General features: G+C 48.3%; 50 protein-coding genes, 4 tRNA genes and 1 pseudogene. 25 read left to right on the top strand and 30 right to left on the bottom strand.

Going from position 1 to position 57671, the window contains the following annotated elements; all coding sequences use genetic code 11:
• Window positions 1-17 precede the first annotated feature (17 nt).
• The 5 genes from dnaK to ACK5NH_RS05510 all read left to right on the top strand — a co-directional run bounded on the left by dnaK (window position 18) and on the right by ACK5NH_RS05510 (window position 7627).
• A complete protein-coding gene (dnaK, locus tag ACK5NH_RS05530) occupies window positions 18-1937 on the top strand; it encodes a molecular chaperone DnaK (RefSeq protein WP_011621749.1) in 1920 nt (639 codons plus the stop codon).
• Between the two features lie 109 nt (window positions 1938-2046).
• Window positions 2047-3180 (top strand): molecular chaperone DnaJ, encoded by a 1134-nt coding sequence (gene dnaJ / locus ACK5NH_RS05525; protein WP_011716086.1) that lies wholly within the window; start codon window positions 2047-2049, stop codon window positions 3178-3180.
• A 1027-nt stretch (window positions 3181-4207) separates the two neighbouring features.
• Window positions 4208-5089, top strand: coding sequence for a hypothetical protein (locus ACK5NH_RS05520; RefSeq protein WP_172587440.1), 882 nt, complete (start codon window positions 4208-4210; stop codon window positions 5087-5089).
• Between the two features lie 469 nt (window positions 5090-5558).
• Window positions 5559-6914: a DEAD/DEAH box helicase gene (locus ACK5NH_RS05515; protein ID WP_416918154.1), complete on the top strand. Its 1356-nt coding sequence runs from the start codon at window positions 5559-5561 to the stop codon at window positions 6912-6914.
• Between the two features lie 110 nt (window positions 6915-7024).
• Window positions 7025-7627 carry a GNAT family N-acetyltransferase gene (locus tag ACK5NH_RS05510; protein WP_416918152.1) on the top strand — a complete coding sequence of 201 codons (603 nt, stop codon included), beginning with the start codon at window positions 7025-7027 and terminating at the stop codon, window positions 7625-7627.
• A gap of 49 nt (window positions 7628-7676) precedes the next feature.
• On the opposite strand, the gene ACK5NH_RS05505 is transcribed toward ACK5NH_RS05510, so the two are convergent.
• Entirely contained in the window at window positions 7677-9827 is a 2151-nt protein-coding gene (locus tag ACK5NH_RS05505; protein WP_416918150.1) for a TonB-dependent receptor, read from the bottom strand.
• A 308-nt stretch (window positions 9828-10135) separates the two neighbouring features.
• On the opposite strand from ACK5NH_RS05505, the gene ACK5NH_RS05500 reads away from it, so the two are divergent.
• From ACK5NH_RS05500 to carB, 5 genes are all read left to right on the top strand, one after another.
• The gene (locus tag ACK5NH_RS05500) at window positions 10136-10945 is read left to right on the top strand and encodes a M48 family metallopeptidase (protein WP_416918148.1); all 810 of its coding nucleotides are present in this window, start codon (window positions 10136-10138) and stop codon (window positions 10943-10945) included.
• A gap of 192 nt (window positions 10946-11137) precedes the next feature.
• Window positions 11138-11755 (top strand): FKBP-type peptidyl-prolyl cis-trans isomerase, encoded by a 618-nt coding sequence (locus ACK5NH_RS05495; protein WP_416918146.1) that lies wholly within the window; start codon window positions 11138-11140, stop codon window positions 11753-11755.
• 72 nt (window positions 11756-11827) lie between these two features.
• Window positions 11828-12640 (top strand): 4-hydroxy-tetrahydrodipicolinate reductase, encoded by an 813-nt coding sequence (gene dapB / locus ACK5NH_RS05490; RefSeq protein WP_416918144.1) that lies wholly within the window; start codon window positions 11828-11830, stop codon window positions 12638-12640.
• A gap of 167 nt (window positions 12641-12807) precedes the next feature.
• Window positions 12808-13968 carry a glutamine-hydrolyzing carbamoyl-phosphate synthase small subunit gene (gene carA, locus ACK5NH_RS05485; protein WP_416918142.1) on the top strand — a complete coding sequence of 387 codons (1161 nt, stop codon included), beginning with the start codon at window positions 12808-12810 and terminating at the stop codon, window positions 13966-13968.
• Between the two features lie 27 nt (window positions 13969-13995).
• On the top strand, window positions 13996-17220 hold the full coding sequence (carB, locus tag ACK5NH_RS05480) for a carbamoyl-phosphate synthase large subunit (protein ID WP_416918140.1): 3225 nt from the start codon (window positions 13996-13998) through the stop codon (window positions 17218-17220).
• Window positions 17221-17302: 82 nt separating this feature from the next.
• Here carB and ACK5NH_RS05475 read toward each other — a convergent pair whose 3' ends face one another.
• Together ACK5NH_RS05475 and ACK5NH_RS05470 are read right to left on the bottom strand one after the other, a co-directional pair.
• Window positions 17303-18070 (bottom strand): substrate-binding periplasmic protein, encoded by a 768-nt coding sequence (locus ACK5NH_RS05475; RefSeq protein WP_416918138.1) that lies wholly within the window; start codon window positions 18068-18070, stop codon window positions 17303-17305.
• A 231-nt stretch (window positions 18071-18301) separates the two neighbouring features.
• Window positions 18302-19390 carry a methyl-accepting chemotaxis protein gene (locus ACK5NH_RS05470; protein ID WP_416918136.1) on the bottom strand — a complete coding sequence of 363 codons (1089 nt, stop codon included), beginning with the start codon at window positions 19388-19390 and terminating at the stop codon, window positions 18302-18304.
• A gap of 596 nt (window positions 19391-19986) precedes the next feature.
• Between ACK5NH_RS05470 and ACK5NH_RS05465 the strand changes: the two genes are divergently transcribed.
• Window positions 19987-21120 carry an endonuclease/exonuclease/phosphatase family protein gene (locus tag ACK5NH_RS05465; RefSeq protein ID WP_416918135.1) on the top strand — a complete coding sequence of 378 codons (1134 nt, stop codon included), beginning with the start codon at window positions 19987-19989 and terminating at the stop codon, window positions 21118-21120.
• 11 nt (window positions 21121-21131) lie between these two features.
• On the opposite strand, the gene ACK5NH_RS05460 is transcribed toward ACK5NH_RS05465, so the two are convergent.
• The 3 genes from ACK5NH_RS05460 to ACK5NH_RS05450 all read right to left on the bottom strand — a co-directional run bounded on the left by ACK5NH_RS05460 (window position 21132) and on the right by ACK5NH_RS05450 (window position 23356).
• Window positions 21132-21947 carry a putative DNA-binding domain-containing protein gene (locus tag ACK5NH_RS05460; protein WP_416918134.1) on the bottom strand — a complete coding sequence of 272 codons (816 nt, stop codon included), beginning with the start codon at window positions 21945-21947 and terminating at the stop codon, window positions 21132-21134.
• Window positions 21944-22825 carry a DUF692 domain-containing protein gene (locus ACK5NH_RS05455; RefSeq protein WP_416918133.1) on the bottom strand — a complete coding sequence of 294 codons (882 nt, stop codon included), beginning with the start codon at window positions 22823-22825 and terminating at the stop codon, window positions 21944-21946. Before ACK5NH_RS05455 ends, ACK5NH_RS05460 begins: the two co-directional genes overlap by 4 nt.
• A 78-nt stretch (window positions 22826-22903) precedes the next feature.
• Entirely contained in the window at window positions 22904-23356 is a 453-nt protein-coding gene (locus tag ACK5NH_RS05450; protein ID WP_416918132.1) for a hypothetical protein, read from the bottom strand.
• 417 nt (window positions 23357-23773) lie between these two features.
• Here ACK5NH_RS05450 and ACK5NH_RS05445 point away from each other — a divergent pair, with 417 nt between their 5' ends.
• Window positions 23774-24964 carry a class I SAM-dependent rRNA methyltransferase gene (locus ACK5NH_RS05445; protein ID WP_416918131.1) on the top strand — a complete coding sequence of 397 codons (1191 nt, stop codon included), beginning with the start codon at window positions 23774-23776 and terminating at the stop codon, window positions 24962-24964.
• A gap of 90 nt (window positions 24965-25054) precedes the next feature.
• Here the strand turns inward: ACK5NH_RS05445 and rpiA are convergent, their stop codons facing one another.
• Window positions 25055-25714 (bottom strand): ribose-5-phosphate isomerase RpiA, encoded by a 660-nt coding sequence (rpiA, locus tag ACK5NH_RS05440; protein WP_416918130.1) that lies wholly within the window; start codon window positions 25712-25714, stop codon window positions 25055-25057.
• Window positions 25715-25984: 270 nt separating this feature from the next.
• On the opposite strand from rpiA, the gene ACK5NH_RS05435 reads away from it, so the two are divergent.
• The 4 genes from ACK5NH_RS05435 (at window position 25985) to ACK5NH_RS05420 (ending at window position 29303) form a co-directional block, all read left to right on the top strand.
• Window positions 25985-26911, top strand: a complete 927-nt coding sequence (locus ACK5NH_RS05435; RefSeq protein WP_416918129.1) for a DUF808 domain-containing protein — start codon at window positions 25985-25987, stop codon at window positions 26909-26911.
• 120 nt (window positions 26912-27031) lie between these two features.
• A complete protein-coding gene (locus tag ACK5NH_RS05430; RefSeq protein ID WP_416918128.1) occupies window positions 27032-27907 on the top strand; it encodes a 3'-5' exonuclease in 876 nt (291 codons plus the stop codon).
• A gap of 43 nt (window positions 27908-27950) precedes the next feature.
• Window positions 27951-28919 carry a hypothetical protein gene (locus tag ACK5NH_RS05425; protein ID WP_416918127.1) on the top strand — a complete coding sequence of 323 codons (969 nt, stop codon included), beginning with the start codon at window positions 27951-27953 and terminating at the stop codon, window positions 28917-28919.
• A 307-nt stretch (window positions 28920-29226) separates the two neighbouring features.
• Window positions 29227-29303, top strand: a tRNA-Trp gene (locus ACK5NH_RS05420).
• A gap of 288 nt (window positions 29304-29591) precedes the next feature.
• On the opposite strand, the gene dpsA is transcribed toward ACK5NH_RS05420, so the two are convergent.
• Entirely contained in the window at window positions 29592-30059 is a 468-nt protein-coding gene (gene dpsA, locus ACK5NH_RS05415; RefSeq protein ID WP_416918126.1) for a DNA starvation/stationary phase protection protein DpsA, read from the bottom strand.
• 228 nt (window positions 30060-30287) lie between these two features.
• Here dpsA and ACK5NH_RS05410 point away from each other — a divergent pair, with 228 nt between their 5' ends.
• Window positions 30288-30638, top strand: coding sequence for a DNA polymerase III subunit psi (locus tag ACK5NH_RS05410; RefSeq protein WP_416918125.1), 351 nt, complete (start codon window positions 30288-30290; stop codon window positions 30636-30638).
• Window positions 30639-30734: 96 nt separating this feature from the next.
• Window positions 30735-31187 (top strand): ribosomal protein S18-alanine N-acetyltransferase, encoded by a 453-nt coding sequence (rimI, locus tag ACK5NH_RS05405; RefSeq protein WP_416918392.1) that lies wholly within the window; start codon window positions 30735-30737, stop codon window positions 31185-31187.
• 67 nt (window positions 31188-31254) lie between these two features.
• On the opposite strand, the gene lipA is transcribed toward rimI, so the two are convergent.
• The 14 genes from lipA to leuS form a co-directional block, all read right to left on the bottom strand.
• Window positions 31255-32220: a lipoyl synthase gene (gene lipA, locus ACK5NH_RS05400; protein WP_011621776.1), complete on the bottom strand. Its 966-nt coding sequence runs from the start codon at window positions 32218-32220 to the stop codon at window positions 31255-31257.
• Window positions 32217-32870 (bottom strand): lipoyl(octanoyl) transferase LipB, encoded by a 654-nt coding sequence (gene lipB, locus ACK5NH_RS05395; RefSeq protein ID WP_416918124.1) that lies wholly within the window; start codon window positions 32868-32870, stop codon window positions 32217-32219. Before lipB ends, lipA begins: the two co-directional genes overlap by 4 nt.
• A 92-nt stretch (window positions 32871-32962) precedes the next feature.
• Window positions 32963-33229, bottom strand: coding sequence for a DUF493 family protein YbeD (gene ybeD / locus ACK5NH_RS05390; protein WP_011621778.1), 267 nt, complete (start codon window positions 33227-33229; stop codon window positions 32963-32965).
• Between the two features lie 121 nt (window positions 33230-33350).
• Window positions 33351-34526 (bottom strand): serine hydrolase, encoded by a 1176-nt coding sequence (locus ACK5NH_RS05385; RefSeq protein WP_011621779.1) that lies wholly within the window; start codon window positions 34524-34526, stop codon window positions 33351-33353.
• A gap of 144 nt (window positions 34527-34670) precedes the next feature.
• Window positions 34671-35513: a septal ring lytic transglycosylase RlpA family protein gene (locus ACK5NH_RS05380; RefSeq protein ID WP_416918123.1), complete on the bottom strand. Its 843-nt coding sequence runs from the start codon at window positions 35511-35513 to the stop codon at window positions 34671-34673.
• Window positions 35497-36561 carry a lytic murein transglycosylase B gene (gene mltB, locus ACK5NH_RS05375; protein WP_416918122.1) on the bottom strand — a complete coding sequence of 355 codons (1065 nt, stop codon included), beginning with the start codon at window positions 36559-36561 and terminating at the stop codon, window positions 35497-35499. Before mltB ends, ACK5NH_RS05380 begins: the two co-directional genes overlap by 17 nt.
• A gap of 17 nt (window positions 36562-36578) precedes the next feature.
• Window positions 36579-37682: a rod shape-determining protein RodA gene (gene rodA / locus ACK5NH_RS05370; RefSeq protein WP_011621782.1), complete on the bottom strand. Its 1104-nt coding sequence runs from the start codon at window positions 37680-37682 to the stop codon at window positions 36579-36581.
• A complete protein-coding gene (gene mrdA / locus ACK5NH_RS05365) occupies window positions 37679-39535 on the bottom strand; it encodes a penicillin-binding protein 2 (protein ID WP_416918121.1) in 1857 nt (618 codons plus the stop codon). Before mrdA ends, rodA begins: the two co-directional genes overlap by 4 nt.
• 60 nt (window positions 39536-39595) lie before the next feature.
• Window positions 39596-40066, bottom strand: coding sequence for a 23S rRNA (pseudouridine(1915)-N(3))-methyltransferase RlmH (gene rlmH / locus ACK5NH_RS05360; protein ID WP_416918120.1), 471 nt, complete (start codon window positions 40064-40066; stop codon window positions 39596-39598).
• The gene (rsfS, locus tag ACK5NH_RS05355; RefSeq protein WP_037430791.1) at window positions 40066-40395 is read right to left on the bottom strand and encodes a ribosome silencing factor; all 330 of its coding nucleotides are present in this window, start codon (window positions 40393-40395) and stop codon (window positions 40066-40068) included. The genes rlmH and rsfS overlap by 1 nt, the downstream gene beginning before the upstream one ends.
• Window positions 40396-40503: 108 nt before the next feature.
• Window positions 40504-41142, bottom strand: a complete 639-nt coding sequence (gene nadD / locus ACK5NH_RS05350) for a nicotinate-nucleotide adenylyltransferase (RefSeq protein ID WP_416918119.1) — start codon at window positions 41140-41142, stop codon at window positions 40504-40506.
• 12 nt (window positions 41143-41154) lie between these two features.
• Window positions 41155-42186, bottom strand: a complete 1032-nt coding sequence (gene holA, locus ACK5NH_RS05345; RefSeq protein WP_416918118.1) for a DNA polymerase III subunit delta — start codon at window positions 42184-42186, stop codon at window positions 41155-41157.
• A gap of 52 nt (window positions 42187-42238) precedes the next feature.
• Complete coding sequence (gene lptE / locus ACK5NH_RS05340; RefSeq protein ID WP_011621788.1) at window positions 42239-42733, bottom strand: LPS assembly lipoprotein LptE; 495 nt, start codon at window positions 42731-42733, stop codon at window positions 42239-42241.
• A gap of 37 nt (window positions 42734-42770) precedes the next feature.
• Window positions 42771-45350 carry a leucine--tRNA ligase gene (gene leuS / locus ACK5NH_RS05335; protein ID WP_416918117.1) on the bottom strand — a complete coding sequence of 860 codons (2580 nt, stop codon included), beginning with the start codon at window positions 45348-45350 and terminating at the stop codon, window positions 42771-42773.
• A 121-nt stretch (window positions 45351-45471) separates the two neighbouring features.
• Here leuS and ACK5NH_RS05330 point away from each other — a divergent pair, with 121 nt between their 5' ends.
• Window positions 45472-45972, top strand: a complete 501-nt coding sequence (locus ACK5NH_RS05330) for a zinc ribbon-containing protein (protein ID WP_416918116.1) — start codon at window positions 45472-45474, stop codon at window positions 45970-45972.
• 143 nt (window positions 45973-46115) lie between these two features.
• On the opposite strand, the gene ACK5NH_RS05325 is transcribed toward ACK5NH_RS05330, so the two are convergent.
• The 8 genes and pseudogenes from ACK5NH_RS05325 to ACK5NH_RS05290 all read right to left on the bottom strand — a co-directional run bounded on the left by ACK5NH_RS05325 (window position 46116) and on the right by ACK5NH_RS05290 (window position 53567).
• Window positions 46116-46769, bottom strand: a complete 654-nt coding sequence (locus tag ACK5NH_RS05325; protein ID WP_416918115.1) for a class I SAM-dependent methyltransferase — start codon at window positions 46767-46769, stop codon at window positions 46116-46118.
• Between the two features lie 105 nt (window positions 46770-46874).
• Window positions 46875-47369, bottom strand: a pseudogene (locus ACK5NH_RS05320) (type II secretion system protein).
• A gap of 9 nt (window positions 47370-47378) precedes the next feature.
• Window positions 47379-48935 carry an apolipoprotein N-acyltransferase gene (gene lnt / locus ACK5NH_RS05315; RefSeq protein ID WP_416918114.1) on the bottom strand — a complete coding sequence of 519 codons (1557 nt, stop codon included), beginning with the start codon at window positions 48933-48935 and terminating at the stop codon, window positions 47379-47381.
• Between the two features lie 42 nt (window positions 48936-48977).
• The gene (corC, locus tag ACK5NH_RS05310) at window positions 48978-49853 is read right to left on the bottom strand and encodes a CNNM family magnesium/cobalt transport protein CorC (protein ID WP_011716122.1); all 876 of its coding nucleotides are present in this window, start codon (window positions 49851-49853) and stop codon (window positions 48978-48980) included.
• A 39-nt stretch (window positions 49854-49892) separates the two neighbouring features.
• Window positions 49893-50354 (bottom strand): rRNA maturation RNase YbeY, encoded by a 462-nt coding sequence (gene ybeY, locus ACK5NH_RS05305; RefSeq protein ID WP_023268295.1) that lies wholly within the window; start codon window positions 50352-50354, stop codon window positions 49893-49895.
• Entirely contained in the window at window positions 50344-51408 is a 1065-nt protein-coding gene (locus ACK5NH_RS05300; RefSeq protein WP_088210888.1) for a PhoH family protein, read from the bottom strand. The genes ybeY and ACK5NH_RS05300 overlap by 11 nt, the downstream gene beginning before the upstream one ends.
• A gap of 262 nt (window positions 51409-51670) precedes the next feature.
• The gene (gene miaB / locus ACK5NH_RS05295) at window positions 51671-53095 is read right to left on the bottom strand and encodes a tRNA (N6-isopentenyl adenosine(37)-C2)-methylthiotransferase MiaB (protein WP_416918113.1); all 1425 of its coding nucleotides are present in this window, start codon (window positions 53093-53095) and stop codon (window positions 51671-51673) included.
• A gap of 139 nt (window positions 53096-53234) precedes the next feature.
• On the bottom strand, window positions 53235-53567 hold the full coding sequence (locus ACK5NH_RS05290; protein WP_416918112.1) for a hypothetical protein: 333 nt from the start codon (window positions 53565-53567) through the stop codon (window positions 53235-53237).
• 320 nt (window positions 53568-53887) lie between these two features.
• On the opposite strand from ACK5NH_RS05290, the gene ACK5NH_RS05285 reads away from it, so the two are divergent.
• The 6 genes from ACK5NH_RS05285 (at window position 53888) to ACK5NH_RS05260 (ending at window position 57644) form a co-directional block, all read left to right on the top strand.
• Window positions 53888-55114: an FAD-dependent monooxygenase gene (locus ACK5NH_RS05285; protein ID WP_416918111.1), complete on the top strand. Its 1227-nt coding sequence runs from the start codon at window positions 53888-53890 to the stop codon at window positions 55112-55114.
• A 167-nt stretch (window positions 55115-55281) separates the two neighbouring features.
• Window positions 55282-55869 (top strand): aminoacyl-tRNA hydrolase, encoded by a 588-nt coding sequence (pth, locus tag ACK5NH_RS05280; protein ID WP_011621799.1) that lies wholly within the window; start codon window positions 55282-55284, stop codon window positions 55867-55869.
• A 139-nt stretch (window positions 55870-56008) separates the two neighbouring features.
• The gene (gene ychF, locus ACK5NH_RS05275) at window positions 56009-57100 is read left to right on the top strand and encodes a redox-regulated ATPase YchF (RefSeq protein WP_416918110.1); all 1092 of its coding nucleotides are present in this window, start codon (window positions 56009-56011) and stop codon (window positions 57098-57100) included.
• A 207-nt stretch (window positions 57101-57307) separates the two neighbouring features.
• Window positions 57308-57384 (top strand) — tRNA-Met (locus ACK5NH_RS05270).
• Between the two features lie 54 nt (window positions 57385-57438).
• Window positions 57439-57523, top strand: a tRNA-Leu gene (locus tag ACK5NH_RS05265).
• 46 nt (window positions 57524-57569) lie between these two features.
• A tRNA-Gln gene (locus ACK5NH_RS05260) sits at window positions 57570-57644 on the top strand.
• The last annotated feature ends 27 nt before the right edge of the window (window positions 57645-57671 follow it).

The following is a 57671-nucleotide window of genomic DNA, read 5'->3' as shown; positions in this document are numbered from 1 at the left end:
ATTTTTCGGAGGACCTCATGGGTAAAATTATTGGTATCGACTTAGGCACAACAAACTCTTGTGTAGCTGTCCTCGATGGCGGCAAAGCACGCGTATTAGAGAATGCTGAAGGCGATCGCACAACCCCGTCTATCATCGCTTACACCGATGATGAGACTATCGTGGGTCAGCCAGCAAAACGCCAAGCTGTAACTAACCCAAATAACACATTCTTCGCGATCAAGCGTTTGATCGGTCGTCGCTTCAAAGATGACGAAGTTCAACGTGACGTGAACATCATGCCATTCAAAATTATCCAAGCCGACAACGGTGATGCTTGGGTTGAATCACGTGGCAACAAAATGGCTCCACCACAGGTTTCTGCTGAAATCTTGAAAAAGATGAAGAAAACTGCAGAAGACTTCTTAGGTGAAGAAGTAACAGAAGCGGTTATTACCGTTCCTGCATACTTTAACGATTCACAACGTCAAGCCACTAAAGATGCGGGCCGCATCGCGGGTCTTGAAGTTAAACGTATTATCAACGAACCAACGGCTGCAGCACTGGCCTACGGTATCGACAAGAAGCAAGGCGACAACATCGTTGCAGTGTACGACTTAGGTGGTGGTACATTCGATATCTCTATCATCGAAATCGACAGCAACGACGGCGACCAAACTTTCGAAGTATTAGCGACTAACGGTGACACTCACTTAGGTGGTGAAGACTTTGATAACCGTTTAATCAACTACTTAGCTGACGAATTCAAGAAAGAGCAAGGCTTAGATCTGCGTAAAGATCCATTAGCAATGCAACGTCTGAAAGAAGCGGCTGAAAAGGCGAAGATTGAGCTTTCAAGCACCAACCAAACTGAAGTGAACCTGCCATACATCACTGCTGATGCAACAGGTCCTAAGCACTTAGTGGTGAAAATCACCCGTGCTAAGTTGGAATCTCTGGTTGAAGACTTAATCATTCGTACTTTAGAGCCATTAAAAGTGGCACTGGCTGACGCTGACTTATCAGTATCAGACATCAACGAAGTGATTCTGGTGGGCGGTCAAACCCGTATGCCTAAGGTTCAAGAAGCAGTGACTAACTTCTTCGGTAAAGAACCTCGTAAAGACGTAAACCCTGACGAAGCCGTAGCCGTAGGTGCTGCGATTCAAGCGGGCGTACTGTCAGGCGACGTGAAAGACGTTCTGCTGTTAGACGTAACACCACTGTCTCTGGGTATCGAAACCATGGGCAGCGTAATGACCAAGCTGATTGAGAAAAACACCACTATTCCGACTAAGGCGCAGCAAGTGTTCTCAACAGCCGATGACAACCAAAGTGCAGTTACCATTCACGTACTGCAAGGTGAGCGTAAGCAAGCAAGCGCGAACAAGTCATTAGGTCAGTTCAACCTTGACGGTATTGAGCCAGCACCACGTGGCATGCCACAAATCGAAGTGATGTTCGATATCGACGCTGACGGTATTCTGCATGTTTCTGCCACCGATAAGAAAACTGGTAAGAAACAAAACATCACTATCAAAGCTTCTTCTGGCTTAAGCGAAGAAGAAGTGGCGCAAATGGTACGTGACGCTGAAGCACACGCTGAAGAAGACAAGAAGTTTGAAGAGTTAGTGCAATCTCGCAACCAAGCTGACGGCTTAGTTCACGCAACTAAGAAACAAGTTGAAGAAGCGGGCGATGCACTGCCAGCAGACGACAAAGCTAAGATTGAAGCGGCAATGAGCGCAGTTGAAGTTGCAACTAAAGGCAACGACAAAGAAGCCATTGAAAAAGCGACTCAAGAGCTGATTGAAGCGTCTGCTAAGCTGATGGAAATTGCTCAGGCTAAAGCTCAAACTCAAGGCGGCGCACAAGAAGGTGCTGCTAAACAGTCTAACGCGACTGCCGATGACGTTGTCGATGCTGAATTTGAAGAAGTGAAAGACGACAAGAAATAACATTTGCTCTCAATCAAATTGATTGATTTCAAATAGTTAATTTCTAGGCGGGCGTTACGGGGAAACCCTAACGCCCGTTCGTTCAACTTAAGCTGAGAAGCATGAGATTATGTCAAAGCGAGATTATTACGAAGTATTAGGCGTTGGTCGTGACGCCAGCGAACGTGAAATTAAAAAAGCCTACAAGCGTTTGGCGATGAAGTTTCACCCCGATCGCAATCCTGGCGACAAAGCTGCCGAGGCGAGCTTTAAAGAAGTTAAAGAAGCCTACGAGATCCTTACCGATGCCAACAAAAAAGCGGCCTATGACCAATTTGGTCATGCGGGTGTGGATCCGAATCGCGGCGGCGGTGGTGGCTACGGCGGTGCGGGAGATTTCGGCGATATTTTCGGTGATGTCTTTGGCGATATTTTCGGCGGTGGACGCCGTGGCGGTCAACGCCAAGCGGCCCGCGGCTCAGATTTACGTTACAACCTAGAGTTATCACTGGAAGAAGCCGTAAAAGGCCTCACCAAAGAACTGCGTATTCCAACCTTAGCCAGCTGTGATGTGTGTGACGGTAGCGGCGCGAAAAAAGGCTCTTCGGCGACTACCTGTGGCACCTGTCATGGTCAAGGCCAAGTGCAAATGCGCCAAGGTTTCTTCACCGTACAACAGCCATGTCCAACCTGTCATGGTCGCGGCAAGATCATTAAAGATCCTTGCTCTAAGTGTCATGGCGATGGCCGTGTCGAGAAGACCAAAACCCTGTCAGTTAAGATCCCTGCGGGTGTCGACACTGGCGACCGTATCCGTTTAGCGGGTGAAGGCGAAGCGGGTGAGTTTGGTGCGCCTCCGGGCGATTTATACGTTCAGGTCACAGTACGTGAACATGCTATTTTCGTGCGTGATGGCAACAACCTCTACTGCGAAGTGCCGATTTCATTCAGCAAAGCGGCGCTCGGCGGTGAGATTGAAGTGCCAACACTGGACGGCAAAGTCAGTCTGAAGATCCCAGCCGAAACTCAAACGGGCCGTATGTTCCGTCTGCGTGGCAAAGGGGTTAAATCGGTTCGCAGCCATGCCGTTGGCGACTTGCTCTGCAAAGTCGTGATGGAAACGCCAGTCAACCTAAACGAACGTCAGAAAGAATTACTGCGTGAGTTTGAGGCGACCTTAACCGGTGAATCAAAGAAGCACAGCCCAAAGGCTGAAGGCTTTTTCGATGGCGTGAAGAAGTTTTTCCAAGACCTAAATAGCTAATTAGGTTGGGTGGTGCCGCTGTTATGTTAGTTAGCAGCGCACTAGATAAATAAACCCCCGCAGTGTTTAATACTAGCGGGGCTTTTTTATAGTTGTTTTATGCAAAAACCACTTAAAAGGTTTGATGTTAGTTTGATTGTTCTGCTTTGCTATTTGTCTTGATAGCCGAGATTGTGTGTGACTTAAACCTAGCGTTAGGCTTCTCTTTTTTAAAGAAAAATCCAAGTCGTGGGGCTTCACCCCACACCCGACCAAGGAGGACTGCTCGTCCTATCCTCCTTGGATGCTCCAAGACGCCCCAACGGAGTTGAAAGCCCCTTGCGCTCATCGCCAAATTTGCTATCGCTTCCGAAGGATGCGTCCCTGCACCTGCGAAAGCTAGCTTGCCATCCATGGCAAGACTCACGCAATTTGTCTATTCGCCCTGCGGCAACTCCGAGGGGAGATGTATTCCTTAGGCTCTGATGTGTTCGGTAAATTGTTCAGGCATAAAAGTTATGCCTGTCCGATCTTTCTAGTTTGAGATTTCGATGGTTTTTAAAAGCAAAATCAAAGTCGTGGGGGTTCACCCCACACCCGACCAAAAGGGGAAAAGCGCCTGTTCCCCTTTTGGCTTATTTATAAAACATGGCCCGGCGTCCCCAACGGAGTTGAAAGCCCCTTGGGCATTAAGCGTCCTTATGCTAGCGCGTCAGACGCTCGTCCCTGATTCGACTGACGCTATCTCGGCATCCATGCCTCGCTCACGCAACGGACGCAAATGCCCTGCGGCAACTCCGAGGGGATGGTGAACACTTGTAGCTTTGGTGTTGTCTGCGATTTGCTTAAAAAGATATGTCACATCTTTCTGTTTTCTTGTCCAAAATTTAACAGTGGCTGACTCTATTAACTCGTGACTAAGTAACTTTCCGTTGCTTGAAGCCAAACCCTGAGTGCATGATGTTGCTTTAACTTGGGTGACCTGATTCATTTTTGATGGCTCCCTTTTTGTTATTGGCTTATCTAACTTAGTTATTCGAGTATTGTTATGGAAGGCAATTATTTAGTAATGGCCCAAAAGCATTATGCTAGTTGCATTGAGCATCTTAATTCTGGGGATAATTTCAGACTTCGCTATGCAGCTCTTGATATGAGGCTTGCCATTGAAGCCACGATTTACAAAAAGTATGAGTTGCTGGGGGAAATTAGAGACGAGATCTCAAAAAGCATATGGCAGCCAAAGCACTTACTTCGGAGGATTGAACAACTTCATCCTGAGCTTAATACGGATGTGCAAATAGCCGTAGCCTTTGTTGAAAATGATAATACTCCGCCTCCATCGGAGGAGTCTTACTGGATAAAGCTGCCTAATTGTGAAGCTATCAACTTAAGAGTATTGGATAAGGATTATGGAACGTTAGGTGGATATGTTCACATGCCTATTCCTCACGATTTAGAGTCAACTTCATATGACAAGATTAGGTCTAAGCTAACTGAGATTAGTGAGCGCTGGGACGTATTGATTAAGAGCTGGCATCTCAATATGACACCGGAATTGGTAACCGATGATTTTTGTAAAAGTTGCGGTTCACGTCTTATCTATTCTCAGCGGTTTGTCAAAATTGGAAACGTCATTAGGTGCCTTAATCAGAACTGTGAAGCGGAATACAAGATTAACCAATCTCGCAAGTTAGAGTACCAGTCAGTATTAGAGGTTCCTTGTAAGCACTGTTCTAACGTAATGGACATACATAAGAATCAAGTCAACGGTTACATAAAACAACTTCTTAGTGGGCAGCAACCTACCATTGAGCTCAGATGTTCAGATTGCGCTGGTCAAACACGAGCATATCTGGGTTTTTCATATGAGAGTAAGCCTGATGAGGAGGGAGTGGCTTATCACCTTGAGGACGACATGCATACTGAATGATGGAGCCGTAAACTCTTTTGGAATTAACAATTAGCACCGATAAATCAGAAGTTTATCTCCCCTGCGAAGTTGCTGAAGGGCGTTGAAGGAAATCGCGTGAGCGAGGCATGGATGCCGAGTTAGCTTTCGGGGTACAGGATGTACCATCGGAAGCGTTAGCGATTTTCGAATAAGCACGAAGCTAGTCTCTAATGCATGTAACTTCGCTAGGGCGGCAAGGGAGATCCAAGAGGGGATTGCTGTTGATCCCCTCTTGGTCGGGTGTGGGTTGAAGACCCACGACTTTGACTTTATCTTTGATTTAAAAATTTAAATGAAGTTTGAAAATTAGGCTTTGGGCTTACGTAACGTGAATAGTTAAATATCCCGTCGAAAACTACCCCAAGGCTTTAGTCAAAGCCGAAACAACATTGGTATTAACAGCCAACTCTGCGTAAACTTTCGCTCCCATGTTTTTATCGGTGTTGCGATGACCATTCCTAAGCCTTCTCTTTCCACTGAGCCTTCCCCAGAGTCGTTAACCTTTGCCGAACTTGGCGTTAATTTGGCGTTATGTTCGGTATTGCCTGCCGCACTCAAGTATCCGACACGGGTACAGCAATTAGCGATTCCGGCGATTCTTACTGGGCGAGATGTGCTAGCGCTGTCGCAAACCGGTAGCGGTAAGACCTTGGCTTTCGGCTTACCCTTGCTGCAGGCTATCTATCAACAACTTAAGCACCAAGTGGGGTTAGCGGGGGGGGAGTCATCCTCGGCCAGCAATGCGCAGGCCTTAGTGCTAGTGCCGACACGGGAGTTAGCGCAGCAGGTAACGATGGCGCTGCACGCGCTGGCGAGTCAGTTATCCGTATCGATTCCTTTGAAGATTCAGCTCCTCTGTGGCGGCATAGCGCAGGAAGATCAATTAGCCGAACTTGCCGCTAAACCGCAGCTTGTCGTGGCAACCCCTGGGCGCTTATTGGATTTATGTACACAGTCCCATATCAGTCTCGAGTCGGTAAAATACCTAGTGCTAGACGAAGCCGACCGCTTACTGGAAATGGGATTTTGGCCCGATGTGCAAAAGCTGATGGCAATGATGCCTAAGCGTAAGCAAACCTTACTGTTTTCCGCCACCTTGCCAGAGGCTTTAGATTCTTTGGCGGGTAAATTGCTGAGCAATAATCCCCTTCGGGTTGAGGCCAGTACACGCAATGCTGTCGCCGCCGAAATCGAAGAGCGACTGTATTTAGTCAATAAGGGCAGCAAGGCGCAGGCATTGATTGCGTTACTCAAGCAATATAAATGGCCGCAAGTGCTGGTGTTTATCAGTGCCCGCGACGATGCCGATGCGATAGCGAAACGACTACTTAAGGCGGGGATAAATGCTGCTGCGCTGCACGGCGAAAAAGATCAAACTGTGCGCCGCCAAACCTTGGCCGGCTTTAAAGCCAATCGCATTCAAGTGGTGGTGGCGACGGATTTAATGGCCCGAGGTATTCATGTTGATGCCTTACCAGTGGTGATCAATTTAGATTTACCCACCAGTGCGCCTGTGTATGTGCACCGTATTGGCCGCACCGCAAGGGCGGGCGCCAAAGGGCTCGCTATTTCTTTGGTGTGCCATGGTGAAATGCCAAGCTTAACCGCGATCCGCAACTTGACGGCGCGTGAGTTACAGTTAGCATCATTGGCAGACTTTCCAGTAACGGATAAGCCGAGTGAAAAAGTCGGAGAGGATGGTTCTGATAATAAAGTGACACCTAAGCGTCCACCTCGTGATAAACAGGCGAATCGTCGCAGCATCAATAAACACAGTGTCAAAGCATTTAAAGGTAAACGTTGAGTGTAAACTGATAACTGCATAGCGCTTATTAGCAGTTGTTCACCTTTTCCCTCAGAGTGTAACTTTGTGACTATATAACTTAGGGACTTATTGACATTAGGGGATAAGACATGGCATCGACACTGGCGTTAAATAAAGCACTTCATAACCTAGTTAATTACGGTTTAACCACCAAACGCTTTACGATTCGTCCATTTCAGCGAGCGGATCTTGAGGCTTTTGCCGCTTATCGAGCCGACCCTAAGGTCGCCAAATATCAAAGTTGGACGGATTACAGCTATAGCGAGGCTGTCGCGCTATTCGAGAACATGGATTATGCGCAATTTGGTGCGGCGGATACCTGGTTTCAACTGGCGATTGTCAGTGAGGCATCGGGAACGACATCGACTAAACTAGTTGGCGACCTGGCGCTGCATTTTATCGATGAGCAGCAAATGGAAATCGGCTTTACGATTGCTCCAGAGTTTCAAGGTCAACAGGTTGCATTTGAGGCCGTCAGCGCATTGCTGGGTTATCTCTTTGTGGAATTAGATAAGCATCGTGTTATTGCTATAACCGATGTAGACAATCTTGCCAGTTGCCGCTTACTCGAAAAACTCGGTTTTAGGCGCGAAGCCCATTATGTGAAAAATATCCTCTTTAAGGGCGCGTGGGGTGATGAGTATCTCTACGCCTTGTTAAAGGCGGAGTATAAAGCCAAGCAGGACGCGTAATCCCATTTGGCTTCATTTACTCTGTGATTAACTTTTTTTCGAGAGCATCTTAAAACTGGTAGCTTACGCCGACATTCATTGTCGTCCCTAAGCCTTTGGTGTTGTAGCCCTTAAAGGTAAAAGATTGCGAGCGGGCAGAGTAGTAATCTTCGTTGAGCAGGTTTTCCACCCCAAGTGATAAAGTCCAATCATTTATTTGGTAGCTACTGCTCAAATTGACAATATTGTAATGCTCAACGGGTCCTTGACTGCCAACATACGCGCCATTAATTGGCTCGAATCGGTCGCGGTCACCGACATATAGATAGGCAAGGCTAATATTGCTGTCATCTGTGGGTTGCCAGTCTAAGGTGGCAGTAAATTTAGGTGGTGAGATGACTTGCCCATCTAAATATTCATCCTTTTCGGTATCTTTCCCTTCGACGAAGCTATAGCTCATGCCTGTGCTGAGATTGTCTAGCCAAGCGTAATTGACTTGCGCCTCGTAACCCCAAATTTCTTGCGGGGCGCGAATAGGCACATATGCGCCTGATACAGCATCATATTTGCTGCTAGTGCCGAGTTCTGATTCGCTGAAAAAGGCGGCTAGCTCATAGGAAAAGGCATCAATATAGCCTGATACACCTATCTCATAGTTATCAATTATGGCTGCCTGTGTTTTTATTAAGGCGATGTCATTTACCGATGCCGTACGTAACAACAGACCAAGATCAGAAATGTCTGCGCCTTGGGAATAACTGATAAACGGGCTAGCAAAGCTGCTGCCAGTATAACGTAACCCTAAATTATAGGTGGTGGCGTTAAAGCCTAAGTCACCGCCTTTTACGTCAATCGATTCAGTACACTGAGTCGCACTCGCACACAGCTTTAACGTGCTGTAATCATTAACACTTAAATCCACGCTATCCTGACGAACTCCCGCCTTAATGACCCAATCATCAAACATGACCCACTTAGTTTGCAGATAAAAAGCAAGGTTAGTCATGTCCATTTCAGGGACCCAAATACGGCCATCCTCGAGCGGCTGACTGCTGATATCCTGCAAGGCATCGACACCATAAATAAAGTTGGCGGCTATGTTGTCCCAATCGACCTCGGTATTAAAGTTAGCGCGTAAGCCAATTTTTTCAGACAGAATAATCGATTGCCCACCGCTGTATCCTTCAGAAGGATTCGCGAGTGAGGACGAGAAGAAAAACATGTTATCGATTTTTTGGCTGTAGGCGTCTAGCACCATTTGTGTGTTATCCAATAATGCATTGTCAACATATTTTAGGGTCAGGTTATGGTTGCCCTTAGGCCCCTGTGGCTCGCCCAGTTTAGGCTTGCCTGAGGTATCTTTCATGGCGTAGGTTTTAACGCCCGAATTGACACTGCCAGTGACATCGACTAGGTTGGCATCCTGTTGTGCTTCGTAGTAGTTGTAGGTGAATTGCAGTGATCTGGCATCGGTAAACTGATATTGCAATTTGGTAAATAGGTTTTGAGTTTTCGTTTCGGATAATCCATAAACCAGGCCCGGTACATCACCTTCTGCATCACGCTGCAGACCCGTTTCTTCGGTCACGGCATTTAATACATAACTGAACTTTTCAAGTGAGCCATCCACTCCCGCATTAAAGCGATAGCCTGCGCTGTCTTCAAACTTAACAGTACTGAATTTACTCGAGGCGCCAAGGTTAACCTGCGCTTTACTGTCGCCAGGTTTCTTGGTGATGTAGTTGATAATACCGCCGGCGGCTCCATTACCGTAGATTGAGGTCGCGCCTTTAATCACTTCAATACGTTCAATGGCATTAACATCCACAGAGCGTATATCAAGCGAGCCATTACGCAGTGGTGTCGATTGCGGTACACCATCAATTAGTACTAGAGCCTTACGCCCGCGCAGCGTTTGCCCAGCATTACTCGAGGTACCTGAGGATGGCGCTAAACCAGGGACGCGTATTGCGAGAATATTTTGTAGCTCAGAGCTGACCTTGAGATCTTGGTTAAGAGTGTCGTTATCAATTAAGGTGACTGAGGAGGGGACTTCATCAATGCGTTCCACGACGCGGCTCCCCGTTATAATTAGGCGTTCAACGTTTGCTGGTGTGACAGAGTCTACGGGTGTGGTGGCAAAGGCCATACCTGAAAATAACGCTGAACCAACTAAAGCATAACGAATTGAAGCAGCACATGGGGTGAGCGTGAGTCGCATAGTAAATCCTATTAAGTGAGCATGAAATTTAGGCGTAGCATTGGGTCCAGCTAAAGACTGATATCAAGGCTAAAACGCACGAATGATAATTATTATCGAATGGTTTTGCAGGTTATTTACATTTGTTAATTTTTATCGAGGAAAATGGGGTTTTCCGTCATGGCGATGATAAAAGTGGGCTTGAGTTGCTGTTGTGTGCGGAACAGACATAATTTTGCTTATTGATCCTATCTCAGTAAAATCTTAGTCATTATCAGTTGAGTCACTTGGCCGCCATCTTCGGCCTGGTTCGGATTAAGGAGTTCCCTATGAAATCAACAACACTCGCCTTAGTGGCGGTTGGACTCACGTTAGGATTATCGGGCTGCGCGACCACTAAATCGCCCACGGGGCGGGGTCAAACCTTGCTGTATTCGGCGTCGCAGATGCAGCAAATGGGGGATGCTTCCTTTGAAGAAATGAAAAAGCAGCAGAAGATCAGCAGTGATAAAAAGCTTACGCAGTACGTAAATTGCGTGGCGAATCGCGTGACTGCTGTGTTACCCGATCAAAGCCAGAAGTGGGATGTCGTATTGTTCAACTCCGAGCAAGTGAATGCCTTTGCACTGCCGGGTGGCCACATTGGCGTGTATACCGGATTACTCAAAGTGGCGAGTACACCGGATCAACTGGCCACAGTGTTAGGGCATGAAGTGGCCCACGTATTAGCGCAGCACGGTAATGAGCAAGTGTCTCGTGCGCAAATGACGGGCATGGGGATGCAAATCGCCGATGCGGCCCTTGGCGCGAGCGGCGTCTCAAACCGTGACTTATATATGTCTGCTCTAGGGCTTGGTGCTCAGGTTGGGGTGATCTTACCCTTTGGCCGCGCTCAGGAGAGTGAGGCGGATGTGATGGGGCTGGAGTTAATGGCACGGGCCGGATTCGATCCGGCGCAGAGCGTGGCGCTCTGGCAAAATATGTCAAAGGCGGGCGGTAGCCAAGGGCCTGAATTATTATCGACCCATCCATCAAACAGTAATCGCATTGCCCAACTTGAGCAATTACAGGGCCAAATGCAGCCTTTGTATCAGAGTTCAAAGGCGAATATCAAAAACCAATGCGTGCTGCCTAAATAGCGATTTAGGGTGTGGCGTTCGTTTACAAGCTGGCCTTATCTTGCCGCAATTAGGCGCTATTGCTGGATAAATACGCATGGGTTACGTAAAATCGCCGCCAAAGTTAAATAAGCAGTCAGTTTATCAGCATAGGGCGTGGAACTATGGTAAACTGGCGCGCAAAATTCCATTGAACATTGAGAGTCGTTAATTATGTCTGATAAATTCAGTACTGTTGAACAGCAAGCAAGCTATGGTGTAGGTCGTCAAATGGGCGAACAACTGGCTGCCAATTCTTTTGAAGGTGTGGATATTGCTGCCGTTCAAGCAGGTTTAGCCGATGCATTTGCTGGCGTTGAGAGCGCTGTATCTATGCAAGATATGCAAGTTGCATTCACTGAGATCAGCCGTCGTATTCAAGCGGCTCAAGAGCAAGCTGCTGCTGCGGCTTCTGCCGAAGGCGAAGCATTTTTAGCTGAAAACGCTAAGCGTGCTGGTGTAATCGTGACTGAGTCTGGTCTGCAATACGAAGTGTTAGTTCAAGGTAGCGGTGCAAAACCAACCTACGAAGACACAGTTCGCACTCACTACCATGGTTCTTTCATCAATGGTGACGTGTTCGACAGCTCTGTTGTTCGTGGCCAACCCGCTGAATTCCCAGTCTCTGGCGTTATCGCCGGCTGGACTGAAGCGCTGCAACTGATGCCAGTAGGCACCAAGTTAAAATTATTCGTTCCACATCACTTAGCTTACGGTGAACGTGGTGCGGGTGCTTCTATTCCTCCATACTCAACCTTAGTGTTTGAAGTCGAGTTATTAGACATCGTCTAATGTGATCGAAACGCCTAAGCCTGTCTTAGGCGTTTTTGTATAGAAGTGATGAACAGGTTTGAGGAGATTGAAATGGGTGGACAAGTGAGAGTTGCAATTGTCGGTGCGGGTGGACGCATGGGACGGACTCTTATTGAATCGGCTTATCATCAAGAGCACATTCGCCTAGGCGCGGCTATCGAGCGTTCCGGTTCAAGCTTAGTCGGCGTGGATGCGGGCGAGCTGGCGGGTGTCGGTAAGTTAAATGTCATTGTGATGGATTCGCTCGACTATGCGACCGACGACTTTGATGTGTTGATTGATTTCACTGCGCCAGAGGCCAGTATTGTCCATTTAGACTGGTGTGTGCGCCATAAGAAAGCCATTGTGATTGGCACGACCGGTTTCAATCATGCTCAAAAAGAACAGATTAATGCCTTTGCTGAGCAAACCCCGGTGGTGATGGCGCCGAATATGTCTGTGGGTGTCAATCTGATGTGGAAATTGCTCGAACTGGCCGCTGAGGTCATGGGCGATTACACCGATATCGAAATTATCGAAGGTCACCACAGACATAAAAAAGATGCGCCATCGGGCACAGCACTAAAGATGGGTGAAGTCATCGCTAAGACCTTAGGTCGCGATCTCGAAAAATGTGCCGTGTATGGCCGCGAAGGGATCACTGGCGAGCGTGATCGTGAAACCATAGGTTTTGCCACTGTGCGCGCGGGTGACTTAGTCGGTGAACACACAGCTATGTTTGCCGATATCGGTGAGCGTTTGGAGATCACCCATAAAGCGTCTAGTCGTATGACCTTTGCTAATGGCGCTATGCGTGCCGCCCACTGGTTAGTGGAACAAAAACCGGGTCTGTATGATATGCAGCAGGTATTAGGTTTGAATTAAAATAAAAAACGCCATTTGGCGTTTTTTTTTGCACTCAGATACCAAGGTGTAGACGAGTTCGAGTTTATCCTGTAAACTCGCTTGAATTTGTCAAAATTTCGTAAATCAGCGGAAATTGGTATCTTAACATAACATAAAAACATTATATTTCAGTGGCTTGGCTCTTTATGGAGGTCGCGTTGACAAAGTCTGCCTTACTCGTACTCGAAGATGGAACCGTATTCACTGGCACAGCGATAGGTGCCGATGGTCTCTCTGTTGGTGAAGTTGTTTTTAACACTTCGATGACAGGATACCAAGAAATTTTAACTGATCCCTCTTATTCACGCCAGATTGTAACTTTAACCTACCCCCACATTGGTAATACTGGTACCAATAATGAAGACGTCGAATCCAATGGGGTTCATGCTTGTGGTTTAATCATTCGCGATCTTCCGCTCATAGCAAGTAGTTTCCGTAATCAACAAACTCTCAGCGATTATCTCAAAGCAAACAATGTTGTTGGCATCGCAGATATCGATACTCGTAAATTAACTCGAATCCTCCGTGAAAAAGGTGCCCAAGCGGGTTGCATCATGGCGGGTGCTGACTTAGATGAAGCTAAAGCACTTGCAGCCGCTAAAGCCTTCCCTGGTTTAAAGGGTATGGATTTAGCGAAAGAAGTGACGACCGAGACAGCCTATCAATGGCGTAAAGGTAGCTGGCGTTTGGTGGGCGGTTTGCCAGCAGATACGCCAGCAGAAGAGTTAAAGTACAAAGTCGTGGCCTATGACTACGGCGTTAAGCAAAACATCCTGCGCATGTTGGTTGACCGTGGCTGTGACGTGACGGTTGTTCCTGCAAAAACACCTGCTTCAGAAGTGTTAGCGATGAACCCAGACGGTGTGTTCCTCTCTAACGGCCCTGGTGACCCAGAGCCATGCGACTATGCCATCGAAGCGATTCAACAAATCCTGAAAACCGATACGCCTATTTTCGGTATCTGTTTAGGCCACCAGTTACTGGCATTGGCATCAGGCGCGAAAACCTTAAAGATGAAGTTTGGTCACCACGGTGCTAACCACCCAGTGAGCAATATCGAAAAAGGTAACGTGATGATCACTAGCCAAAACCACGGTTTTGCTGCCGATGAAGCCACATTACCTGCCAATATCAAAGTGACCCACAAGTCACTGTTCGATGGTTCACTACAAGGTATCCATCTGACGGACAAGCCAGCGTTCAGCTTCCAAGGTCACCCTGAAGCGAGCCCTGGTCCGAACGATGCGGCCCCACTGTTCGATCACTTTATCGAGCTTATTGAACAATACCGTCAGAACGCTAAGTAATACGCAAGCTAGGAGAAGAGAGAAGCAATGCCAAAACGTACAGATATAAAGAGTATTCTTATCCTAGGTGCAGGCCCAATTGTTATTGGTCAGGCGTGTGAATTCGACTATTCAGGCGCTCAAGCCTGTAAAGCCCTGCGTGAAGAAGGTTACCGCGTCATTCTGGTGAACTCTAACCCTGCCACCATTATGACCGACCCTGAAATGGCCGATGCCACTTACATCGAGCCAATCCAATGGGAAGTGGTACGTAACATTATCGCCAAAGAACGTCCTGATGCGATTCTGCCAACCATGGGCGGTCAAACCGCGCTGAACTGCGCCCTTGAGCTTGAAGCCAAAGGCGTACTGGCTGAATTCAACGTTGAAATGATCGGTGCAACCGCCGATGCGATTGATAAAGCAGAAGACCGTAGCCGCTTCGACAAAGCCATGAAGAGCATTGGCTTAGAGTGTCCACGCGCGGGCATCGCCCACAGTATGGAAGAAGCCTATGGTGTACTCGACCTCGTTGGTTTCCCTTGTATTATCCGTCCATCATTCACTATGGGTGGCTCGGGCGGTGGTATCGCCTACAACAAGGAAGAGTTCGAAGAAATCTGTTCTCAAGGTTTAGATTTATCGCCAACCAAAGAGCTGCTCATCGACGAGAGCTTAATCGGTTGGAAAGAATACGAGATGGAAGTGGTTCGTGACCGTAACGACAACTGCATCATCGTCTGCTCTATCGAAAACTTTGACCCAATGGGCGTGCACACCGGTGATTCTATTACCGTTGCGCCAGCACAAACCCTGACCGATAAAGAATACCAATTGATGCGTAATGCCTCTATGGCGGTACTGCGTGAGATTGGTGTTGAAACCGGTGGTTCGAACGTACAGTTCGGTATCAACCCGAAAGATGGCCGTATGGTTATCATCGAGATGAACCCACGTGTATCACGTTCATCTGCTCTGGCATCTAAAGCGACGGGTTTCCCAATCGCAAAAATTGCTGCCAAGTTAGCGGTCGGTTTCACCCTCGATGAGCTGATGAACGACATCACTGGCGGCCGTACGCCAGCGTCATTCGAGCCAGCCATCGACTACGTTGTGACTAAAGTACCTCGCTTTAACTTTGAAAAGTTTGCTGGCTCGAACGATCGCTTAACCACTCAGATGAAGTCTGTGGGTGAAGTGATGGCGATTGGCCGTACCTTCCAAGAGTCACTGCAAAAAGCCCTGCGTGGTTTAGAAGTGAGCCGTCACGGCTTTGACCCAATTACTGACTTAACCAAACCCGATGCCTTAGCGCGCATTCGCCTCGAGCTGAAAGAGCCAGGCTGTGACCGTATTTGGTACATTGCCGACGCTATGCGTGCGGGTTTAACCCTGGATGAAATCTTCCGTTTAACCAATATCGACCCATGGTTCTTAGTACAGATTGAAGAGCTGATTAAGCTGGAAGGCCAAGTGGCCGAAGGCGGTTTAGCCGGTCTTAACGAAGAACTGCTGCGTAAACTTAAGCGTAAAGGCTTTGCCGATGCGCGTCTGGCGGCGGTCCTTGGCGTAAACGAGACTGAAGTTCGCAAACTGCGTGACCGTTTCGACATTCACCCAGTGTATAAGCGCGTAGATACCTGCGCCGCAGAATTTGCCACCGACACCGCTTACATGTACTCAACCTATGAGGAAGAGTGTGAAGCGAACCCATCAGATCGCGAAAAAATCATGGTGTTAGGCGGTGGTCCAAACCGTATCGGTCAAGGTATCGAATTCGATTACTGCTGTGTGCACGCGGCATTAGCACTGCGTGAAGACGGTTATGAAACCATCATGGTGAACTGTAACCCTGAAACCGTTTCTACCGACTACGACACTTCAGATCGTCTATACTTCGAGCCTGTTACCCTAGAAGACGTGTTAGAAATCGTCCGTATCGAGAAGCCAAAGGGCGTTATCGTACAGTACGGTGGTCAAACTCCGCTGAAACTGGCTCGCGCCCTTGAGGCGGCGGGTGTGCCAATTATTGGTACTAGCCCAGATGCGATTGACCGTGCAGAAGACCGTGAGCGTTTCCAACAGGCGATTCAACGTCTGGAAATGAAGCAACCAGAAAACGATACAGTAACCACTGTTGAAGGTGCTGTGATTGCCGCGGAGCGTATCGGTTATCCGCTGGTTGTTCGTCCGTCCTACGTTCTGGGCGGCCGCGCGATGGAAATCGTTTATGACCAACAGGATTTACTGCGCTACTTCAACGAAGCGGTAAGCGTATCTAACGCATCGCCAGTACTGCTCGATCACTTCTTGGATGATGCCATCGAAGTGGATATCGATGCAGTCTGTGACGGCGAAACTGTGGTTATCGGCGCTATCATGGAGCATATCGAGCAAGCAGGTGTTCACTCAGGTGACTCAGGTTGTTCACTGCCTCCTTACACCTTAAGCCAAGCTATCCAAGACGAAATGCGCGTACAAGTACGTAAGCTTGCGATGGAACTCGGTGTTGTCGGTCTGATGAACGTACAGTTTGCCGTGAAGAATAACGAAATCTATATGATTGAAGTTAACCCACGTGCAGCGCGTACCGTGCCATTCGTGTCGAAAGCGACGGGTGTACCTTTAGCTAAGATTGCTGCCCGTGTGATGGCAGGTCAAAGCCTGAAGGCACAAAACTTCACTGAAGAAGTGATTCCACCTTTCTACTCAGTGAAAGAAGTGGTACTGCCATTTAACAAGTTCCCTGGCGTTGACCCACTATTAGGCCCTGAAATGCGCTCAACGGGTGAGGTAATGGGCGTGGGCGACACCTTCGCCGAAGCCTATGCTAAGGCGCAGTTAGGTGCGACCTCTGAAGTGCCTAAGTCTGGTCGTGCGCTGCTATCTGTACGTAACAGCGATAAGAAGCGCGTTGCCGATTTAGCCGCTAAGCTGATTGAGCTGGGTTATCAAATCGATGCCACCCACGGTACTGCGGTTATCCTAGGTGAAGCGGGTATCAACCCACGCTTAGTGAACAAGGTACACGAAGGCCGTCCACACATTCTTGATCGTATCAAGAACGGTGAGTACACCTATATAGTGAACACCACCGAAGGCCGTCAAGCGATTGAAGACTCACGTCAATTACGTCGCGGTGCACTGCGTTACAAAGTGAACTATACAACGACAATGAATGCGGCATTCGCGACTTGTATGGCTCACGCTGCGGATGACCGCACTAACGTGACCTCAGTACAAGAGTTGCATCAGCGCATATTGGCTAAATAAGCCTAAGCCATTGTAATCAAAAGGCCGGATAACTTAAGTTACCCGGCCTTTCTATTTTGCGCCCAAGATTTGCGCTCGAGATTTATTGCCCAATGCGCTCGGTTTCCATTGGTGGAGCATCATTAGGTAACCAGCGGTGGTAGATTTGCGCGAAGGTGCCATCGGTCTTAATGCTGATAAGTGCCTCTTTCCATTTATCTATTTCTTCACTGGGTGTCCCTTTCGAAAACGCAATATAAAGATGGTTAGCACTGATAGTGTGCAGGGATTTGACGTCATCAATACTGGCACCCGCTTCGGCCAGAATACTGGGCGCGGTGAGGTTAGTATTGCACCATAAATCAATACGCTTTTTCATCAGTTGCTTCGCGCTCAGTAACGGTGTGGTAGAGGGCGCTATATTGGTAAAACCGTGCTCCATCAATAATTGCTCTTCAACAGAAGAACGATACACCCCCACAGCTTTCGCCTGTTTGGCATCATCAATTGAGCTAATCTTTAGTTTGCTGTCTTTTAGGGCGTAGAAGTTGATGGTCCCTGTGGCGATAGGGCCTATCATGCTGAACCGCTGTTCCCGTGTCGGCGTTCTAGTCATGGCAAACAGCACTGTATTAGGTTGTTCAGTCATGATTTTCCAACCGCGGGCCCAGGGAACCACTTTGATAGGATCTTGGTTATTAACGCGCTTTTGAATCTCTTGCACTACTTGTACCGCTAAGCCGTCGGGTTTACCTTCTACGGAAAAGCTAATGGGGGCCCACTCTTCGGTATAGATACTGAGTGCGGCAAGCGCTCGGTACGGAAGAATACACAGGCAAATCACGACGAGTAGGTGTGTGACAAACTTCATTAATAATCCTAAAAATGAAAATGTTATCTGCAAGTCTCACGACATGCTCTCAATGAAGTAAAGATGAGAAGCCCTAAGCTATCAAGGCAGCTTTGGGGTATTTATGTATAGGCTGAGGAAGTTGGGTATTGGCAAGGCGCTTTTATCGTGAATAAGGGCTTGGGAAGGCAATTGGTAATTTAGCAATAAAAAGAGCGCCCAACGGCGCTCTAATCAGCTGACTTGAACGCGTTACTGGCGATATACATCTCGCAGTAGGTTATCGAGGCAAGCAACAACTCGCATACTCGAGTCTTCCATCACATGTAGCTGCTTGACCATGTCAGATAAATTGCCTTTTTGTTTTGCCGCCAGTGCCGCTTTACCCGCATCGTGCACCGCCTTATGGGGAGTATCGATCGCTTTAAAGTTGCTTAAGTGCTGATAATTTTCCGCCCCAAATCCCTTGAAATACCATTGCCCCAAGCGGCACTCGGTATGAGCGTTGACGCTGTGATTGTGGTGGCTTTTTTCAATCAGTTGATACACATGGCTCTTCCATACTGCGTGGTCGAGCTTAGTGGTATTTAAAAAAGATGCGGTCGCAGCGTTATGGATCACCTGCTGCATTTTATGTGAACGTTGAAGTACATTTTCAACAACTTGGCCGATTTGAGTCGAAGAAGAGGCGACATCGAGGGCACTGTTTTGATTGTTATGCACAATTTCTTTGATATTCGATGCCTGTGCCACTATCTGCTTTACTAGTTTTTCAATTTGGCTACTGGCTTCATGGGCCTTGCTGGCGAGTTGTCTCACCTCGTCGGCGACCACGGCAAAGCCTCGGCCCGCTTCACCCGCTCGGGCGGCCTCAATGGCTGCATTGAGGGCAAGTAGATTGGTTTGTTCTGAGATGCCTTGAATGGCGGCGACAAACTGATTAATTGATGAAGTGGTGTTATTTAATTCGGTCACGGCATCCATACTGCTGATGGCTTGCTCGTTAATGTAAGTTGCGCGGCTGCCTAAGTTGGCAATTGCTACCCGTGTTTGATCGAACATTTTATCTAATTCAGACAGAGCAGCTTGTTCATCGGTGAGTAATTCTGCGCTGCTGGCGAGGCCGTCTCTGACAGCGTTTAACATCTCGCCACCTTGGTTTTGGCAGGCGATAACCTCGCTATAAAGATCAATATGTTGGCGGGACTGTTGTTGCATGGCTTCGTTCTCTCGGGCCATGTTTTTTAACTCTTCAATTTCAACTTCATGCCTGTGTTGTTGATCAATCAGCCGTTGTTTCAGCGCTTCGTTTTCTGCTTTGAGTCGGGAATTAAACCACATAAAAACCTCTAAACCTTTTATCAATATTGTTATGGCAGCAGCTTGTTAACTTTTTAATGGGCTATTCCAGTAAGGGACAGGCGTTAAGTAAAAATGCGGCTAATAAAAGCGTAATCTACCCTAGGTCTTTATTCTTATCTTTTTATTAATAAACAACAAATGTATGAGCTGGCGCAAATAATGAGCTTCAGTAAGGTAGGAAAACAAGTGATAAGCTTGATAGCGGCATTCTTCCCGTAGTTGTTTTAAGCTATTGCACAACAGTGTGCGTCACAGCGGCCTCTTACAGAGGATGCAGTGACGATTCAGTGAACTGTGATCGACCTATGCCGTTGGTAAATCGAGTAGCATAGTTGCAATACTAAAGTAAGCGAGCGTGCCAATGATATCGACTGTTCTGGTGATAGTGGTGTCAATTAGAAATAGGGCAATAACATGGTGTGATTGATGCTGAAATCAATTTAGGTAGAACCTTGTTTATCATGGGTTAAGATTGTGCCTGTCGCCTAAGCCTTTGAGCGAGTGGACCGTTTCGAGGCTGTATCTGTTAAGGGCGCTTATTGATAGCGATGATTTAGCTAAAGAGGAATAACACTGTGCCACAGCATTCTCCACATCTGTCGAGCTCGGCTGAGACAACACAATCGAATATTAAAGTTGCGACCCTGAATCTATTTAACTTTATAGAGCCACCCTCAGCCTTTTACGATTTTGAGAATATCTATAGCCACGGCCAATGGCAGAAGAAGTGCCAATGGTTTAGCGAGTTTTTAAACCAACATCATCCGGATATTGTCGGATTTCAGGAAGTATTTAGCCCAGAACCTTTACGCCAGCTTGCCTTGCAGCAGGGACTCACTCACTTTGCGGTGGTCGATAGCGCGACCTTGGTCAGTGATTATATTTATCAAAGCCCTGTGGTGGCATTGGCATCTCGTTTCCCTATCCTTGAGGTGAACGCGATAGCACCCGAGGCGCACTTAGTGGCAGCGATGGGCTTATCGAGCGAATTTACCTTTAGCCGTAAAGTGTTACGGGTGACGGTGACGGTGCCGCAGATTGGCCCCTGTGATTGTTATGTGGTGCATTTTAAATCTAAGCGGCCGGGATTGGCCTTAGAGCCGCATCCCTTAGGCTTGTCGTTAAATGCGCCATCGGCTCTTAAGTTACACGCCGAGACTAAGTTATTAACCGAGCAAGCATTAGGGCGCTGGGCCTCAACCATGCAACGGGGCGCTGAGGCGGCATTGCTGTTCCATGCCATACTCACCAGAAGGCAGAGTGCCAAATATCCAGTGATCCTGATGGGGGATTTTAACGATAGCTTGTCCTTGGGCGCGCTGGATGCGTTAACGCTGCAAGGCGAAGCGCTCCACAGAAACGATATAAAAGCCGCAGGGCTTGGGCATTTATCCGATGCGGCATTAACGCAAGTGTTTGCCCACTATCGATTACAAGATGCCTATGAGCTGTTTATTGAGGCAAATTTAGCCGATAACGCTATCCATTACCGTGAGCACCGAGCACCAACCCATTATTACGGCCCCAAAGGTTCTGTGCTGGATTATGTGTTGCTCTCCAATGAGTTTGATGCCAACGATAGCCGCAGTTTGGCGCAGGTGGTGGACTATCAGACCTGCGATAGACACTTAGTCAGGCCCGAATACGAGCGCGATGCCTATAGTACTGACCATGCGCCCGTGATCGTGGAATTGGCGCTGCGGCGTTAGCGGCTCAAGCTTTAATTGTTCGACTGAACACTCAATACCAAGCCTAACTGAAACCAAGCTTGCAGCGCTTGCAACAGCTGCTGCATGACCTCTTCTGGCGTAAAAAACGCCAGCATCAATTCACATTGTTCGGCAATATTGGCGCCGTGGATAAACCCTTGGATCAATGCCAATTGGTACTCTGCAAGGGAGATAAACTCCGTTAAACGGCTCTCGCCGCGCCAAAGTAGCCAAGCGCGTTTGCCTTGATAATCTGGCGCGGGTGGGACTTGTTGATGCTTTAAGGCTTGCCAGGTTTCGACCGCATTGCTGGCACACTCAAATAGCTGCACGCTGGGGTGAAAACGCAGTTGGCAATAGGGCCAAGCGGCGGCGGGTAAGGACTGCAGCGCCGCAAAGTTGGCGCGCTGTTCATCCTTGGCATCGAAGGCATTGAGTAAGCTGCGCTCGAATCTGGCGATATCGCTAATAATCGGATACTGACTAAAAAAAGCGTCGCTGGCTAAGTAGTCGGGCAGGGCATCGGCAAATTGGCGTAGCGAGGTAAAATGTGAGGGCTGGTGGGCGATATAGCCATTGGCCATGCGCGCGAATAAGTCATCGCCTAAATACAACCCGAGCATTTCATGGTCGGTTTCGAGGACTTCGGTTAAGCGAATGCGATAGGCATTGGCATAAATCTGCATTCGGATATCGCGGCTAACGCCGCCTTGCTCGGCAACCCTATCGCTAAATTGCCTCTCAATATTTTCTGGCATTGGGGCTTGGGTGGCGCTAGCCAGTAGATAATCCATAAACTGCTGTTGGATCTCGCGAAGCTGACTCATGCCACAGTCTCCTGCCGCGATCTATAAACCAGAGGATGCGACTCGCCTAAGCTGGTACGGGCGATGTTACGAGCAATCGCCAACTCGGCTTCCAATGCACTAAATTCGGGAATATTGGCATCGCGCTCAATCATAGTGCTGACGCCTCCGAAGCGTTTTAAAGCCTGCCGATACAGATCCCAGACACTATTACAGACATCATGGTCGTGGGTGTCGACAACATAGTCACCGTAATCCGAGTGGCCCGCTAGATGAAACTGTTGTACCCGATGAGGCGCGATTTGCAGCAGATAATCCTCGGGGGGGAACTGGTGATTGCGGGCGCTGACGTAGATGTTATTGATATCTAACAGCAACAGGCAATCGGCCTCCTCGGCTACCGCGTTAACAAATTGCCATTCATTCATGGTCGAATCTTGGTAGGACAAATAGCTGGAGACGTTTTCCATCAAAATGCGGCGACCTAAAAAATCCTGCACTATGCCAATGCGCTCGGCCACATGCTTTACGGTTTCTTCGGTGTAGGGAAGGGGAAGCAAGTCATGACTATTGACGCCGTGGATGGAGGTCCAGCAAATATGGTCCGAAATCCATTGGGGCTGCACTTCGTTGGCGAGTTGTTTAAGCGCCTTAAGATAATCCATATTCAGTGGATCTGTGCTACCTATGGATAAAGAGACACCGTGCATCACCAGCGGATAACGCTCGGCAATTTCGCTCAAGTAATAGCGGGGTTTGCCGCCCGCAACCATAAAGTTTTCCGAGAGTATCTCGAACCAGTCGACTTTTGGCTGATGGCTAAGCACATGGTCGAAGTGCTGGGTTCTTAGTCCTAAACCAAAACCTAGGGTGGGGTGAGTGATACTCTGCTTATCCATGTATAAACCTCATGATGACTGAGTGGCAGAAGCGGCCGAAAGGCTGACCGCTTCTTCATCTGTAAACACTTTTATGTCTTATGCGCCGACCTTGCCACCTAAGTCACCACAGGCTTTGGTTGGAGTGGCCACAAAACCACTGCCTTTGCAGCTGGCGTGTCCGGCGCAGGCGTTATCGGCAGTTTTACAATCGTTATGGCCTTTACAGGTATTGATGCCATAGCAGTGCACTAGCTCAGTATTGGCGATTTTGCCAACCCAATCATCGGCCACTTTGCCACCGACATTGCCACAACTCTTGGATGGCATAGCGACAAAACCACTGCCTTTACAGCTTGCATGGCCAGCGCAGGCATTGTCGGCGGTTTTACAGTCGTTATGGCCTTTACAGGTATTAACGCCATAACAATGGACTAGGTCGCTACTGTCGGCGCTGGTCATGGGTTCTGCGGCTGTGGCTTGGCTCGCCATACCCGCCATCGCCATAGCAAGTGCTGCACCTGACAGTGCGGTTTGGGCTTTCTTATTCATGGTTTCTTCCTTTGCATTCTGACTACGTCAGTCATTTTGTTGATTAGCTTGCTTTTATAACGACAGCACCAATAGGCAGCATATAAAGCGGATGGATAAACACAGGAATAAGCCTAGTTGCTTGTGCAGCTTTTGCTTAAGTCCTGTTACTGGGATAAGACCTTTGGGGTTGAGAATATCTTTCAGCGAAATAGTGTTTATCTCGTCGAAAATCGCAGTGAATTGCCGAAAATCAGTTGTCGTAACTGGGTTTTGCCCTTGAAACTAGGCTATGATCGCCATCTCTTAGCGCGTTGTTTAGGGTGGATGGCTCGCGCTCGGGCGATATTAGGTATATTATCCGCTTCCATTTTTTAGCAGACGGCGCCTAACAAACTGTGACTGTTTGTTGTGGCGGTACTTTTTTAAGGCGGTACTATGGCAGTCAGAATCAAACTTAAACCCGGTCGCGAAAAGTCCCTTGAGCGTCGTCATCCTTGGGTATTTTCCAATGGGATCCATAACGTTAAAGGCAAACTCGAGCCGGGCGATACCGTCGATGTGGTTGCCCATGATGGCCATTGGTTGGGTCGCGGTGCCTGGTCGCCTGAGTCACAAATCCAAGTGCGGATTTGGACTTTCGATCGTGAAGAAGAAATCGACCGTGAGTTTTTTAAGCGCCGTATTCTGCGCGCCCAAGCGGGACGCGATGATCTTATTCGTGAACAAGGCTTAACCGGTTACCGTTTGATTGCCGCCGAGTCCGATGGTTTACCCGGTATCACCATTGATAAGTACGCCAATGTATTAGTCTGCCAACTCTTGAGCATGGGCGCCGATGTATGGCGTGACACTATCGTCGATGTGCTTGCCGAGCTGTACCCCGATTGCGCCATTTATGAGCGCTCAGACGTCGATTCCCGCAAGAAAGAAGGCCTAGCCTCTACCATGGGTTTACTCCATGGCACGCTGCCTGAAATGCCCGTCATAATTGAAGAAAACGGTATCAAAATCGCCGTCGATGTGACTAAGGGTCATAAAACCGGTTTCTACCTCGACCAGCGCGATAACCGCGCCATCGCCGCCCGTTTTGTGAAGGGCAAATCGGTACTGAACTGTTTTTGCTACACCGGCACCTTTGGCCTCTATGCTGCTAAGGCGGGCGCGGCCAGCATTGAAAACGTCGATGTATCATCACTTGCCCTCAATACTGCGCGTTTGAATATGCGAGTCAATGGCTTAAATGATGATAATGTGCATTACAACGAAGCCGATGTGTTTAAGCTGTTACGTCAGTACCGTGATGAGGGTAAAACCTTCGATGTGATCGTACTCGACCCGCCAAAGTTTGCCGACAATAAGTCGCAGCTCAATGGCGCCTGCCGTGGCTATAAAGATATCAATATGATTGCGCTGCAATTATTAAATCCGGGCGGGGTGCTCTTGACCTTCTCTTGCTCGGGATTAATGCCTGCGGATCTGTTCCAAAAAATCGTTGCCGATGCGGCTCTGGATGCCAAACGTGAGATCCAATTTATCGAGCGTTTAAGCCAAGCGAGCGATCACCCGATTGGTAGCGCCTTCCCAGAAGGTTTTTACCTCAAGGGCTTAGTGGCTCGAGTGTGGTAATCGCTCAATCGTTTTAGGGTTATAAAAAATGCCGGCGCAGTTGTACCGGCATTTTGTTTCTCGCATGGGAGTCTTTCGACTCACCTTGCCTTAAGCGGTAAAGGTTTTCACGCCTTCAGGGGTGCCAACCAGTAACACATCGGCGCCGCGTTTCGCGAACAGGCCATTGGTTACTACGCCGACGATGGCGTTGATCTTATCTTCTAATTCCTTAGGATTGATGATCTTAAGGTTGTAAACGTCGAGGATTACGTTGCCGTTATCAGTGACAACGCCTTCACGGTACACTGGGTCGCCGCCGAGTTTGACCAGTTCACGGGCCACGTAAGAGCGCGCCATTGGGATCACTTCAACGGGCAGCGGGAATTCACCTAAAATATCCACTTGTTTAGTGTTATCCACGATACAGACAAACTTTTCAGCCACAGCTGCGACGATTTTCTCGCGGGTCAATGCCGCGCCGCCGCCTTTGATCATGTCCATATGGCCGTTGATTTCATCGGCACCATCGACATACACAGATAATCTATCGACGCTGTTTAAGTCATAAACCGGGATGCCAAGGGCCTTCATCTTTTGAGTGGAGGCTTCTGAGCTTGATACCGCACCTTCAATATCGGCCTTCATGGTGGCGAGGGCATCGATAAAGTGATTGACGGTTGAGCCTGTGCCCACACCCACAATGCTGTCTTTCTCAACGTATTTGAGTGCAGCCCAGCCAGCGGCTTTTTTCATTTCATCTTGAGTCATGTTGACATCCTGTAATGGCAAATGAGTAAAAAATTCTGGGCTTAGTATACTCTTTTCCGCCAAATTGTGTGGTGCTATTGCACTATGGCTGTGATCTCGCTTGCAGTGCAATGCGATTTAATCACTAAGCTAAGTGTTTAAGATTAGTGATGGACTTAAGATAAAACCTACTTTGCTATTGACGATTTGTTATACGGACTTAATCTAACTAAGTTACTATTGCGAAAGCAGAATTGATAAAAACAGCATTATTTGTTTAAGGGAGCATGTATGGCAGGGGCGAGTTTATTAACCTTACTCGACGATATTGCATCCATTTTGGATGACGTGGCGGTGATGAGTAAGGTCGCGGCCAAGAAAACCGCTGGGGTATTAGGGGACGATTTGGCTTTAAATGCCCAGCAAGTGACGGGCGTGAGTGCCGACCGTGAGTTGCCCGTGGTCTGGGCTGTGGCCTTAGGCTCGTTTCGCAATAAATTGATTCTAGTGCCCGCGGCCATGTTGATCAGCGCCTTTATTCCTTGGGCGGTCACTCCTCTGTTGATGTTCGGTGGCTTGTTTTTATGTTTTGAAGGCTTTGAGAAATTACACCACAGCTATAGCCATCGCAAAGACAAACACACAGAGCAGGCCGAATCTGACTTGCCCGAGATAAGCGATTTGGCGGCCTATGAAAAGGAAAAAGTGAAGGGCGCGATCCGCACCGACTTTGTGCTATCGGCTGAGATCATCGCCATCACCTTAGGCATAGTCGCGGATAAGTCACTCTCAACGCAGTTTTTTACCCTCGCCGTTATCGGCATTGTGATGACCATTGGTGTTTATGGTTTGGTTGCGGCGATTGTCAAAATGGACGATGCGGGCTTGTATCTTAGCCAGCGTCAGGGCGAGTCGAGCTTCACTCACTTTAATCGTAAGTTGGGTTTTGGTTTACTCAGCGCGGCGCCCGTGTTGATGAAGAGCCTAACCATTATCGGTACCGCCGCCATGTTTATGGTGGGCGGTGGCATTCTGACCCACGGATTACATTGGGTTGGCGAGCAAATTCACCATGCCGAGCAATTTGTGGAAACCCTTGCCGTGGTCGGCCCTGTGCTTGGATTATTGACGCCGAGTTTGCTCAATGCGCTCTTTGGTATTGCGGCGGGCGCTTTGGCGGTACTGGTGATGACAGGATTCCAAAAGCTGCGTAGCTAATTTTTTAACTATTGTTGTTTTATCCATAGTCGCTCTGCCGATTGTAAGGGCGACTAATCCGAGTTTGCGAGTACCAAGATACTCTAGCTATTTTCACTCTTCAGCGCTCAAGGACGATGTATGCAATTAATGCGTTATTGCCTTTCTCCCAATAAGTTGGCTTGGCTGCGTCAGGAATTAGGCGAACATGCCGACGAGCTGCTGGCGGCGATGGATGCAGCGGGGAGTAAATATCTCTCAGGGTTAGCCGAGTCCCAAGCGGGGGACTTATCGGCACCCGACTCGCAACTTAAGTTCCAATGGTTTCAGCAAAAGCTCGCCCTAACCACGCGCTTAACCGATACAGAGTTGGCAAACCTTGCGCCACTGTCGCTGGTGGGTATGCGGGTTGAACTGGTAACCCACGATACACTTACCGCTACATTACTACAACTCAGTACTGAATCCGTGCTGGGATTTGATACCGAAACGCGGGCAAGCTTTGAGCCGGGTATTCAGCATCCCTTGAGCTTAGTGCAATTGGCGACCTCTGATAGCTGTTATTTATTTCAACAGGCGATGTTGGGGGAGAGGCTCGCTGAGCTTAAACCTATGCTCGAGAATGAACAGATCCTCAAAGTGGGAATTGGATTAAGGGGCGATGGCCAAGCGCTTAAACGGGATTGGAATATTCAAGTTTCTCCCCGACTCGATTTGAATTGGGCGATGGCGCAGTTAGGTGCCGGAAAGGAGATGGGCACGCGGCAATTGGTGGCGGCATTACTGCATAAACGTATCGATAAACCTAAAAAAATTACCCTTTCGAATTGGCAACAGGTGCCTTTATCCCAAGCACAAATTCAGTACGCCGCCCTCGATGCATTGGCGGCGAACCTCTGTTTTTGGCAGTTAATCGACAAGCTGCAAGGTTTTTATGGCAAAACGACTGTCGGTAATAAACCCTTATTGCCGCCGAGTTTAGCCGCACGACTCGCGAACTATTTTCATCCAGCTTAAGACTTGAGATAAGGTCGTAAAGATAAGGATTAGGGGGTAAGAGATGTTGGATGCGATTTGTGTACTCACAACCGAGGCTGCGGCAGAGCACGCTTCGTCGCCACTACGACTCAATCCTCATGCTCAGGCTGGTGTCACCTACAGTGTGTTCAAGTTTCAGCAGTTACCCGAGGCTGAGATTGAGCATTTGCGCCAGCATTTATATTGCCCCGCCTGCTACGGCAAAGCCTATTTTCGTAAAGCATCTAAGGATGGTAAGGCCGCCTGTTTTGGCTCCCGTTACCATGAGCTCGATTGCATCGAATTTAATCCGTCGGCGCAAAAGTCCCGTGAAGAACAAGATGCCCTCGAAGTGCAGCAACAACTGCTCGACGCCGATGCCTTGGTTATCGATTTTTCGCTTAATCCCAGTAATAAGAGACCATCTAACTCAGCGCTCAAAGTCAACACCCCCCAAAAGCAAGAGGTTGGAGCCAAAAGTAAAACGGCAAATGATACCGAGCAATTAGGGTCAGTGCAGGAGCCCAAAGTTGGCTATCAGGTGGCGGCCGATAAGCCCGAGATAGCCATCACGGCAAAGCGTACTCCGAGCCAAGGGCTAGAAAAGTTACTTCATAGTCTGCTGCGCGGCTCCGATTTGGCGACTTCAGATCTTTGGGTTTACACCGATGATGAGCGCAAGTATCGCTGGCGGGCGAAGAATCTGTTTGTGAATTTCGCCGATGCCGACCCTACGGACAACAAACCCCATATGTACTGGGGCACTATCTCCCATAGCGACCCGACCTTATGTTGGCTTAATCCCGCCGACAGTAAAGACATAGGTATCCCTATCGAGGCCGTCAAAACCAAACTGTTTAAGCGCTTTAATATCGAAGATAAACGGGATTTAGAGGGCGCAGGGCTTATCCTGTTTGGTAAATGTTTTTGGAATAAGGACAAGACCCGTAAAATTATCCAGCTTTGGGACAATGATTTGCGGCGGATTTTTATCTCAACCCTCGATGATTAACCATCAACGATGGTATTTGGTCGCGAGTGCGTGGCACGTACTGCGATTAAATTCATCTTTTAAGGCTTTTTCACGACTCTTTTGTTAGTTTCTGGGCCATAGACAGTGCACCAGGTTTCAATATTTACTCCGTAGTAAGTGGGTTTTGAACATACAGTACTGAGCTTAGATGCCGACTTTTTCAGCTTTATGCCAATTAAATCAACAGTAGATGGCAAACTTGTTTGAAAATTCTTCAGTTAATTAAGTTTGTCATAAAAAGTCCTTTACCTTTGAGAGTGCTTTTAGCATAATGCCCCACGTCAACAGGGGTGTAGTTCCAATTGGTAGAGCAGCGGTCTCCAAAACCGATGGTTGCGGGTTCGAGTCCTGCCACCCCTGCCAAATAAAACAACGGCTTGCATAGAAATATGCGAGCCGTTTTATTTTGCCTGTAAAAACGCGGCTAAATATGTTGCTATTGGTTTTGTCTCAGCCATTCATGGATTAAAACTAGCCGTCATAAATTGCTTATCGTAAAAGCTCACTTAACTGGTTGTTCTGTGAACTGCCAATCGTTGCTAAAAATACTGAACATGCGGGCTTGGCTAACATATCGCTACATCAGATTTGCCAATAAAAATGGCCGAACGGGTGACTGTTCGGCCATTTGGCTTGGGGATGATGAAAGGGTTATTCGCTTAATAAACTACGCAACATCCAAGCATTTTTCTCATGGAGTTGGATGCGCTGGGTGAGTAAATCTGCCGTTGCCTCATCGTTCGCTTGGCTAACTAAGGGATAGAGCGCACGAGCGTTTCTAATCACCACTTCTTGATCGCTTAACAGTTCACGGATCATGGTTTCGGCTTTTGCTACACCTTGATCTTCACGGATTTCAGTCAACTTGGCGTAGGCCGAATAAGAACCTAATGCCCTTGCGCCTAATGCGCGAACCCGCTCGGCAATTAAATCGACCGCTAAGGCAAGCTCGGTATATTGCTGTTCAAACAATAAGTGCAAGCTAGTGAACATGGGGCCTGTGACGTTCCAGTGGAAGCTGTGAGTCTTAAGATAAAGGCTATAGCTGTCGGCCAATAACTGATTCAACCCAGCAGCGATTTCTTCTCTGTGACTCTGGTTGATGCCGATGTTAATCATGGAAATTCCTCCTATTGTCCTACTCAATGGGGATAGCTTATCAAATGAGATAAACATCTAAAGCGGTTAAAATAGATTTTATAAATCGAATTTACAGATTGGTTTATGTAGCTCAATTGCGATTTAAGGGAGGAATTGCGTGGGTAACCGCGTCGTGACAATAACATTCTGCCCATTTAGCTGGTATCCTTATGCGGTGTCAGTGCCTAATGAAACTCCGATAACCCAATGAATAAATCAGCCTATTTAGCCGCAATGGAGATTACTCCATGGCAGCTTCGCGATACTAAAGTGCGACCTTATCAAGTGGTTTGGGATGCAGACGATATGACGCCCGCCGCCGTGCCCTTACTCGAAACTTTGCTGGGATTAATCGGGATCAATAAGGACGACTGTGAGTTCAACACTGAGCCACATAAGGGTAAAACCATAGTCTGGGATTTACGCCGTCACAGGGTTAGGCCCAGAGTGGCTTGGTTAGTGTCAGATCCCTTAGCGGACTTGCTATCACGCAGTGAGGCAAAGCGTGCCTTATGGACGCAGATTTGCCAGTGGCGTGAGCAGCAATTAACGGCCTAAGCCTCTATTGGTCGTGCCTGTACATATTATCGTAAGTTACCTTTTAATTTGGATTGTCCTGTGAGTCATCAAGTCCTTAAAATCCTTAACGAATCATTGCAAATCGTGCTCCTTACGCCAACGGATTTGGGTCAAATGGCGCGCATTGAAGCGAGTGCCCATTCCCATCCCATGAGTGAGAATAATCTTGCCGATTGTTTTGGGCACTTGTACCGCGTCCTTGGGTTAATGCAAAGCGATGGCAAGTTGCTCGGTTTCGCAATTGTGCAGCAGATTGTCGATGAGGCAACGCTACTGGATATTTGCTTGCCGCCAGAGCTGCAAGGGCGAGGCTATGGGTATCTGCTACTCACGGCAGTCATTGACTGTGTAAAAGCTGCCAAGGCTGTGGTGCTGATGCTGGAGGTTCGCGAATCAAATCTTGCCGCGCGCGCGCTCTATCAGAAGCGGGGTTTTGTCGAAACTGGCCGTCGCAAAGGCTATTATCCTTTGGCTGAGGGCAAAGAAGATGCGATTTTGATGGATTTAGCCTTAATCGAAATGGCTTAAGATTTTAGATGTCGATAAAAAAAACAGCGCCTTAGCGCTGTTTTTTACGGGGTTAATAAAGCGAAGGTTACTTCACTTCTTTACCTTGTGCCTGTAGGTCTGCATGGTAGCTTGAACGCACTAATGGACCACAGGCGGCGTGAGTAAAGCCAAGCTCATCGGCAAGGACTTTAAGCTCATCGAACTCGGCTGGCGACACGTAACGCTCAACCGGCAGGTGGAACTTAGACGGTTGCAGATATTGGCCTAAGGTTAACATTTCAACCTTGTGCTCACGTAAATCACGCAGCACTTGTGCGATTTCTTCGTTGGTTTCACCTAGACCCATCATCAGTCCCGATTTTGTCGGCACATTGGGGTGACGCTCTTTAAAGCGCTTCAGTAGGTCGAGTGACCATTGATAGTTCGCACCCGGACGCGCTTTACGGTAATGCATAGGCGCAGTTTCGAGGTTGTGGTTGAACACATCAGGCGGCTCGGTCGACAGAATGTCGAGGGCGGCATCGATACGACCACGGAAATCGGGCACTAAGATCTCAATCTTAATCTCAGGATTGAGTTTACGGATCTCACGGATACAGTCGGCAAAGTGCTGGGCACCGCCATCACGCAGGTCATCACGGTCAACCGAGGTGATAACCACGTATTTCAGCTTCATATCGCGAATAGTTTGTGCCAGTTTGACCGGCTCTTCAGCATCAGGTTTCAACGGACGGCCATGGGCCACGTCGCAGAATGGGCAGCGGCGAGTACAAATTGCGCCCAAAATCATAAAGGTCGCGGTGCCGTGGTTAAAGCATTCTGCCAAGTTAGGACAGGAAGCTTCTTCACAGACCGAGTGCAGACCGTTCGAACGTAATGCTTGCTTGATCTCGAGAATGCGTTGGTTAGAAGCGGGTAGTTTGACCCTTAACCAATCAGGTTTGCGTAACATGGTTTCGCGCTCAGAGGGCACGATTTTAACCGGAATGCGCGAGACCTTATCGGCATCTCTTAATTTGACTCCGGGTTGTAAACGTTCAGGCCTGTTCATGACGCTGCTAATCCTTGATGATGAACTAGTTGTTGGTAGCCTAATAGTTGGCTAAGGGTAATAATGAGTTGGTCGCCTGCTTCTAGCACGGTTTGTGGGCCACCCAGTTCCTTGCATTGCACCATTTCAAGGCCGGCATAACCGCAGGGGTTAATACGGCGAAACGGCGCTAGATCCATATCGACATTCAGTGCTAAGCCGTGGAAGGAGCAGCCTTTACGAATGCGAAGCCCTAAAGAGGCGACTTTGCGCTCATCCACATACACGCCCGGCGCATCGGCCTTGGCGTAGGCATTGATATCGTATTTGGCGAGCATATCGATAATGCTTTGCTCGATATGGGTCACTAGCTGACGGACGCCAATCTTGCTGCGTTTAATATCGAGGAGAGGGTAGACAACTAATTGTCCCGGCCCGTGGTAAGTCACTTGGCCGCCACGATCCACTTGGATCACGGGAATATCACCCGGATTCAAAATATGTTCGCTTTTACCTGCTTGGCCTTGGGTAAATACGGGTGGATGTTCAACGATCCACAGCTCGTCTGGGCTGTCGCTGTTACGTGTGTCGGTGTAATGCTGCATCGCATGCCACACAGACTCGTAATCCTGTTGTCCCAGATGCCGAATATGCAAAGTGGTGTCTTGCAAGGGCAACCTCTCCCCTAGAATTGAGTGGCGCTATTATACGCCTCTTGGCCATAAATGTAAGACAGATCACATTTCATGGCCTTGAGGAATACTTATAGTACGCGGCGTACGCCTTCGATACCGGCAAGCTCAGTGTACAGTGTCTCGATGTGATCTTTGCTGGTCACAGTGACGCGGATGGTCACTGAGTAGTAGCTACCTTTGCTTGAGGCTTTAACCGTTGGTGAATAATCACCTGGTGCGTGTCTTTGCACTACGGCAACGACTCTGTCGGTCAGGGCTTCGTGGGCATCGCCAACCACTTTGAATGGGAAGGCGCAGGGGAACTCCATGAGTTCATCAAATTTCGTGTTTAACATAGTCGTGCTCTATAACCATTTTAATGGGAACTATATGGTGACGATTATACCCGATTCAAGGGCGATACTCCCCCAAAAACAACTAAGCCACCCGAAGGTGGCTTAGTTTTTGTGATTCGGATTAGCTAAACCAACCAGAAAACAGTTGCTTAAAGTAATCAACTAATTTGCTGAACCAGCTGCCTTCGTTGACTTCTTGCAGGGTAACCAGTGGGAATTGCGCAATATCTTTGCCATCTAACTGGAAGTATAAGCGGCCAACGGTTTCACCTTTTTTCAGTGGTGCGTCAAGTGGCTTAGTCAGTTCGAAATTGGCTTTTAAGTCTTTCGCGCGGCCACGGCTGATGGTGATTGGGGTATCAGTCGCTACACCTAAATCGACAGTGCTCTTATCGCCGTACCAAATTTGTTGGGTCACGAAGCTGTCGCCAGCCTTGTAAGGCGTTACGGTTTCGAAGAAACGGAAACCATAGGTCAGCAGCTTTTTACTTTCGGCTTTACGGGCGGCCTCACTCTGGGTGCCCATTACCACTGAAATTAAACGCATGCCGTCTTTGGTAGCAGATGCGACTAAGTTATAACCCGCGCCAGAGGTGTGGCCGGTTTTGATACCGTCGACATTCATGCTGTTATCCCACAGCAGACCGTTGCGGTTATATTGCTTGATACCGTTGAAGGTATAATATTTTTCGCTGTAGACACGGTATTCTTCAGGCACGTCACGGATTAGTGCGGCACCTAATAACGCCATATCGTAGGCAGTGGATTTGTGGTTTTCAGAGTCTAAACCGTGGGAGTTTTCGAAGTAGCTGTCACGCATGCCCAGCTGCTTGGCCCATGAGTTCATCATGTCGACGAAGGCGCCTTCGGTGCCAGCAATGTGTTCGGCCATGGCCACACAGGCATCGTTACCCGACTGGATGATGATGCCGCGGTTTAAGTCGGAAACCTTAACGGTTTTACCCACTTCGATGAACATTTTTGATGAGTCAGAGAAGTTCTTCGACCACGCATTTTTACTGATGGTCACATCATCATCTGGGGATACGTTACCAGCTTTGATTTCTTGACCAATCACATAACTGGTCATCATCTTCGTTAAGCTGGCTGGGTTTAAGCTTTCATAGGCATTTTCTTCGGCAATGATTTGGCCCGAGTAATAATCCATCAAGACGTAAGCCTTGGCGGCAACTGTAGGTGCATCAGGGGTAACAATCGGCTGCGCAGCATAAACAGGAAGAGAAACACTCGAAATTAGCAGCAATGTTTTAATGGGACTTTTTACAAAATTCATCATTAACTTAGCACGTCTTTTTGGTTGTATTGAAAGAAAAGGCAAAATAGTTTCGCGAGTATACCACCCTTCGACAAAGGTTTTCAGTGAAGGTTCCTTCATCTGGGGTATTTTTAAGCTAAATCTACATCTTATAGTGAGCGGTCACTACTCTAAAACCATATAGCCTTCGGGGTAACCGTCTTGTTTCACTTTATTGAGTAATCGGTCGGCCAGTTCGGTTTGGCCAATTGGACCGAGCTGTAGTCTATACATATTGTTTGCCGGTTGTACACGGGTCTTGACCTGATATTTCTTCTCCAGATCCTTCGCCATTTTGTTCAGCCTATGCTGATCTTTCGAGGCCACCAATTGTATGTAGTGATTGCCTGAGGATTGAATACTGGCGATGGCCGAATGTGTCGCGGCCTGAGTGCCAATATAGATCACATCTAGCTTAATCCGTGCGGTACCTGTACCTAACATGCCCAGCTTATAAGCTGCGGCGTAGGATAAGTCTAAGATCCTATCCGAATGGAAAGGGCCGCGATCGTTAATCCGAATAATGACCTGCTTATTGTTATCTAAGTTAGTGACTCTAGCATAGCTTGGCAGAGGCAAGGTCTTGTGGGCACCTGACATGCCATACATGTCATAGGGCTCGCCATTTGATGTCTCATAGCCGTGGAATTTCTCGCCGTACCATGAGGCGCGGCCAGTTTCGGAAAAGCCTTGGCCCGAATCTAACACTGTATAGGACTCACCATAAACCGTGTAAGGTTTATTACCGCGGCGGCTGTAGGGCTCGTATTTGGGGGTCGCGTTTGGCACATGGTCCACATTGGGTGGATTAATGGGCATCTTATCGTTTTTTAGCGCGTAGCGGCCCTTGTTGGGATCCATGTTCTTGTTCTTCTCGCTGGCAGAGCCAGAATTAGAACTCGAGCAGGCCGCGAGCGCAAAACAGCAGCCGAGCATCAAGAGCGGTAAAAGGTTATTTTTTAGCGTCATGTTGTTGCTTCAGTTGTTGGCTAAATTGATAAACGGCCATGGAATACAAAGGGCTACGGTTATAACGGGTGATCACATAAAAGTTATTGAGTCCTAACCAGTAGTCCTTGCTATCCACTTGTTCCAGTTCGATGAGCATGGCTTTTTGCGAGGCATCCAAATCGCGGGCGGTGGCCAGCGATAAACTTGGGGAGAGAATATCAGAAACCTTGTACTGCAACTTCTCGCCGGCCCACACTTTGGCTTTAGGTGCATTGGCACTGCTATTCACTAAAGGGAGCGCAACGGGTGCATGTAACTGCCAGCCGTGTTCATGGAAATAATTGGCGACACTGCCAATAGCGTCCTCTGGACTCTGGAGTAAATCACGGTTACCGCTGCCATCAAAATCCACGGCATAGTGGCGGTAGCTTGAAGGAATAAACTGGCCAAAGCCCATGGCGCCGGCGTAGGAACCCTTGAGGCTATTGATATCTAAGTGTTCTTCTTTTACCAACTTCATAAGCTCGCCAAATTCCTTGCGAAAGAAGGTGGCTCTTGGCTCGTAATAAAACCCTAAGGTATAGAGCGCATCGATTACCGGATAATTACCCGTGTACTGGCCATAGAAGGTTTCGATACCAATAATGGCCACAATAATTTGTGGCTCGACTTGGTACTTAGTGGCAGCTTTGGCAATCGTCGCCTCGTGTTTTTTCCAGAAGACTAGGCCCGCATTGAGGCGTTTCTCGGTGAGGAAAATCGGATAATACTGATGCCAAGGCTTGGCTTCCCAAGGGCGAGAAATCGCGTCGATAACCGTCTGGTTGTAGTTGGCTTTGGCCAAGAAATTTTCCACTTCGGCTTGAGTAAAGCCTTGTGCCATTTGGGTTTTTATAAACTCTGCCTTTAAGGCCTCGGGCAATACAGGTGTTGGCGCCTGTGTGGTCACGGCCGCGCTTGATGGCGGTGTCGTTGTTGTGGGCTCGTTCGCGGTCGAGCAGCCAATGAGGTATGAACTGAGGCAAAGCACTGCCAGTGGAGCCAAACAAGCTCGAAGAATAGGCATTAAGAAGTCCCTAAAAATTATCTATCTACAAAACGTCTATGGGTATGAATGCTCATAAGAATGCCAAACCCTGTCATCAATGTCAGCATGGAAGTTCCACCATAACTGACAAGGGGTAAAGGTACACCCACTACAGGCAGGATACCTGAAACCATACCAATATTCACAAAAACATAAACGAAGAAAGTCAATGTGATACTGCCGGCAAGGAGTCTGGCAAAGCTAGTTTGCGCCCGAGAGGCGATGACTAAGCCGCGTCCGATGATGTACAGATACATCAGGAGCAGGATAATGCTGCCTATCAGGCCAAACTCTTCACCGATCACCGCAAAGATAAAGTCGGTGTGACGTTCGGGGATAAATTCTAATTGGGATTGAGTGCCATCGAGCCAACCTTTACCCCAGAGACCACCAGAGCCGATGGCAATTTTCGATTGGATAATATGGTAACCGGCACCTAAGGGATCCTGCTCTGGATCGAGTAGGGTCAATACGCGGGTTCTTTGGTAATCGTGCATCAGGAAGTACCAGAGGATCGGTAAGAAGGCTAATACGGCGGCAATAAATCCGCCCACAATTGCCCAGCTCATGCCCGATAAAAAAAGTACGAAAATGCCCGATGCGGCAACCAAAATCGAGGTGCCTAAGTCAGGTTGTTTGGCAATTAAAAGCGTCGGCACTAAGAGGATCACTGCAGCACCCGCAAGGTAGCGTTTCTTCGGTGGCAGAGGGAACTTACTGATATACCAAGCCATAGTAATGGGGAAGGCGAGCTTAATCAGCTCCGAAGGCTGAAACTCCATAAAGCCTAAGTTCAACCAGCGCTGTGCGCCTTTGTTGATTTCCCCAAAAAAATGCACCCCAAGCAGTAGCACAATCCCCGCAAGGTAAATCGGTAGGGCCCAGCGTTTGAGCGCCTCGGGATTGATCTGCGCCATAGTAAACATAATGCCTAGGGATAAAAACATCCTAAACAGTTGGCGCTCCATCATGCCAAGATCTTCACCGCTGGCGGAGTAGATAACGAACAGGCCAAAGCCCATGACGGCAAACAGGCCGAGCAGTAAGGGCAAGTCGATATGCAATCGTTGCCAGATGTTTTGACGTTGATGGGCACTCATGGCGTTGGTTTCCAAGTGTCTCTTAGCATGTATTCATCGAGCATGGCGCGGGCTACTGGGCCTGCGTTTGCGCCACCCCAGCCGGCGTTTTCCATTACCACAGCGAGGACGATTTTAGGCTCTTCAAAGGGCGCGTAGGCGACCACGAGGGCGTTATCGCGGAAATGCTCGGCAATCTTATTGGCATCGTACTTAGTGTTTTCGGCCACGCCAATGACCTGCGCCGTACCGGTTTTCATCGCAGCCGTGTAACTGGCGTCGGTGAAGCGAGACTTATGAGCCGTTTGGCGCATGGCTTCGTTGATGATTTTCCAGTTGCGCGGGTTCTTAAGTTCAATCGGCGGTAACTCGTTAATTGGTGAGTCAATTTTAGCCGTATTATCCTTAATCGACTTTAACAAATGTGGCGGGAAGCGGCGACCATCATTGGCGAGAATGGCGGTGGCGCTAGCCAATTGCAATGGCGTGGCAGTCCAGTAACCTTGGCCGATACCGACAGAAATGGTGTCACCAATGTACCAAGCTTGGTTGTATTTTAAGCGCTTCCATTCCTTCGACGGCATATTGCCCGCCGACTCTTCGAAAATATCGACACCGGTATTTTGGCCAAAGCCGAATTGCTCCATAAAGCGGGCGATAGGATCGACACCGATTTTATAAGCCAATTCATAGAAGTAGGTATCGCAGGATTCCACGATGGCGCTGTAGACGTTCACCCAGCCATGGCCCCAACGTTTCCAGTCGCGGTATTTACGCTCAACACCGGGGATTTGCCAAAAGCCAGGGTCCCAAATGCGGGTGTGTTCGGTGACGGCTTTTTCGTCTAATCCCAGCAGGGCGATTATGGGTTTGACCGTCGATGCCGGTGCATATTGGCCTTGGGTGGCGCGGTTAATCAGCGGGCGGGATTTATCGTTTAATAAATCGCTGTAATCTTTACTGTTAATCCCTTGAACGAATTGATTGGGGTCGTAACTTGGGCTTGAGACCAACGCTAAGATACCGCCGTCCCGTGGATCGATAGCAACGATTGAGCCCTTATGACCTTGGAGTAACTCCACGGCCTTTTGCTGTAATTGCAAATCAAGGGTCAGATAAATATCTTGCCCCGGCTCCGGTGGCACGATTTTAAGAGTGCGGATAGTACGGCCTCGGTTGTTCACTTCTTCTTCGAGGTGACCCGGCGTACCGTGCAGCAGAGATTCATAAAATTTTTCAATGCCTTGCTTACCAATATCCTTAGTTGCGGCATAATTCTTCCACTGATCGTTACGCTCCAATTGGGCGCGGTCGCGAGTGTTGATTTTGCCCACATAACCCAGCACATGGGTGAGCTGACTCGCATAGGGATAGTTGCGCTTTAAGCCTGCCTCAACGGATATCCCCGGAAAGCGATGCTGGTTCACGCTAAAAATCGCGACTTGCTCTTCGGTCAGCTGATTTTTCAGGGTGAGGGGCTTAAAGCGGCGATGAAACTTTAATGCCTCGGTAAAGTTTTCACGTTCATCTGGGGTGATCTCGATTAACTTGCCCAATTCATCCAAGGTTTCGGACATATTGGTAATTTTCTCAGGTACCAGATCGAGGGAATAAAAGGGTTGGTTTTCGGCGAGTAGCACGCCATTTCTGTCGTAAATCAGGCCACGACTGGGGGCAATCGGCACGACACGAATACGGTTATCATTAGAACGTGTTGCGTAATCTTTATAGGATTCAACCTGAAGGTGATAAAGATTGGTCACCAACACGCTTAGGAGGGCGACAACACAAAAAAAAGTGAACAGCGCACGGCGCTTAAATAGTGACGCCTCGGCGGCGTGGTCGTGCATGGTTATCCGCTTTTTTGGCGACACTTAGGCTATCTCCAGCTGATCCCATCCGGGTGGTTGACACTCGTTAACATCAAGATCCCGTTATTCTCTGTGATAAGGGTGATTGTTATTCACGCTCCACGCGCGGTATAAGCTTTCGGCAACCACGATCCGCACCAGAGGATGGGGCAGGGTTAATGCCGATAGGCACCAACTCTGATGGGCGGCTTCCTTACAGGCGGGCGCTAAGCCTTCGGGGCCTCCGACCAATAAGCTCACATCTCGGCCATCGAGTTGCCACTTGTTCATGGCACTCGCCAATTCTGGCGTAGTCCAGTTTTTGCCGGGAAGATCTAAGGTGACAATATGATTGCCCTTAGGGATAGCCGCTAACATTTGCTCGCCTTCCTTTTGTAGGATACGAACGATATCAGCGTTTTTTCCGCGCTTGCCGGCAGGGATTTCGATAAGTTCCAGCGCCATATCTCGGGGGAAGCGGCGTTGGTACTCTTCAAAGCCGCGGGTGACCCAATCGGGCATCCGTGTCCCTACTGCAATAAGTTGCAACTTCATTAGGCTTGCTTTTCTGACCAGAGCTTTTCAAGCTGGTAGAAATCGCGGGTTTGGTCTTGCATAACATGCAGGATCACGTTGCCCATATCCACCAATACCCATTCGCTGCTGTCGCGGCCTTCGATACCGATAGGTGGAATGCCGGCGGCTTTCGCTTCGAGAACCAGGTTTTCAGCGATCGCTTTAACGTGAGTTTTAGATGTACCAGAACAAATCACCATGTAGTCGGTGATGTTAGATTGGTTGCTGACATCGATAACTACGACGTCACGGGCTTTTAAATCGTCGATTTTGTCGACAACAAACTGCTTTAATTCGGCGCTCTGCACGCTGATGTACCTCATTCATTTTAAATAGCGCGCTAGTATATCAGTCTTAAGCGGGGGAATACATTAGCTTAGCGGCCGAGTTTGTATTATTGGCGCTGGATTTTGGGCCTAAGAAAAATAAAGCCGTTGTTTTTGAATGTAATTTAAAGTGACCGGCAGGAGGGCATCCTGTGGAATTTCCCCCATGGCTAGTTGTGAGCGAATTTGGGTGGACGAAATATCCTGTGGGCTGATATCGACGGTAAAGATGCGTCCATGTTGCGGCGCGCTTGAGTGACTTAAAGCTTCAAGCGTTGCGTGACGTGCACTTAGCTCATGCTGCATTGGATGCCCTTCGGCTAAATGCCAACCTGGGCGCTGACATACCACAATATTGGCTAATTCAAACAGTTGCTGCCATTGGTGCCAACTTTGCAGGTGAATAAACGAATCCATCCCCATGATAAAAAACAGTTCGTCCTCGGGATAAAGCCGACTTAACTGCTTAAGGGTGACAACCGTGTAGGATGGGCTGTGGCGTTTAGCTTCGATATCACACAGCTCGAAGCTGGGTAAGCTCGCACATACCTGCGCGACCATTTCGAGCCGCTGCGCCGTGCTCGAGTGGGTGGTGTTTTTATGGGGCGGAATATGGTTAGGCATCAGCAGGATTTTATCCAGCTTGAGGCTGGCTTTGACTTCCATCGCGGGGCGAATATGGCCGTAATGTATGGGGTCGAAGGTGCCGCCTAAAATACCGATACGCATTCAGTCAGTGCCTTAATCTAAGCTGATATGGGCCAAATGGCCGTGGGCCTTGGGGTCGAATAATAAGCACAGGTGGCTGAGCCCTGTCCAATCTTCATGGCCTAATTGTTTTAGGTTCAGCTCCAATTTAGAAGCGAAGGCAAGCATATGTTCGATTTGGGTGAGGCTTAAGCGCTGCAACGCGGTTTGGTACAAGGGTTTGCGTTTATCCCAAATTCGATGTTTACCAAAGAGGCTATTTAAGGGCGCGCCTTGGGCCTGTTCACTCTTGAGGCTGAGCAGTAACTGTAGCTCTTTGAATAAGGCCCAGAGTAAAATCGGCATGGCCGTGCCTTCACCGTTGAGTTGGGCCAGCATATGCTGAGCACTGTCTTGGCGATTATTCAGCAGTGCATCGGTGAGCTGAAACACGGTAAAGCGGGATTGATCTTCAAAGTAATGACTTAACTCGTCAGCACTTATAGGCTGGCTTGGGCTTAACAGTTGTAGTAACTGCATGGCCTGATCGGCGGCGAGTAAATTCCCTTCGTAGAGGGTGTACAGCATAGCGCGCGCATCGGGCTGTAAATTCAGCTTAAAGTGTGCAATGCGTGAGTCGAGCCAACGTCTGAATTGATCGCCCTCTGGCGTAGTGCAGGGCAAATAAATCCCTAAACTATCCAAGGTTTTGAACCACTTGCTATTGGTTTGCTCGCTGGCGAGTTTTGGGCCTTCGAGGATCAGCAGCACATCGGGATTCGGCGTTTGCAGCAATGCTTGTAGCGCCGCCGAACCATCTGCACCGGGTTTTGCGTTGGGCAGTGTTAGCTCAATGATGCGCCGACTAGAAAACAGGCTCATGGATTGCCATTCTTGGGTCAAGTCACCCCAGTTAAAGCCCGTTTCTTGAATTAACTGAACGCGCTCTTCAAACCCTTGGCGTTTGGCTGCTTGGCGGATCTGATCCTTGGAGGTTTCGAGCAACCAAGGATCATCACCAAAAATCAGGTAGCAAGCGTGAAGCGGATTGAGATGGCGGGAGAGTTGATCAGGATAAACACGCATTTAAACCACTCTCCACATTTTATTGCAGTTCCACATTAATTTGGACCCTGCATTAATTCACCTCTGTGCTGGCCATGGATTGCAGGATCCGGTCGGCCGCCTGGATACGCATTTCTTTGACTAACAGTTCCATCTCACGGCTTTTAGCCAGTGCGGTGCGAGGATCGTCTAAGTAATCGCGGCGAATTTCAATCTTGAAAGGCTGTGCCTCTTTGCCCGGCAGGGCCACGGCAAACTCGACGAAATAGATAAGCTCATACTCGGCCACATTGCCCGTAGGGTAAAGCGACAGGGTCGAACGCTCTAAGGAGTCGGTGATGAGCCTCAACACTGGTACATCATTGGCGGCATCAACAATCTTGACGTTGTTCAAACGTAACCGCTCACGCACCAAACGGGTGAGTTCGCTGTATTCGTCCGAGCTGCTCAAACTGAGTTGATTGAGCTGCTCGGGGATTTGGTAGCTACGTTGAAGCTTAAAACCGCAACCTGCGCTGGTCATAATGACCAGCGCCATGATTGCGAAAGCTAAGCGTTTAATTAGCATAAGTTTTCGCGGTTTCCTGTTTGTCTGATGACCAGCATTAGTTCGCAACGATGCTGAGCAGTTTACCGGGTACATAGATAATTTTACGCACGGTAACACCATCTAAGTACTTGATGACTTGCTCGTCCGCCATACCTAGAGCCTCAACAGACGCTTGGTCGGCATCGGCGGCGACTGTGATCTTAGCGCGCACTTTACCGTTCACTTGCACCACGATGAGCTTGCTGTCTTCAACGAGTGCTGATTCATCAACAACTGGCCATTGGCTGTCTTCGATGCTGTTGGTGTTGCCCAGCTCATTCCACAGGGTGAAGCTCACGTGTGGAATGATTGGGTACAGTAAACGCACCACCGCAGTTAAGGCTTCGCCGATGATGGCCCTGTCTTGACCTGTGGTTTGTGGCGCTTTTTGTAGGTGGTTCATCAGTTCCATCACGGCGGCAACCGCAGTGTTGAACATCTGACGACGGCCGATATCATCGGTCACCTTAGCGATGGTCTTGTGTACTTCACGGCGCAGCGCTTTTTGGTCGGCATTTAGTTTGCTAACGTCTAAGGTTTCGCTGTTGTCCTGCGCCACATATTCGCTTGCCAGTTTCCACAGACGTTTGATAAAGCGGTGTGCCCCTTCAACGCCAGACTCTTGCCATTCCAGAGTTAATTCTGGTGGTGATGCGAACATCATAAACAGACGCACAGTGTCGGCACCATATTTCTCAACCATCACCTGTGGGTCGATACCGTTGTTTTTCGACTTAGACATCTTGCACATACCGGTGTAAACCAGTTCGTTACCGTCTTTATCGATGGCCTTAGTAACTCGGCCTTTGTCGTCTTTTTCGGTAGTCACTACATCAAGCGGAGACACCCATACACGGGCACCTTTGTCGTTGGTGTAGTAGAAGGCATCGGCTAATACCATGCCTTGAGTCAGCAGTTGTTTCGCTGGCTCGTTCGAGTTCACTAGACCCGCATCACGCAGCAACTTGTGGAAGAAGCGGAAGTATAACAAGTGCATACAAGCATGTTCGATACCACCAATGTACTGATCCACGGGTAACCAGTAGTTCGCCTTGGTTGGATCTAACATTTGGTCAGCTTGTGGGCTGCAGTAACGGGCGTAATACCAAGAAGATTCCATAAAGGTATCAAAGGTATCGGTTTCACGTAGTGCGACTTGGCCGTTGACTTGGGTTTTCGCCCATTCTTTATCGGCCTTGATTGGGCTTTGGATACCGTCCATCACCACATCTTCTGGCAGAATAACTGGCAGTTGATCTTCAGGCGTAGGAATAACAGTACCGTCGGCTAAGGTTACCATAGGAATTGGCGCGCCCCAGTAACGTTGACGTGATACGCCCCAGTCGCGTAGGCGGTAGTTTACTTGGCGTTTGCCTTTACCTTCAGCGACTAACTTGTCGGCGATGGCATTGAAGGCGCCGTCAAAGTCTAAACCGTCGAACTCACCAGAGTTAAACAGAATGCCTTTTTCGGTGTAAGCCGCTTCGCTGATGTCTAAGTCACCGTCAACTGGCTTGATTACCGCTTCGATTGGCAGATTGTACTTTTTCGCAAATTCGTAATCGCGTTGGTCATGGCCTGGAACTGACATCACCGCGCCGGTGCCGTAGTTCATCAGTACAAAGTTCGCCGCCCAAATAGGCACTTGTTTACCAGAGATGGGGTGAATAGCGTAAAGGCCAGTCGCGACACCACGTTTTTCCATGGTGGCTAAATCGGCTTCTGACGTGGTGCTGTTTTTGCACTCTTCAATAAATTGGGCTAGCTCAGGGTTAGTTTGAGCCGCTAATTCCGCTAATGGGTGACCTGCAGCAATCGCCACATAGGTTACGCCCATCAGGGTATCTGGACGGGTAGTGTAGATGTCGAATGACTTGTCGCTACCTGCAACACCAAAAGTCATCTCAACGCCTTCGCTGCGACCAATCCAGTTGCGCTGCATGGTCTTAACTTGCTCAGGCCAACCGTCTAAGGTATCGATATCGTTTAACAGTTCTTCAGCGTAGGCGGTGATTTTAATGAACCACTGTGGAATTTCTTTTTGTTCTACAGGGGTATCACAACGCCAGCAGCAACCGTCTTGTACCTGCTCGTTTGCCAGTACGGTTTCATCGTTAGGGCACCAGTTAACAGAAGCAGTCTTCTTGTAAACTAAGCCTTTTTCGTACAGTTTAGTGAAGAACCATTGTTCCCAGCGGTAGTATTCTGGGGTACAAGTGGCGATTTCACGGCTCCAGTCATAGCCAAAACCCAGTAATTTTAGCTGGTTTTTCATGTACTCAATATTTTGATAAGTCCATGGTGCTGGAGCAGTTTTGTTGTTGATTGCGGCGTTTTCTGCAGGCAAACCGAAAGAGTCCCAACCTATGGGTTGTAGCACGTTTTTGCCTTGAAGACGCTGGAAGCGGGCAACCACATCGCCTATGGTATAGTTGCGAACGTGTCCCATGTGGAGTCGACCTGAAGGGTATGGAAACATCGAAAGGCAATAAAACTTTTCTTTGTTTGCATCTTCAGTAACTTCAAAGGTTTTGTTGTCGTGCCAGTGCTTTTGCACTAAGGCTTCAATTTCTGAGGGATTATATTGCTCTTGCATCACGCTATTTCCGGCAGTGCCGCCTATTTATTTGATCTAACGCCATATCGACGCGAATAAGATCTGCATAGAATAAACTAGAAGCGATGCATTAAAAAGGTTCTATGAAGGAGTATTGGTTATGAATGATAGAAGTAGTGCGCTACTAGGACTGTATCAAGCCTTAATTAACGAAGTGAAAGCGCAATTTGCGGAAGATAACTCGCTGACTGCAAAGAATTTATTTAAGTCTGTCACTCAAGGTAAGGAGTTTTTACGCCTCAAAGAACAAGCGGGGGAAGATGAGCTCGCCTTAGTAGAGCAATTCTTAAAGCGTGATATCGCCAGTTTTTTGCGTGAGCAAAATGCCGATAGCTTAAGTCACAGCCCAACAGTGATCACCTTAGAAAATACCCTTTGGCATTGGCTAAGCGAAATTACCGACCGCAGCCAAGTGGAATGGCATGAGCTGGCTCAAGACTTTAAACACCATGGTTATTACCAGAGCGGTGATATCGTCAGTCAAGGGATAATGGTGTGTACTAATTGTGGTCATGAAATGAGTATCGAGTTCCCAGGGGTTATCCCCGATTGCCCCGAATGTGACCATGAAGAGTTTACCCGCGAGGCATTAACACCTTAATGGCATTTCTTTTTCGCTCATAAAAAACGACGCTAAGCGTCGTTTCTTTTTTAGACTTTCACCGGTTTTTTTTATCAGTGCTAACTCAATCAACGGCTTATTTGGGGCGGCAAAACATGCAGAGAATTGACACACGATAGTGCTCAATTACGGCGATAGGTTAGAATTTGGCCGTTAAAGGGCTCGGATAAAAACTCAGTGTGAATCGGTTTTTGTTGTGAGTGATTAAAGCCTAATAACACCATTTTCTTGCTAAATTTTGCATGGTTTCCACGACCTGGATCAACCAAAATCACATCACAAATGGGTTTGGCATGTTGGTCGATGAAGAGTGATAAAAGATCTGCGTGTTCTTGTTCATACAACAGATCGCTGCCAATGATTAAATCGAACTTGCCTAATTCAGATTCTTCATCAGCCCAACCTGTCCGTACGAAGGGGATTGGACGTCCCTGATTAAGTGCCACATTTTTCGCAAGAAAACCGCCAGTTTCAGGATGATAGTCCGTAGCTGTGATATCTGCCTCCCGGTGGTTAAGCACTAAACTGGCGAGTCCTATGCCGCAGCCAACTTCGAGAATACGTTTATCTTCAATTTGGTAGTCAAGCATATGATGGGAGAGCACTTGGCCAGAAGGCCAAACAATGCCAAATAGTGGCCAAGTTGCCGAAGAAATACCTAGCTTTTCAGCTTCACCATTTATGTCTTCAAATTCTTGGTTATCTCTTAGGGTGCGGACATGAATGTCTACAATACCAAATTCGTGGGTTTGGTAACGGATACGTAGGGGGGCCATTAATTTGCCTTGAGTGGTGAGTACGAGGCAGTAGAGCAAGGCCACGCCTAATCGGTTAGTCTAACGTGAAACACCTACTTAAGCTAATTTATAGACTTTAAGGGATTAACAGCCCAGCAGTGCAAGGTCATACATTGGCGCTTTATTGGCATCAGATGCTTGGGTGTAGCGGAAATAACACTGGTCATCGTCGACTAAGGTATTGTCATTCAAGTCCTAGCCGATGTAAGTAATATCAATGCCTTGATATTGAATGGCGAGTTTATCGTCTTTCGCTATCCATTTTCCGATATCGGTATTATCTAAATAACCCCACTTGAGACGGGTTTCGGCCACGCCATCACCATCGAGATCGATATCAACAATATCATCACGGCCCACAACGGCTTGGCTCTGCAAGCTGGGCATTTGGGTCTTGGAGTAGGCTAAGGTATTGGCGGTTTTAACGCTGGCTTGAAGTTGCAGCAGGCTTTTCTCCCGCGCCTCTTTACTTAAGCCGATAAATTTCGGCGCCGCAATAACCGCTAAAATCCCCAGCACTATGATAACGACCACAAGTTCTATCAAGGTAAAACCTTGAGTGCGTTTGCGATTAATCAATTTAAAACTCTATTGTTGTTTTTTACGACGAATAAAACCGAGTAACAGCAGCGCACCACAGAGCAGTAGCAGTGGTGTTTGACCGATTTTTGCAAACCAGGTTTGGCCTGTGACCAGTGGAATCGTTGCGCTTAGCACGCCCGTTTCAAATTGCGGCAGTGCAGCTGTGATATTTCCCTGCTCATCGACAACGGCGGTCACGCCATTATTGGTGGCGCGCACTAGAGGACGGCCCAATTCGATGGCGCGCATTTGGGCGATTTCCATATGCTGCAAGGGGCCATTTGAGGTGCCAAACCACGCATCGTTCGATACGGTTAGCAGCAGATCGGTACCGAGGTTAACACTGTCACGTAGCTGCTCTGGGAAGGCGATTTCATAACAAATTGCCGGAGCTATTTTATGGCCTACGGCGTTCAAATTCGGCTGTTGATAATCGCCCCGCGCAAAGGAGGACATGGGCAGGTTGAAGAAAGGTGCAATCGGGCGCAGCAGCGCTTCAAAAGGCACAAACTCACCGATAGGCAGCAGATGATGTTTCTTAAACTGGTTGCTGCCATCACTCTCATAATCCGGCGTGTCTTGCTGCTTCTGATTATGGTTACCTAAAACAATCAAAGAGTTATAAAACTCTTCCTGTTGACGACTAATAATCCCCGTAATGATTGAAGTGTGGTTAAGGTTGGCAACCTTGTTAGCATTATCCAAAAAGTTTTGCACCATGGATTCTGGCGCAGGGATTGCTGCTTCTGGCCAGACGATAATGTCTGCATCAAAGTGTTCACGGGATAAATCCATGTATTTCAATAGGGTTGGCCAGAGGGCCTCGGGTTCCCATTTCATACTCTGGGGAATATTCCCCTGCACGAGTGCAACTTTAACCGACTCGCCTGTCGGCTTTATTTGCGACAGCTTAGGGGCAACCCAAGCCGCGGCTGCGATAATGGGCAGTAAAATCAACAGACTTTTGTAGCGCTTGCTAAAACACAGAGCTAAGGCGCCCGCGAGCATCGCAATTAAGAAACTGAGTCCCAAGGCGCCAATGATACTCGCGAGTTCCTTTAATGGACCTTGGGTTTGGGAGTAACCGGCCCAGATCCAAGGAAACCCTGTCATCACCCAGCCTCTGGCCCATTCGGTTAAGACCCAAAGCGCGGGGAAGAGTAATAGATTGCGCCATAACGAGGGTGTATTAGTGCGGGTCAACCACGCTAAACTGAGGCCCGTTAAGGCCGGATAGAGGGCTAAATAGAGGGCTAACAGCGCCATTAACCCCACTGACGCGGCTAATGGGAGGCCACCGAAGGTGTCCATACTGACATGCACCCAACTGATCCCAACGGCAAAACAGCCAAAACCAAAGCTTAACCAATGGAAGAAGCTGGCTTTAGGGCTTAAGGATTCACTCTGCCAGAGGGCTAAGGCCATGGCGACGGGATAGATAATCCACAAGGAATAAGGGGCAAAGGAAAGCGCCGTACTGGCGCCTAAAATAAACGCCAGCACGAGCCGTAACACGCTCAGTCGGGACTTTTGTTGGGCAAAAGCCCGAATGTTAGTTAGCACGGATAATTCTTCTTACACTGAGCGTTATTCTTACGTAGAGGGTTATTCTACGTCTTCACCGACATTGGGGTCGGGGAGTTTAACTCTGAGTTGGATTAAGCGTCTGGTATCGGCATTGATGACTTTAAATTCAATTCCTTCGATCATAATGCTCTCATTACGCTCTGGTAGATGACCAAAGGCATGGGACACTAAACCACCGACGGTATCAAACTCTTCATCGCTGAAGTGAGTATTAAATTCTTCGTTAAAATCCTCGATAGGCGTCAACGCTTTCACCATGTAGACAGTGTTACCGACTTTGCGGATCTCAGTGTCTTCAGGGCTATCGTGGTCGAATTCGTCTTCGATCTCACCGACGATTTCTTCGAGAATATCTTCAATGGTCACCAGACCCGATACTCCGCCGTATTCGTCGACGACAATCGCCATATGGTAACGCTGGGAGCGGAATTCTTTGAGTAACACATCGACGCGTTTGCTCTCAGGCACAACGACGGCAGGTCGGATCACGCGCTCAAGGGAGAAGGGTTCTTCACTGTTTGAGAAACCATAAGGGATCAAATCTTTAGCAAGTAAAATGCCTTCGATATGGTCCTTATCTTCGTTCACCACAGGGAAGCGAGAATGGCCTGAACCGATAACAGTTGCGAGCAATTCTTCGACGGTATTGTCGATTTGAATCGCGACAATTTGAGCTCGTGGGATCATAATATCCCGAACACGCATATCAGAAACTTCTAATACACCTTTGATCATTTCGCGGGTGTCTTCGGTGATTAACTCGCGCTGCTCTGCGCCATCAATCACATCGACTAAGTCTTCGCGATTTTGAGGTTCGCCCTGAAATAACTGACTTACTCTGTCAAACCAGCCTTTCTTTTGGGCGCTCGTACTCGGGGGGATATCGTCACTCATAGTTTTCTCATTAACCTTGATGCTTGGCACCGCGGTTAATTATTGTTCCTTATATGGGTCAGTAAAACCTAAGCTTTCAATGAGTTGAGTCTCTAACGACTCCATCTCTTCGGCTTCTTCGTCTTCAATGTGATCATAACCTAGCAGATGCAGGCAACCATGTACAACCATGTGTGCCCAATGGGCTTCTAGGGTTTTATCTTGTTCACGCGCTTCATTTTCAACGACTGCGGCACAAATGACAAGATCTCCAAGCAGTGGAAGTTCAATTTCTGGCGGTGCTTCAAAGGGAAACGACAACACATTGGTCGGTTTGTCTTTCCCTCTGTAGGTGCTGTTTAGCATTTGGCTTTCACGGGCATCGACGATGCGGATTGTCAGCTCCGCCTGTTCCATGCTGTTACCAATGGCGGTTTTTACCCAGAGGGCAAACTGCTCTTCACTTGGCAGATAGTCACTCGCTGTGGCGTATTGCACATCTAAGGCTAAATCAAGACTCATGCTTTAAAACTTCCGGTTGCGTTTGTGGGTGCGCTTGTTGATAGTCGCGGCGCTCTTTTTCGGCCTTTAATGCTTGCTCTTTACGATCGTAAGCATCATAGGCTTCGACAATCCGAGCAACCACAGGGTGACGCACTACGTCTTGAGACACGAAGAAGTTAAAACTGATTTCCTCTACTTGGCTCAGGACTTCAATGGCGTGGCGCAGACCCGACTTAACATGTTTGGGTAAGTCTGTCTGGGTGATGTCGCCCGTGATCACCGCGCGTGAGTTAAAGCCAATACGGGTTAAGAACATCTTCATCTGTTCGACCGTGGTGTTTTGGCTCTCATCGAGAATAATAAAGGCATCGTTTAGGGTGCGACCGCGCATATAGGCGAGTGGCGCCACTTCGATGACGTTTTTCTCGATTAAGCGTTCCACCTTCTCAAAGCCAAGCATTTCGAACAAGGCATCATAAAGTGGGCGCAGGTAAGGGTCGACTTTCTGGCTTAAATCGCCGGGTAAGAAGCCGAGTTTTTCCCCTGCTTCAACCGCAGGGCGGGTGAGCAGAATACGGCGCACCTCTTGACGCTCTAATGCATCAACGGCGGCGGCCACCGCTAAATAGGTTTTACCCGTTCCCGCTGGGCCAATACCAAAGGTAATATCATGGCGCACAATGTTGGCCACATAGGTACTTTGGTTGGGGTTACGCGGTTTAATAACGCCACGGCGGGTCTTGATAAATAAGGCTTTATCATCACCGCTGTCGTCTTGCTCTAAGGCGATGGCTTCTTGGATTGCCAAATGCACTTGTTCAGGATCGAGGTCCGGCGTGCTGCCCTTGACCGTTTGGGTTTCGATATAGAGCTGCTTAAGTAAGTTATTGGCACTTAAACAGTTACGTGGCAGTCCGGTAATTTGAAAATGGTTGTTTTTACGGACTATCTCAACGCCAACGCGACGCTCAATCTGTTTGATATTGTCATCGAAGGGACCGCACAGTGAGGCCAAACGGCGGGTTTCTGCGGGTTCGAGATACAGATTCATTGTGGTTAATTTACTGGACAAATAGTACTCCTATTGTCAAATACCAAGCAAAGTGCTGAGTGAAAAGTCAAGTGCGATGCCTGTTTGCTATCGCAGTCTCTAATCAGAAGATAATCCCAGTTTACGAGCCATAGCGGATAATTGCTAACGGAAAATCGTTAAGCCCAAGGGTTTTGAATTGCTGCTCTATAGAAGGCAAAAGTACACAAAACAAAAAGGGCGACACTGAGGTTAACTAACCATGTCGCCCTGATATAGGTGCTACTCGCTAAATTTTAAACCCTTAAGGTTTAAATTGTGTCACACCGAGATCGTCATCCTGTTTGTGTTTCGCCAGAATATCCGATGGGCGCAGGTTGCGGCGCAGATCCATTTCATCTTCACCGCGGATAAATTTACCGCGCAGTGAGTTAGTGTAAACGTCGACAATTTCAACATCCACAAAGCTACCAATGTGCTTTGGTAGACCTTCGAAGTTCACTACACGGTTGTTTTCGGTGCGGCCGCGCAGCTCCATGGGGTTTTTCACCGATGGGCCTTCAACCAGAATACGTTGTACAGTGCCCATCATATGGCGGCTGTAGCGCATGGCTTGTTGAGTGATACGGTCCTGCAGAATCGCCAGACGTTGTTTTTTCTCTTCCATATCAACGTCATCAGGTAAATCTGCCGCAGGTGTACCAGGGCGCGCGCTATAGATAAAGCTAAAGCTGTGGTCAAATGCCACATCTTCAATCAGCTTCATGGTGTCGGCGAAGTCTTCTTTGGTTTCGCCTGGGAAGCCAATAATAAAGTCGGAACTGATTTGGATATCAGGACGGGCTTTGCGTAAACGGCGAATGATTGACTTGTACTCAATCGCCATATGGCCACGCTTCATTGCCGTCAGAATGCGGTCAGAACCTGATTGCACAGGTAAGTGCAGGAAGCTGACTAATTCAGGGGTATCTTCGTAAACGTCGATGATGTCCTGCGTGAATTCAATCGGATGACTGGTAGTGAAGCGGATACGGTCGATACCATCGATAGCCGCAACGTAGCGTAATAGCTCGGCAAAGGTACAGATCCCGCCATCGTGGGTTGCGCCACGGTAAGCGTTAACGTTTTGACCGAGCAGGTTTACTTCGCGCACACCTTGTTCTGCCAGTTGGGCAATCTCGAGGATGACATCGTCCGATGGACGGCTGACTTCTTCACCACGGGTATAAGGTACCACGCAGAATGAACAGTACTTGCTGCAACCTTCCATGATAGAGACAAACGCCGTTGGGCCTTCGGCGCGCGGTTCTGGTAGACGGTCAAATTTCTCGATTTCAGGGAAGCTCACGTCGATCACGGCCTTTTCGCCACGACGCACTTGGTCGATCATGTCTGGCAGACGGTGCAATGTCTGTGGGCCAAAGATAATGTCGACACATTGAGCGCGGTCTTTGATCGCTTTTCCTTCCTGCGATGCAACACAACCACCAACCCCAATAATCAGATCGGGATTTTTATCTTTGAGGGTCTTCCAACGACCTAACTGATGGAACACTTTTTCCTGCGCTTTTTCGCGGATAGAACAAGTGTTTAGCAGTAGAATGTCTGCTTCTTCTGCTTCTTCAGTTAAGGTGTAACCTTGGTATTCGCCTAAAAGATCCGCCATCTTGGATGAGTCGTACTCATTCATTTGACAGCCCCAAGTTTTAATATGGAGTTTTTTGCTCATCAGTTGTGTTGCCCTACGCTGCCCTGTAAAAAGAGTCCCGAGCCGTCGTTGTCCTGTAAAAAGGCCAACAGACCGCCCAGTCAAAATAGCGCGACATTTTACCCGCAGTTATGGCTGCTGACCAGCTTTGTCCACATTTTTACTCGCTAACGCCCTGAGATTGTGATACCCACAAAGAAGCTAGGTTTATCTCGGTTGGCTGATTTTGCGCGAGCGATGGTTGGTTAAATTGGGCGGCATTTGCCATTTCTAATAAGCTATTACGGGCTTGAATGCTAATGTCTTCACGGATTTCGAGTCGAAATACGCTCAACATTTCCGTGGTATGTATATATAGGGCATAATCGACGGGATCGCGGTAACTGACGGTGATAGTTTCCATCGTTGGTGTTGCGGCCAAGGCATAACTAAATGGGATCGCGCTGCAAATAAGTAGACTACTGGCTATCTGCAAGTGGATGAGTGTTTTCATGACATCCTCACTAACAATTTAAGGTGGATTCACTGGTAACTCGTCCCGAACGGCTAGGGCTCGCTAAGTGAGAGGCTAATCGGTTTAACCCCGCTGACAGCCTTAAATTCCCGCGGGATGTCTTAGAGTGTAACGGGTTTAGGGGCTTGGGAAACTCGCCTTTGTAAGCAACTGTGAGCAAATGCCCCTCTAGCAACATTTGCTCACCTTTGAGCAAAAATTGACATGCTTTTAACAATGTCAGTGATAAGAATGATGTGCTTTAGCCGAGATAAAGTGCGCCAGATAAATGGAAAGAATAGTAAAGAGTGGTAACTAAGATGAGCCAAGTGATGAGCCAAACACAGCAGCCAGCAAAGACAACCTCAGACACTCAAGTATTTGATGTGATTTTAGTCGGTGGCGGCATGGTGGGAGCGGCGACGGCCATAGGGCTGGCGAAGCAAGGATTGCAGGTGGCCGTGATTGAATCATTCGCCCCCGAAGCTTATTCCCCCGAGCAGGTATTAGATGTGCGTGTATCGGCTATCAGTGTGGCCTCTGAACAATTACTCGAACAATTAGGCGCGCTAAAGAGTCTGCTTAAGATGCGTAATGTGCCTTATCTGGGGTTAGAAACCTGGGAGCTTGATGGCTGCATTACTCAATTCCATAGTTCACAAATTGACGCGAGTCATTTAGGACATATTGTTGAAAACCGTTTGGTGCAACTTGCCCTGTGGGAGCAAATGCAGCAATGGGATGCGATTAAATTGTTTTGCCCTGAGCGAGTGGCGACATTTGTCCGTATCGCTGACGGTGTTAGCGTGCACTTACAATCAGGGCTTATCCTTGAGGCAAAACTACTTATTGGGGCCGATGGTGCGAACTCGCAGGTACGCCAATGGGCGGGGATTGGTATTTCGGGGTGGGACTATGCTCAATCGGCAATGCTGATCAATATCCAAACCGCCCAAGGCCAGCAAGATGTCACCTGGCAGCAATTTACCCCTAAGGGGCCGCGTTCTTTGTTACCTTTGCCCGGCAATCATGCTTCTTTGGTTTGGTATGACGATGCCAATCGGATTAAACAGTTAATGCAGTTGAATCATAAGCAGCTTGCCGATCAAATCCGCCAGCATTTTCCCGCTCGTTTGGACAGTGACTTTACCGTCGAAGCTAAGGGCAGTTTCGCGCTCACCCGCCGCCATGCGAAAACCTATTTTAAGCCGAATGTGGTGATCTTAGGGGATGCGGCGCATACCATTAATCCGTTGGCCGGCCAAGGGGTTAACCTCGGCTTTAAAGATGTCGAAGCCTTACTGGCGGTCATCAAGACTGCATTAACCGAGGATAAACCTTGGTGGTCAACAGAGGTATTAAAAGCCTATCAAGCTGAACGTTATCGCGATAATCAACTGATGATGACGACCATGGATGTGTTTTACGCAGGCTTTAGTAATGACATTCTGCCACTTAAATTACTGCGTAACGGCGCGTTAAAACTGGCCAATATTAATTCTCCCATCAAGCGAACCGTGCTGAAGTATGCGATGGGGCTCAATTAGGCCACATCGTGAGTGCTGACTCACTCGGCATTTGTTGACTTACGCATTGAGTGCTAAAATGCCGCGTTTTTAACGAGCATAAGCGGCATTATTAACTCAAGATGGTCGTCCCTGTGCGCTTTGCCAGCGACCAATTAACGCAGTATTGAGTGCCATTAGTGAGTGTCATGAGCGAAATTAAATTAATCGTAGGTCTTGCCAATCCGGGCGCCGAATATGCGCAGACTCGCCATAATGCGGGCGCTTGGTATGTGGAAGAATTGGCCCGCATCTGTGGCGTCAGCTTAGTGCCGGATAGCAAGTATTTTGGCCTCACCGCCAGAGCTGTATTGCATGGCAAAGATGTGCGTTTGCTGATCCCAACTACCTATATGAACTTAAGCGGCAAAGCCGTGGGGGCCTTAGCGAATTTCTTCCGTATTACTCCTGAAGAAATTTTGGTGGCCCACGATGAGTTGGATATGCCGCCAGGTGTGGCTAAATTTAAACTCGGTGGCGGTCATGGTGGCCATAACGGTTTAAAAGACATTATTGCTAAACTGGCGAATGATAAAAACTTCTACCGTTTACGGATTGGGATTGGCCATCCTGGCGATAAGAATAAAGTAAGTGGTTACGTACTGGGTAAGGCGCCAGCCAAAGAACAAGAGCTGATCAACGCCGCTGTAGATGAAGCCGTCCGTTCCACTGAAGTGCTATTTAAAGAGGACATGGTGAAAGCCATGACTCGCTTACACTCCTTTAAAGCGGAGTAAGCCCTGTGCTCGCGGCCTGAGAAAGGACGGCGAACACAAGGACAATAGAATTAATCAATGTACTGCCTAAGGGCAGGGTGACTATAAACTTGCTGGTGAGTGTGACTCGCCAGCCTATCATCGAGAGAAAGGTAAGAATATGGGTTTTAAATGCGGCATTGTTGGTCTTCCTAACGTAGGTAAATCAACGCTTTTTAATGCGTTAACTAAGGCTGGCATCGAAGCGGCAAACTTCCCGTTTTGTACCATCGAGCCAAACACTGGCGTAGTACCTGTGCCGGATCCACGCTTAGACGCGTTGGCGGCAATTGTAAATCCGCAACGTGTACTGCCAACCACCATGGAATTCGTGGATATTGCTGGTCTAGTGGCGGGCGCGTCTAAAGGTGAAGGTTTAGGTAACAAGTTCCTTGCCAATATCCGCGAAACCGATGCTATCGGTCACGTGGTGCGCTGCTTTGAAGATGACAACATTGTCCACGTGGCTAACCGTGTTGACCCTGCGCGCGATATCGAAGTTATCAATACTGAATTGGCATTAGCCGACTTAGACAGCTTAGAGCGTGCGGTGATCCGCCAACAAAAACGTGCTAAGGGCGGCGATAAAGACGCTAAATTTGAAGTGGATGTACTCGAGAAGATGCGTCCCATCCTCGATGAAGGCCATATGCTGCGTTCTATGGAGCTGTCTAAGGAAGAATTAGAAGCGGTTGCTTACTTAAACTTCTTAACCTTAAAGCCAACCATGTACATCGCTAACGTGGCTGAAGATGGTTTCGAAAACAACCCACACTTAGATGCAGTGCGTGCCATTGCTGAAAAGGAAAATGCCATTGTGGTGTCAGTGTGTGCGGCGATTGAATCAGAACTGGCCGAAATGGAAGCCGAAGAGCGTGATGAGTTTATGGCTGACTTAGGTTTAGAAGAGCCAGGCTTAGATCGCGTTATTCGCGCTGGTTATCAGTTACTAAACCTGCAAACTTACTTCACTGCGGGTGTAAAAGAAGTGCGCGCTTGGACTGTCTCTGTGGGTGCAACCGCGCCACAGGCTGCGGGCGTGATCCACACCGACTTCGAACGTGGCTTTATTCGTGCTCAAGTTATGGCATTTGATGACTTTATTGCCTATAAAGGTGAAGCAGGCGCCAAAGAAGCGGGTAAGTTACGTGTAGAAGGCAAGACATACATTGTTCAAGACGGCGATGTAATGCACTTCCTGTTTAACGTATAACGGGTTTGATAAAGGGCTAAGCTTTAGAAAGTAAGGCAAAATACGGGCAACAGAGGTCGATTTAGCGCATCTGTTGCTCAGTTTGGTGAAGTAATAGCCGAACGGTTTGCCTCAAGGAAAATAGCGAAAAAAAGCTGTTGACCTCGATACCTCGAATAAGCATAATACGCCCCGTTCCTCGCTACGAGGGGCGCGCAATAACGAAGTGGCAATGTAGCTCAGCTGGTTAGAGCACAGCACTCATAATGCTGGGGTCGCAGGTTCAAGTCCCGCCATTGCTACCATTTCGTTATCCTAGCGTTTGCTAGCATCAATTCAGGATGTCAACTTGAAGCAGTGCGGGAATGGTGAAATTGGTAGACACGCCAGATTTAGGTTCTGGTGCCGAAAGGTGTGAGAGTTCAAGTCTCTCTTCCCGTACCATTATTTTAAACATCGGCGTTAGCGGATGTATGAAACAAGTTAGTGATGGGGTATCGCCAAGCGGTAAGGCACCGGGTTTTGATCCCGGCATACCTAGGTTCGAATCCTAGTACCCCAGCCATCATTTCATGTTTCTCAGTTTTTGGGG

The organism is Shewanella sp. (genome assembly GCF_047975355.1).
Taxonomy (GTDB): domain Bacteria; phylum Pseudomonadota; class Gammaproteobacteria; order Enterobacterales; family Shewanellaceae; genus Shewanella.
Note: the sequence above shows the minus strand (reverse complement) of the source record. Positions and strands in the feature narration are given on the sequence as shown.

Coding starts and splice junctions, on each gene's coding strand:
- lptE (WP_011621788.1), bottom strand. CDS start 42,733: ATGCTAATTAAACGCTTAGCTTTCGCAATCATGGCGCTGGTCATTATG.
- dnaK (WP_011621749.1), top strand. CDS start 18: ATGGGTAAAATTATTGGTATCGACTTAGGCACAACAAACTCTTGTGTA.
- ACK5NH_RS05520 (WP_172587440.1), top strand. CDS start 4,208: ATGGAAGGCAATTATTTAGTAATGGCCCAAAAGCATTATGCTAGTTGC.
- ybeY (WP_023268295.1), bottom strand. CDS start 50,354: ATGAGTCTTGATTTAGCCTTAGATGTGCAATACGCCACAGCGAGTGAC.
- ACK5NH_RS05500 (WP_416918148.1), top strand. CDS start 10,136: ATGAAATCAACAACACTCGCCTTAGTGGCGGTTGGACTCACGTTAGGA.
- rodA (WP_011621782.1), bottom strand. CDS start 37,682: ATGAGTGCCCATCAACGTCAAAACATCTGGCAACGATTGCATATCGAC.
- ACK5NH_RS05425 (WP_416918127.1), top strand. CDS start 27,951: ATGTTGGATGCGATTTGTGTACTCACAACCGAGGCTGCGGCAGAGCAC.
- ACK5NH_RS05430 (WP_416918128.1), top strand. CDS start 27,032: ATGCAATTAATGCGTTATTGCCTTTCTCCCAATAAGTTGGCTTGGCTG.
- leuS (WP_416918117.1), bottom strand. CDS start 45,350: ATGCAAGAGCAATATAATCCCTCAGAAATTGAAGCCTTAGTGCAAAAG.
- dapB (WP_416918144.1), top strand. CDS start 11,828: ATGGGTGGACAAGTGAGAGTTGCAATTGTCGGTGCGGGTGGACGCATG.
- dnaJ (WP_011716086.1), top strand. CDS start 2,047: ATGTCAAAGCGAGATTATTACGAAGTATTAGGCGTTGGTCGTGACGCC.
- ACK5NH_RS05290 (WP_416918112.1), bottom strand. CDS start 53,567: ATGAAAACACTCATCCACTTGCAGATAGCCAGTAGTCTACTTATTTGC.
- holA (WP_416918118.1), bottom strand. CDS start 42,186: ATGCGTGTTTATCCTGATCAACTCTCCCGCCATCTCAATCCGCTTCAC.
- ychF (WP_416918110.1), top strand. CDS start 56,009: ATGGGTTTTAAATGCGGCATTGTTGGTCTTCCTAACGTAGGTAAATCA.
- ACK5NH_RS05510 (WP_416918152.1), top strand. CDS start 7,025: ATGGCATCGACACTGGCGTTAAATAAAGCACTTCATAACCTAGTTAAT.
- ACK5NH_RS05385 (WP_011621779.1), bottom strand. CDS start 34,526: ATGATGAATTTTGTAAAAAGTCCCATTAAAACATTGCTGCTAATTTCG.
- ACK5NH_RS05515 (WP_416918154.1), top strand. CDS start 5,559: ATGACCATTCCTAAGCCTTCTCTTTCCACTGAGCCTTCCCCAGAGTCG.
- nadD (WP_416918119.1), bottom strand. CDS start 41,142: ATGCGTATCGGTATTTTAGGCGGCACCTTCGACCCCATACATTACGGC.
- dpsA (WP_416918126.1), bottom strand. CDS start 30,059: ATGATTAACATCGGCATCAACCAGAGTCACAGAGAAGAAATCGCTGCT.
- ACK5NH_RS05285 (WP_416918111.1), top strand. CDS start 53,888: ATGAGCCAAGTGATGAGCCAAACACAGCAGCCAGCAAAGACAACCTCA.
- corC (WP_011716122.1), bottom strand. CDS start 49,853: ATGAGTGACGATATCCCCCCGAGTACGAGCGCCCAAAAGAAAGGCTGG.
- ACK5NH_RS05505 (WP_416918150.1), bottom strand. CDS start 9,827: ATGCGACTCACGCTCACCCCATGTGCTGCTTCAATTCGTTATGCTTTA.
- miaB (WP_416918113.1), bottom strand. CDS start 53,095: ATGAGCAAAAAACTCCATATTAAAACTTGGGGCTGTCAAATGAATGAG.
- ACK5NH_RS05380 (WP_416918123.1), bottom strand. CDS start 35,513: ATGACGCTAAAAAATAACCTTTTACCGCTCTTGATGCTCGGCTGCTGT.
- carA (WP_416918142.1), top strand. CDS start 12,808: ATGGAGGTCGCGTTGACAAAGTCTGCCTTACTCGTACTCGAAGATGGA.
- ACK5NH_RS05470 (WP_416918136.1), bottom strand. CDS start 19,390: ATGTGGTTTAATTCCCGACTCAAAGCAGAAAACGAAGCGCTGAAACAA.
- ACK5NH_RS05460 (WP_416918134.1), bottom strand. CDS start 21,947: ATGAGTCAGCTTCGCGAGATCCAACAGCAGTTTATGGATTATCTACTG.
- ACK5NH_RS05495 (WP_416918146.1), top strand. CDS start 11,138: ATGTCTGATAAATTCAGTACTGTTGAACAGCAAGCAAGCTATGGTGTA.
- carB (WP_416918140.1), top strand. CDS start 13,996: ATGCCAAAACGTACAGATATAAAGAGTATTCTTATCCTAGGTGCAGGC.
- ybeD (WP_011621778.1), bottom strand. CDS start 33,229: ATGTTAAACACGAAATTTGATGAACTCATGGAGTTCCCCTGCGCCTTC.
- lipA (WP_011621776.1), bottom strand. CDS start 32,220: ATGAACAGGCCTGAACGTTTACAACCCGGAGTCAAATTAAGAGATGCC.
- ACK5NH_RS05330 (WP_416918116.1), top strand. CDS start 45,472: ATGAATGATAGAAGTAGTGCGCTACTAGGACTGTATCAAGCCTTAATT.
- mltB (WP_416918122.1), bottom strand. CDS start 36,561: ATGCCTATTCTTCGAGCTTGTTTGGCTCCACTGGCAGTGCTTTGCCTC.
- ACK5NH_RS05455 (WP_416918133.1), bottom strand. CDS start 22,825: ATGGATAAGCAGAGTATCACTCACCCCACCCTAGGTTTTGGTTTAGGA.
- rpiA (WP_416918130.1), bottom strand. CDS start 25,714: ATGACTCAAGATGAAATGAAAAAAGCCGCTGGCTGGGCTGCACTCAAA.
- ACK5NH_RS05475 (WP_416918138.1), bottom strand. CDS start 18,070: ATGAAGTTTGTCACACACCTACTCGTCGTGATTTGCCTGTGTATTCTT.
- ACK5NH_RS05325 (WP_416918115.1), bottom strand. CDS start 46,769: ATGGCCCCCCTACGTATCCGTTACCAAACCCACGAATTTGGTATTGTA.
- ACK5NH_RS05410 (WP_416918125.1), top strand. CDS start 30,288: ATGAATAAATCAGCCTATTTAGCCGCAATGGAGATTACTCCATGGCAG.
- ACK5NH_RS05435 (WP_416918129.1), top strand. CDS start 25,985: ATGGCAGGGGCGAGTTTATTAACCTTACTCGACGATATTGCATCCATT.
- ACK5NH_RS05450 (WP_416918132.1), bottom strand. CDS start 23,356: ATGAATAAGAAAGCCCAAACCGCACTGTCAGGTGCAGCACTTGCTATG.
- rlmH (WP_416918120.1), bottom strand. CDS start 40,066: ATGAAGTTGCAACTTATTGCAGTAGGGACACGGATGCCCGATTGGGTC.
- ACK5NH_RS05445 (WP_416918131.1), top strand. CDS start 23,774: ATGGCAGTCAGAATCAAACTTAAACCCGGTCGCGAAAAGTCCCTTGAG.
- pth (WP_011621799.1), top strand. CDS start 55,282: ATGAGCGAAATTAAATTAATCGTAGGTCTTGCCAATCCGGGCGCCGAA.